The sequence below is a fragment of the Pseudomonas sp. Irchel 3A7 genome, assembly GCF_900187565.1.
GTDB lineage: Bacteria > Pseudomonadota > Gammaproteobacteria > Pseudomonadales > Pseudomonadaceae > Aquipseudomonas.
In genome coordinates this window covers 1-56,091 of the sequence record NZ_FYED01000019.1, presented here as the reverse complement: position 1 = coordinate 56,091, position 56,091 = coordinate 1, and the positions used below count along the sequence as shown (strand labels likewise).

General features: G+C 59.1%; 54 protein-coding genes and 1 tRNA gene (1 of these 55 only partly in view). 21 read left to right on the top strand and 34 right to left on the bottom strand.

The window, feature by feature from the left end:
* Together CKW21_RS27015 and CKW21_RS27010 are read left to right on the top strand one after the other, a co-directional pair.
* Positions 1–319, top strand: the 3' portion of a protein-coding gene (locus CKW21_RS27015) for a hypothetical protein (RefSeq protein WP_095196915.1). It extends 83 nt beyond the left edge of the window; only the last 319 of its 402 coding nucleotides appear in the window; its start codon lies off the left edge, out of view; its stop codon occupies positions 317–319.
* 84 nt (positions 320–403) lie between these two features.
* On the top strand, positions 404–1,663 hold the full coding sequence (locus tag CKW21_RS27010) for a RelA/SpoT domain-containing protein (RefSeq protein ID WP_170948741.1): 1,260 nt from the start codon (positions 404–406) through the stop codon (positions 1,661–1,663).
* Positions 1,664–1,798: 135 nt separating this feature from the next.
* On the opposite strand, the gene CKW21_RS27005 is transcribed toward CKW21_RS27010, so the two are convergent.
* Complete coding sequence (locus CKW21_RS27005; protein WP_095196913.1) at positions 1,799–2,767, bottom strand: hypothetical protein; 969 nt, start codon at positions 2,765–2,767, stop codon at positions 1,799–1,801.
* Between the two features lie 670 nt (positions 2,768–3,437).
* Between CKW21_RS27005 and CKW21_RS27000 the strand changes: the two genes are divergently transcribed.
* Positions 3,438–4,703 carry a PIN domain-containing protein gene (locus CKW21_RS27000; RefSeq protein WP_141233032.1) on the top strand — a complete coding sequence of 422 codons (1,266 nt, stop codon included), beginning with the start codon at positions 3,438–3,440 and terminating at the stop codon, positions 4,701–4,703.
* Between the two features lie 63 nt (positions 4,704–4,766).
* Here the strand turns inward: CKW21_RS27000 and CKW21_RS26995 are convergent, their stop codons facing one another.
* Together CKW21_RS26995 and CKW21_RS26990 are read right to left on the bottom strand one after the other, a co-directional pair.
* Positions 4,767–5,609: a hypothetical protein gene (locus CKW21_RS26995; protein ID WP_141233031.1), complete on the bottom strand. Its 843-nt coding sequence runs from the start codon at positions 5,607–5,609 to the stop codon at positions 4,767–4,769.
* A gap of 140 nt (positions 5,610–5,749) precedes the next feature.
* Positions 5,750–5,959, bottom strand: coding sequence for a hypothetical protein (locus CKW21_RS26990; protein ID WP_095196910.1), 210 nt, complete (start codon positions 5,957–5,959; stop codon positions 5,750–5,752).
* A gap of 645 nt (positions 5,960–6,604) precedes the next feature.
* Between CKW21_RS26990 and CKW21_RS26985 the strand changes: the two genes are divergently transcribed.
* A complete protein-coding gene (locus CKW21_RS26985) occupies positions 6,605–6,946 on the top strand; it encodes a DUF6124 family protein (protein WP_095196909.1) in 342 nt (113 codons plus the stop codon).
* Between the two features lie 175 nt (positions 6,947–7,121).
* Complete coding sequence (locus CKW21_RS26980) at positions 7,122–7,340, top strand: hypothetical protein (protein ID WP_095196908.1); 219 nt, start codon at positions 7,122–7,124, stop codon at positions 7,338–7,340.
* 198 nt (positions 7,341–7,538) lie between these two features.
* Here CKW21_RS26980 and CKW21_RS26975 read toward each other — a convergent pair whose 3' ends face one another.
* From CKW21_RS26975 to CKW21_RS26950, 6 genes are all read right to left on the bottom strand, one after another.
* Positions 7,539–8,330, bottom strand: a complete 792-nt coding sequence (locus CKW21_RS26975; RefSeq protein WP_095196907.1) for a transporter substrate-binding domain-containing protein — start codon at positions 8,328–8,330, stop codon at positions 7,539–7,541.
* A 156-nt stretch (positions 8,331–8,486) separates the two neighbouring features.
* Positions 8,487–9,404, bottom strand: coding sequence for a copper homeostasis membrane protein CopD (gene copD, locus CKW21_RS26970; RefSeq protein ID WP_095196906.1), 918 nt, complete (start codon positions 9,402–9,404; stop codon positions 8,487–8,489).
* Between the two features lie 3 nt (positions 9,405–9,407).
* The gene (copC, locus tag CKW21_RS26965; protein ID WP_095196905.1) at positions 9,408–9,791 is read right to left on the bottom strand and encodes a copper homeostasis periplasmic binding protein CopC; all 384 of its coding nucleotides are present in this window, start codon (positions 9,789–9,791) and stop codon (positions 9,408–9,410) included.
* A gap of 54 nt (positions 9,792–9,845) precedes the next feature.
* The gene (locus CKW21_RS26960; protein ID WP_095196904.1) at positions 9,846–10,724 is read right to left on the bottom strand and encodes a copper resistance protein B; all 879 of its coding nucleotides are present in this window, start codon (positions 10,722–10,724) and stop codon (positions 9,846–9,848) included.
* Between the two features lie 10 nt (positions 10,725–10,734).
* On the bottom strand, positions 10,735–12,432 hold the full coding sequence (locus tag CKW21_RS26955) for a copper resistance system multicopper oxidase (RefSeq protein WP_095196903.1): 1,698 nt from the start codon (positions 12,430–12,432) through the stop codon (positions 10,735–10,737).
* A 105-nt stretch (positions 12,433–12,537) separates the two neighbouring features.
* Positions 12,538–13,239 carry a murein L,D-transpeptidase catalytic domain family protein gene (locus CKW21_RS26950; protein WP_095196902.1) on the bottom strand — a complete coding sequence of 234 codons (702 nt, stop codon included), beginning with the start codon at positions 13,237–13,239 and terminating at the stop codon, positions 12,538–12,540.
* A gap of 83 nt (positions 13,240–13,322) precedes the next feature.
* Here CKW21_RS26950 and CKW21_RS26945 point away from each other — a divergent pair, with 83 nt between their 5' ends.
* On the top strand, positions 13,323–15,071 hold the full coding sequence (locus CKW21_RS26945) for a murein L,D-transpeptidase (RefSeq protein WP_095196901.1): 1,749 nt from the start codon (positions 13,323–13,325) through the stop codon (positions 15,069–15,071).
* Positions 15,072–15,274: 203 nt separating this feature from the next.
* Positions 15,275–16,063, top strand: a complete 789-nt coding sequence (locus CKW21_RS26940) for a 6-hydroxymethylpterin diphosphokinase MptE-like protein (RefSeq protein ID WP_095196900.1) — start codon at positions 15,275–15,277, stop codon at positions 16,061–16,063.
* Positions 16,064–16,142: 79 nt separating this feature from the next.
* Here the strand turns inward: CKW21_RS26940 and CKW21_RS26935 are convergent, their stop codons facing one another.
* A complete protein-coding gene (locus CKW21_RS26935; protein WP_095196899.1) occupies positions 16,143–16,466 on the bottom strand; it encodes a multidrug efflux SMR transporter in 324 nt (107 codons plus the stop codon).
* Between the two features lie 15 nt (positions 16,467–16,481).
* Positions 16,482–17,480: an SLAC1 anion channel family protein gene (locus tag CKW21_RS26930; RefSeq protein ID WP_095196898.1), complete on the bottom strand. Its 999-nt coding sequence runs from the start codon at positions 17,478–17,480 to the stop codon at positions 16,482–16,484.
* A gap of 114 nt (positions 17,481–17,594) precedes the next feature.
* Here CKW21_RS26930 and CKW21_RS26925 point away from each other — a divergent pair, with 114 nt between their 5' ends.
* Positions 17,595–18,545 carry a GlxA family transcriptional regulator gene (locus CKW21_RS26925; protein WP_095196897.1) on the top strand — a complete coding sequence of 317 codons (951 nt, stop codon included), beginning with the start codon at positions 17,595–17,597 and terminating at the stop codon, positions 18,543–18,545.
* On the opposite strand, the gene CKW21_RS26920 is transcribed toward CKW21_RS26925, so the two are convergent.
* A complete protein-coding gene (locus tag CKW21_RS26920; RefSeq protein ID WP_095196896.1) occupies positions 18,540–19,388 on the bottom strand; it encodes a LysR family transcriptional regulator in 849 nt (282 codons plus the stop codon). The genes CKW21_RS26925 and CKW21_RS26920 overlap by 6 nt on opposite strands.
* A gap of 109 nt (positions 19,389–19,497) precedes the next feature.
* On the opposite strand from CKW21_RS26920, the gene CKW21_RS26915 reads away from it, so the two are divergent.
* From CKW21_RS26915 to CKW21_RS26885, 6 genes are all read left to right on the top strand, one after another.
* Positions 19,498–20,202: a haloacid dehalogenase type II gene (locus CKW21_RS26915; protein WP_095196895.1), complete on the top strand. Its 705-nt coding sequence runs from the start codon at positions 19,498–19,500 to the stop codon at positions 20,200–20,202.
* A gap of 17 nt (positions 20,203–20,219) precedes the next feature.
* Positions 20,220–20,993: an aldolase gene (locus CKW21_RS26910; protein ID WP_095196894.1), complete on the top strand. Its 774-nt coding sequence runs from the start codon at positions 20,220–20,222 to the stop codon at positions 20,991–20,993.
* A gap of 145 nt (positions 20,994–21,138) precedes the next feature.
* Positions 21,139–22,710, top strand: coding sequence for a GGDEF domain-containing protein (locus CKW21_RS26905; protein WP_095196893.1), 1,572 nt, complete (start codon positions 21,139–21,141; stop codon positions 22,708–22,710).
* Between the two features lie 140 nt (positions 22,711–22,850).
* Positions 22,851–24,257 carry a DUF1254 domain-containing protein gene (locus CKW21_RS26900; protein WP_095196892.1) on the top strand — a complete coding sequence of 469 codons (1,407 nt, stop codon included), beginning with the start codon at positions 22,851–22,853 and terminating at the stop codon, positions 24,255–24,257.
* Positions 24,258–24,603: 346 nt separating this feature from the next.
* Positions 24,604–25,398 (top strand): exodeoxyribonuclease III, encoded by a 795-nt coding sequence (locus CKW21_RS26890; protein WP_095196890.1) that lies wholly within the window; start codon positions 24,604–24,606, stop codon positions 25,396–25,398.
* A gap of 112 nt (positions 25,399–25,510) precedes the next feature.
* Entirely contained in the window at positions 25,511–26,338 is an 828-nt protein-coding gene (locus tag CKW21_RS26885; RefSeq protein ID WP_095196889.1) for an arylamine N-acetyltransferase, read from the top strand.
* A 63-nt stretch (positions 26,339–26,401) separates the two neighbouring features.
* Here CKW21_RS26885 and CKW21_RS26880 read toward each other — a convergent pair whose 3' ends face one another.
* Positions 26,402–26,728 carry a BrnA antitoxin family protein gene (locus tag CKW21_RS26880; RefSeq protein ID WP_095196888.1) on the bottom strand — a complete coding sequence of 109 codons (327 nt, stop codon included), beginning with the start codon at positions 26,726–26,728 and terminating at the stop codon, positions 26,402–26,404.
* A 3-nt stretch (positions 26,729–26,731) separates the two neighbouring features.
* On the bottom strand, positions 26,732–27,013 hold the full coding sequence (locus tag CKW21_RS26875; protein WP_095196887.1) for a BrnT family toxin: 282 nt from the start codon (positions 27,011–27,013) through the stop codon (positions 26,732–26,734).
* Positions 27,014–27,258: 245 nt separating this feature from the next.
* Here CKW21_RS26875 and CKW21_RS26870 point away from each other — a divergent pair, with 245 nt between their 5' ends.
* A complete protein-coding gene (locus CKW21_RS26870; protein WP_095196886.1) occupies positions 27,259–28,776 on the top strand; it encodes a nucleobase:cation symporter-2 family protein in 1,518 nt (505 codons plus the stop codon).
* A gap of 66 nt (positions 28,777–28,842) precedes the next feature.
* Here CKW21_RS26870 and CKW21_RS26865 read toward each other — a convergent pair whose 3' ends face one another.
* The 15 genes from CKW21_RS26865 to antA form a co-directional block, all read right to left on the bottom strand.
* The gene (locus CKW21_RS26865; protein ID WP_095196885.1) at positions 28,843–30,075 is read right to left on the bottom strand and encodes a dienelactone hydrolase family protein; all 1,233 of its coding nucleotides are present in this window, start codon (positions 30,073–30,075) and stop codon (positions 28,843–28,845) included.
* 28 nt (positions 30,076–30,103) lie between these two features.
* Entirely contained in the window at positions 30,104–30,889 is a 786-nt protein-coding gene (locus tag CKW21_RS26860; protein ID WP_095196884.1) for an SDR family oxidoreductase, read from the bottom strand.
* The gene (locus CKW21_RS26855; protein ID WP_095196883.1) at positions 30,886–31,479 is read right to left on the bottom strand and encodes a cysteine hydrolase family protein; all 594 of its coding nucleotides are present in this window, start codon (positions 31,477–31,479) and stop codon (positions 30,886–30,888) included. The genes CKW21_RS26860 and CKW21_RS26855 overlap by 4 nt, the downstream gene beginning before the upstream one ends.
* Positions 31,479–32,012 carry an aromatic-ring-hydroxylating dioxygenase subunit beta gene (locus CKW21_RS26850; RefSeq protein WP_095196882.1) on the bottom strand — a complete coding sequence of 178 codons (534 nt, stop codon included), beginning with the start codon at positions 32,010–32,012 and terminating at the stop codon, positions 31,479–31,481. The genes CKW21_RS26855 and CKW21_RS26850 overlap by 1 nt, the downstream gene beginning before the upstream one ends.
* Positions 32,002–33,333 carry an aromatic ring-hydroxylating dioxygenase subunit alpha gene (locus CKW21_RS26845; protein WP_095196881.1) on the bottom strand — a complete coding sequence of 444 codons (1,332 nt, stop codon included), beginning with the start codon at positions 33,331–33,333 and terminating at the stop codon, positions 32,002–32,004. Before CKW21_RS26845 ends, CKW21_RS26850 begins: the two co-directional genes overlap by 11 nt.
* A gap of 17 nt (positions 33,334–33,350) precedes the next feature.
* Positions 33,351–34,295 carry a PDR/VanB family oxidoreductase gene (locus CKW21_RS26840; RefSeq protein WP_095196880.1) on the bottom strand — a complete coding sequence of 315 codons (945 nt, stop codon included), beginning with the start codon at positions 34,293–34,295 and terminating at the stop codon, positions 33,351–33,353.
* Positions 34,296–34,545: 250 nt separating this feature from the next.
* On the bottom strand, positions 34,546–35,355 hold the full coding sequence (locus CKW21_RS26835; protein WP_095196879.1) for an alpha/beta hydrolase: 810 nt from the start codon (positions 35,353–35,355) through the stop codon (positions 34,546–34,548).
* A 6-nt stretch (positions 35,356–35,361) separates the two neighbouring features.
* Entirely contained in the window at positions 35,362–36,048 is a 687-nt protein-coding gene (locus CKW21_RS26830) for an ABC transporter ATP-binding protein (RefSeq protein ID WP_095196878.1), read from the bottom strand.
* Positions 36,041–36,790 carry an ABC transporter ATP-binding protein gene (locus CKW21_RS26825; protein ID WP_095196877.1) on the bottom strand — a complete coding sequence of 250 codons (750 nt, stop codon included), beginning with the start codon at positions 36,788–36,790 and terminating at the stop codon, positions 36,041–36,043. Before CKW21_RS26825 ends, CKW21_RS26830 begins: the two co-directional genes overlap by 8 nt.
* Positions 36,787–37,803 carry a branched-chain amino acid ABC transporter permease gene (locus tag CKW21_RS26820; RefSeq protein WP_095196876.1) on the bottom strand — a complete coding sequence of 339 codons (1,017 nt, stop codon included), beginning with the start codon at positions 37,801–37,803 and terminating at the stop codon, positions 36,787–36,789. The genes CKW21_RS26825 and CKW21_RS26820 overlap by 4 nt, the downstream gene beginning before the upstream one ends.
* Before the next feature lie 10 nt (positions 37,804–37,813).
* The gene (locus tag CKW21_RS26815; protein ID WP_095196875.1) at positions 37,814–38,725 is read right to left on the bottom strand and encodes a branched-chain amino acid ABC transporter permease; all 912 of its coding nucleotides are present in this window, start codon (positions 38,723–38,725) and stop codon (positions 37,814–37,816) included.
* Between the two features lie 66 nt (positions 38,726–38,791).
* Positions 38,792–39,952 (bottom strand): ABC transporter substrate-binding protein, encoded by a 1,161-nt coding sequence (locus CKW21_RS26810; RefSeq protein WP_095196874.1) that lies wholly within the window; start codon positions 39,950–39,952, stop codon positions 38,792–38,794.
* Positions 39,953–40,056: 104 nt separating this feature from the next.
* Positions 40,057–41,079 (bottom strand): anthranilate 1,2-dioxygenase electron transfer component AntC, encoded by a 1,023-nt coding sequence (antC, locus tag CKW21_RS26805; protein ID WP_095196873.1) that lies wholly within the window; start codon positions 41,077–41,079, stop codon positions 40,057–40,059.
* Between the two features lie 19 nt (positions 41,080–41,098).
* The gene (gene antB / locus CKW21_RS26800; RefSeq protein WP_095196872.1) at positions 41,099–41,590 is read right to left on the bottom strand and encodes an anthranilate 1,2-dioxygenase small subunit; all 492 of its coding nucleotides are present in this window, start codon (positions 41,588–41,590) and stop codon (positions 41,099–41,101) included.
* Positions 41,591–41,592: 2 nt separating this feature from the next.
* On the bottom strand, positions 41,593–42,996 hold the full coding sequence (gene antA / locus CKW21_RS26795; RefSeq protein ID WP_095196871.1) for an anthranilate 1,2-dioxygenase large subunit: 1,404 nt from the start codon (positions 42,994–42,996) through the stop codon (positions 41,593–41,595).
* A gap of 361 nt (positions 42,997–43,357) precedes the next feature.
* Between antA and CKW21_RS26790 the strand changes: the two genes are divergently transcribed.
* The 3 genes from CKW21_RS26790 to CKW21_RS26780 all read left to right on the top strand — a co-directional run bounded on the left by CKW21_RS26790 (position 43,358) and on the right by CKW21_RS26780 (position 46,875).
* A complete protein-coding gene (locus tag CKW21_RS26790) occupies positions 43,358–44,608 on the top strand; it encodes an OprD family porin (RefSeq protein WP_095196870.1) in 1,251 nt (416 codons plus the stop codon).
* Positions 44,609–44,867: 259 nt separating this feature from the next.
* On the top strand, positions 44,868–45,881 hold the full coding sequence (locus CKW21_RS26785) for an AraC family transcriptional regulator (RefSeq protein WP_095196869.1): 1,014 nt from the start codon (positions 44,868–44,870) through the stop codon (positions 45,879–45,881).
* A 1-nt stretch (position 45,882) separates the two neighbouring features.
* Positions 45,883–46,875: an AraC family transcriptional regulator gene (locus CKW21_RS26780; RefSeq protein ID WP_095196868.1), complete on the top strand. Its 993-nt coding sequence runs from the start codon at positions 45,883–45,885 to the stop codon at positions 46,873–46,875.
* Positions 46,876–46,960: 85 nt separating this feature from the next.
* Here CKW21_RS26780 and CKW21_RS26775 read toward each other — a convergent pair.
* A tRNA-Asn gene (locus CKW21_RS26775) sits at positions 46,961–47,036 on the bottom strand.
* Positions 47,037–47,266: 230 nt separating this feature from the next.
* On the opposite strand from CKW21_RS26775, the gene CKW21_RS26770 reads away from it, so the two are divergent.
* Positions 47,267–47,497, top strand: coding sequence for a hypothetical protein (locus tag CKW21_RS26770; RefSeq protein ID WP_095196867.1), 231 nt, complete (start codon positions 47,267–47,269; stop codon positions 47,495–47,497).
* Here the strand turns inward: CKW21_RS26770 and CKW21_RS26765 are convergent.
* Both CKW21_RS26765 and CKW21_RS26760 read right to left on the bottom strand, forming a co-directional pair.
* Positions 47,494–47,703: a hypothetical protein gene (locus CKW21_RS26765; RefSeq protein WP_095196866.1), complete on the bottom strand. Its 210-nt coding sequence runs from the start codon at positions 47,701–47,703 to the stop codon at positions 47,494–47,496. The genes CKW21_RS26770 and CKW21_RS26765 overlap by 4 nt on opposite strands.
* A gap of 237 nt (positions 47,704–47,940) precedes the next feature.
* Positions 47,941–49,137: an amino acid aminotransferase gene (locus CKW21_RS26760; protein ID WP_095196865.1), complete on the bottom strand. Its 1,197-nt coding sequence runs from the start codon at positions 49,135–49,137 to the stop codon at positions 47,941–47,943.
* 351 nt (positions 49,138–49,488) lie between these two features.
* On the opposite strand from CKW21_RS26760, the gene uvrB reads away from it, so the two are divergent.
* Complete coding sequence (uvrB, locus tag CKW21_RS26750) at positions 49,489–51,504, top strand: excinuclease ABC subunit UvrB (protein WP_095196863.1); 2,016 nt, start codon at positions 49,489–49,491, stop codon at positions 51,502–51,504.
* Between the two features lie 105 nt (positions 51,505–51,609).
* Here uvrB and CKW21_RS26745 read toward each other — a convergent pair whose 3' ends face one another.
* Entirely contained in the window at positions 51,610–53,100 is a 1,491-nt protein-coding gene (locus CKW21_RS26745; protein WP_170948754.1) for an MDR family MFS transporter, read from the bottom strand.
* Between the two features lie 49 nt (positions 53,101–53,149).
* Positions 53,150–54,238 (bottom strand): HlyD family secretion protein, encoded by a 1,089-nt coding sequence (locus CKW21_RS26740; RefSeq protein ID WP_095196861.1) that lies wholly within the window; start codon positions 54,236–54,238, stop codon positions 53,150–53,152.
* 229 nt (positions 54,239–54,467) lie between these two features.
* On the opposite strand from CKW21_RS26740, the gene gltX reads away from it, so the two are divergent.
* Positions 54,468–55,949: a glutamate--tRNA ligase gene (gene gltX / locus CKW21_RS26735; protein WP_095196860.1), complete on the top strand. Its 1,482-nt coding sequence runs from the start codon at positions 54,468–54,470 to the stop codon at positions 55,947–55,949.
* Positions 55,950–56,091 lie beyond the last annotated feature (142 nt).

Genomic DNA, 56,091 nt, shown 5'->3' with positions numbered 1-56,091 from the left:
AAATAAACGAATAAATTCGCTTCGGACAGAGGCTTACGCAGACTACCTTTCCGCTATAGCTCGATCAGGTATACAAAGTGATCGTCATAAAGTCCTGGCCGACGCTGCGTTGGCAAAATGCAAAATCGTGATCCATGGATCGGGTGAGGTCATAAACGCCTTGAGGGCATTTGAAAAATCGGGCGCAGCTGCAACGACGGAAGATGGTAGAGAACATCTCATCAGCCTTGTAGTAGCAATGCGTGGCGACACAAAGGTGAGTCGAAGCGATATAGCCAGCCTCCTGCTAGGCGAGTCTGAGTCGAATGTCCGAGAATGAGGGAAAAGCCCGCCCAAGTACCACAATATCAGCCGTAAAGCGCCTGATTTATAGTCGATGATTTTCAGTTTTGAGGACGTAGCAATGACATTTGATTTGACGCGAGAAGAGTTTCTCGCAAAGTCTGGTTACACAGAAGATGATTGGGAGAAATCATGTCTTGATTGGGATCAACTTGTCAGCATTGCCAACCACCACGATGCTTCAATGCAAACTCTTGCATTGTATGGCGGGGCGATTGCCAATCGGATACAAGCATTTAATAGCGTCCACTCAGTGAGGTGGAGAGTAAAAGATACATATGGTTTAGTTAAAAAAATACTTAGAAAAAATTTAGAAAGCCCGCGCAAGGAAAAATGGGAAAAAATAAATGTTGAAAACTACAGGGCGGTTGTTTCGGATTTAATCGGAGTACGTGCACTTCATTTGTTGAAAGAAGAGTGTGTGGCAGTTGATTCACAGATTCGCGATACTTGGAATGTACAAGATACAACCATATTCAAAAGAGAGGGGGATGCTAAATTAAGTCAGATAATTGAAAGGGGGGCTATTGAGGATAATCACAATGCTGGTTATAGATCAATCCACTACGGAATTACGTACCACCCAGAAAAGGAGCCAATTTTAGTTGAGGTTCAAACAAGAACAATATTTCAAGAAGCCTGGAGTGAAATCGATCATAAGGTGCGATACCCCGATTTTTCCGAAAACGAACTGCTCAAGTATTTTCTCATAACATTCAATGGATTGTCGGCAACCGCGGACGATATGGCTTCATTTGTTATAATGCTGGACAGCCTTATTAAAACACAAAGTGCCTCGATTCTTGAAGGCGAGAATGCACTCGCCGCAAGAGATGTTGAAGTGGCCAAGTTGCAAGAAGAAATCGATAAGTTGCGAGTCGACGGCAAAACACCGGCATCCTCAGTAGAATCTCTTCAACATAGTGTCGACAGAATCAAAGACAATACCGCCCTGAAAAACGATTTGGTATCTCGATCATTAGGTTTAGACATTGGCATCATTTCTAGATATGCCAATCAGATGAAAGCTCTCGGGTCCATGGCTCCTAGCCCCGAATTGATAAGCGCCTTGAACAACTTCAGGGCGCAAAATGCAGCCATAGCAGGCGTCATGAAAAGTATTAAACCACCTAGTGCGGCTCTTATTGGGGCGGTAAAGAATTATACTGCTCCCAACGCTGAGATAGCAGCCGCAATATCAGGTATGAGAAACCAATGTGTTAACCTTTCAGCAGATCTTGAGGGCTATTCGGGTCATGATTTAGACTCCAAAGTCAGTACAGATAATGCGAGCATCATTAATTCAAAAATTAAGGATTAGGTGCCCTGACCTATTTCGACAAGACTGGGCCTGTTCCGTTGAATTGTCGATAAAGCCCTACAACCATTTTTATAAGGCTGTAGGGCTTTTTTTGCGTTGGTTCTCTAGCACGATTGGCATATGTGCTTTTCTTTTTCACAATGACGAATTAGCTGGAGGTTTATTGAATTCGACGATGCCACTACTTATGTCCCCGTTAGGTAGGCGTAACATCTGTAAGGTGATTTTGGTTAGATAGTTACTCCGTTGTGTAAGCCATTTAATGAGAGGGACTTTGTTTTCATTTATTTGGTCATTTTCAGTATTGTGTCCGGATAGCAGGTCCTGAATCACTCCAGCAGCCAAGTCGGTAATGCTAAGCAAATCATCAAGGTGTGATTTTCCTTCAAATGATTTTGCGAATCCGAGTATATCGAATGAGTGGTTTACATATAAGCCTAGTGTTCGATTTAAAATGTTTCTTGTATCGTTGAAAAAAACTTCGTTGTCATTAACCGTGTCGCTATCGCAATACCACAGTAAGCGCTGGTCGTTATGGGTTGTAAGAGATGCGAAGAATGATATGGAATGGCAAATGCGAAGCGCTTTTTCCGCAGATTCAAATTTCCAGTCGGCTAAACCGGCGTCGGCAAATTCCTTTTGTATTTGTGTGTGAACTGATTTCTTGTCTGCGCCAAAAAGGCTGACAATTTTTTTGTCGACTGCGACGGTAATTAGTGCGCCATGAAGTAAGGTGTCGACAATTTTCAAGAATCCGGGAAGCGCCCGTTTACGCGGACCATAGTTAAGATCTTTGTATGCGAATTCACTGTAGGGATCCAGGATATCGTACGCGCTTCTTAGTTTAGCCACAGCTTCAATAAAAGGGGAGATCTTGTCATAGGAGATTAGTAAGAATGAATATGTAAAAAAACTTGCGCCTTTATGCTCTCCGCCGAAGTCCGAAAGTACAGCAATTTTTTTGTCACGAGAGAAGTCAGGTAGTTCAGTAAGTTGACTGGTTACCTGTGCGAACAGGTGCGCGATTAGAGGGTGCTTTTCCCCTATATATGAAACTTCAAAAGGTGGATATTTCATAGTTACACGTTCGGATAACGTCGACATTCGTAATGGTCCCTCACCGTGATGATCCGATCAGACAGACCCTGAGCATAGGCAGTCCAAAATTTATGGCAAGCCGTGGCGCATTATGGCTAGGAGTCGGAAGCACCAACTGCAGGACAGATGGTTCGAGTATGGTACGCAGTCTCACTTGATGGTCTAAAGTCAGCTAAAAACGGGGTCGCTGGAAGTAGTTGGTCCATTCCATCTCGGACCAGGTATAGGATCGAGGTGTTGGGAACCAATTTGCCCAAGGAGAGGTGCAGGCTTAGGGCAAATTTAGGGCAAATTCAGGACCGCTATAGGCCGTGTAATGCCGACCGGGAAGCGCTAAGACATAGGATTTACCGGCCGGAAGCGGCCTCCGAGCAAGCAAGAAGGGGTTCGAATCCCTATCCATGTCTCATTCAACTGAAGTCCGAGCGACCGCATACGTGATGCAGCCGGTCAGTAACCACGGAAATTGGCAAAGAAAACTCATTCAGATGTATTTGCAAAGTCAAGGGCGATTCATTCTGTATTCGTGGCCCTAAGCTAGCTAAGATAGAGCTCAGGCTTCGGTGCCATTAACCCCCCGTACTCAACTCGTATAATCAAAATGGTAAAGGAATACTCTGTGGCTAGGGAGAGAAATACAGGTGCCGACGAAACGGACAGCGATGGGGCAACGCCCATGTGGGCGCTAGAAGATCTCTACCCCAGTGTGAGCGATCTACTCAGGCCGTCACTGGTCAAAGGAGCGTCTGACCCTGACGTGCTCATCGTCCTGGACACGAATGTCCTCTTGCTCCCGTTCAAGGTTGGCGGCAGAGAGTTCAGCGAGATCAAGGCAGTCTTTACCAAGTTAGCGGAAGAGGGGCGGTTGCGAGTCCCTAATCGAGTGATTCGTGAGTATTTGAAGAACAGAGACACCCATCTAGGCAGCATCCTAAAGAGCGTGCAGGACAAAGCCAGCGCCGTTCTTAATGTGGGTGGCAATCTTCCGCACTTCTTCAAAGACTTGGATGTGACAAATCCTGTATTAGAAGCCGATGATCATCTAAAAAAAGCCGGCCGCGACTATGTGAAGGCCCTGCAGCCTTTGATCGATCGGATGAAGGCCTGGAGGGGCGACGACCCTGTGACCTTGGCTTATCAAAAGATTTTTGGTCGAGAGGTGGTAGTTGAATACGAACCCAATCGAGCTCAAGTCGCGCAGGATTGGAAAGCTCGGTTGGATAAAAAGGTGCCTCCAGGCTACAAAGACGCGGGCAAACCCGATAAGGGGATCGGAGACTTCCTGATCTGGCTCACCATTTTGGAAATCGGTAACTCCAATCAGAAAGATGTGATTTTCGTGACAGGCGAAGAGAAGGCCGACTGGCTCGTACGTTCGGGCAATGAGGGCGTTTACCCTCGACCTGAGTTGATTGACGAGTTTCGCCGGATAACGAATGGAAAGAGTCTCCAGCTGTTGAAGTTGGCAGACTTGCTCCGTGAGGTCGGGGTTTCAGAGGGTGTAGTGGAGGATGTAAGGGACGCTGAAGCCCTCGATTTCGGGAATCTCAGCTACGTTAGCGCAGACGACGACTTCACCTTTTTCGACTATTCAACCAATAACGGGGAAATAAGAATCAGCTCGAAAAATAGCTCCACTTTTGACCTGAAATTTAGCAAAGCCGATGACACCTCCATTCACGTCTATGCCACCGGCGGTGCAAAGGTGGCACGTTGCAAAAACATCGCCGAGAACGAAGCCATAGCCTTCGAACAATTCGACAGCACATCCCGTGTTTATACAGTGCATACAGGTGAAGTTTTCTTGGTCAGAAATTCAGACGGCAGCACGTTTGCCGCGCGCATAAAAAGTATTTCTGATGATTCACGCGGCGCTCCACGCGATTACGTAGCGTTCACCCACCGCACTTTTACCCAAGGCCAAAGAGTTGTTTCCCCTTAGGTCACGCCCGATGCTTATGCTGGTCTAGAGCGGATCTATGGGGATTTGATGGGATTCGAATCACTATCCTTCAGAAGTTAAAGGTGGAAGCGTGTATCCAAATTCTCCCATTTCTACTCTCCACAATTCATTACATTCGGCAAGTCGCTGGTTGATCCAGTCGGCTGGAACCACGTCGATTCCTGCATGAACATACGGGGCATGATCGGGCAGTGTAGTTACGTATTCATACCTGAACTGAGCCAATAGGGTGAGGCGCCGGTCGTACTCTGGGTGATTAGCCCCTGAGCCACCACTTCCGAACCTCCATAGATCGGTCGGAGTTCCATAGCGTTGCATAGGGCTCCGCGCCCCCTTTCCGCCGCGGCCATCAGCGGTACCGGCATTTCCACCATCTCCACCTATTATTATCCCGTCATCACCGTGTATGAAACCGCTACCACCTTTCCCTCCACTTCCTGCTGTCCCTCCGTCACCTCCCTTTCCACCGATTACAGTACCTCTATCGCCGATGATTGTGCCTCCTCCGCCATCCCCACCAACGCCTCCTGGTGTTTTATTCAAATTGGCTGAGACCCATTCCTCATGATCTGTTTTCCAAGATCTCAGTTCATCAGCCGTAAAATCGATGCCTCTATTTTTATCTATTAGATCGGCGCAACTCCGGCATAGGAAGATCCCATTTGTTATTGCCGCACGATCCTCTGCCTTCATGTTCAAGTCGTAACGGGGGCCATTTTTAGATGCGGCAGTAATGTGCGCCGCTGCTCCGATGTATAGGAACTTCATAGCGTCTGCACTTGAGGGTGCAATTGTTAGTTTTCTGCAATTAGGATTCGAGCATATGAATGCTGCACGTTTCCCAAGCGCCGCGACTACCGTCGGTGCGAAATCATCTCTTGCCATCACCAGGTCCTTTTATTCTAAAAATAGCGGGAGAGCTATGGGTAAAGGAGCGTCCGCCTCAGCGGCGCGCGAGGAGCTCGAATTCCAATCAATATCTCGAATTCTAACTCATGTGCATGACCGCTTTTGGCCGCCTGCAGTCACTCGGGTGTCATCATTACCGCTAGCGTCATCTTGATGAACTCCTCATTACGGTCGATTGCGACCAGGGCACCGCGAACGTTGTCGGCGAGCTCGGCCGCGCCGCGCTGCTCAGCCCAGTTAGTTAGCTCCATGATGGCGGCTTCGAGGGCGAGTTGATTCTCGTTGATCTTGAAGAGCAGGGAAGGGAGTAGGTCTGTATCAGGCATCACGATTCCTCCATGAAAAGGCAAGCGTAGCAGCTTGTAAACTTCATAGAGCAAGAGGGGCTTATAGAGGTCGGTACCAATGCGTCAACGTATTTTGACAGTGTCGATAGTGCTCGGATTGGAGCCAAATATGGTTGCTTAAAATTTGCTACAGAAAAGTGCGAGTGAAGGCAGATTTAGTGGAAGTGGAATATCGTTGGTACGAAATTGGTACGGTTACTTTTTGAAGGTCTTGTTGGCCTTTATTTGCTGGTGGATGGTGATTGGTCGGTCCAATCCATCATCGAACACAGCCAACAATCTCATGTTGATGAAATCACCCAAAATGTAGGAAATTTCCCGCCATCTCTGTCGAATTCGTCCATCTTGTACTCCCTTGCCCACCCCGATAGCCTTCCCCCCGTCGCTGCAAATTCAGCGACAAGGGTGTGGAAGCCCTTCACAAGATCTAGGCGCAAAGGCGCCACCTGAATTTAAGCAGGCGCTTTTTTCATGTCTGCTGTTAAATTATGGCGGCTGTGCGCGGGGCACTTTCGGGTGCGCCGGGTTCCTAGATCCCCGGTCTTCCACACCTGCGCACAGCTGCCACCTATCATGTGGAAGTGATGCTGGCAGTTCCTTTAATTAATTCTAGGAACGCAAACGATGAAAAAAATAACGCCCGATCCTCCCGAAGCGCCAACCGCTTCCGATCTCGACCAGCTTTCCGAAGCCAGTCATCGTGTTGTCAGCAAGCGCTTACGCAATCCGAATCACGCCGATCCGATCTGCCACGTCTTTACCATCGTGCACAATGTCGACACTGAAACCTTGCTTTGTCATGCCTGCGAAACGCTGGCGTCACTAAACGTCCTCACTACCGATCTGGCCTGTAAGCTCGAAGGCTCGCCACGCAGTCTGGCGTTGTCGATTCAGCAGTTGGCGGTCGTTGGGGAGCTATTGGTGAATAGGGCACTGGATAATGTCGACCCGCCCGTGAGTGCATGAGTGTACGGCTGTAAAAGAGAAGGGCGCCCTTAATGGCGTCCTTTTTATTGGAGAAACCACCCCACCTGAACCAACGCTGTCACCCCGCAAAGTTTCATAATCCCCACCCGGCGCAAAGCCTAGGATGAGGGCACATATTCAAGCCAACGCGCCTCCACCCAACAGGACACCGAAAATGATTTCAAACCTCGCCAAAGCCACGCTAATTGCCGGTGCTGTGCTGTTGAGCGCTTGTTCCGGGGTGAGTACCGCAAACCGTTATTCCGAAGAAAGCGTACCGTCCAGCGGCTTTGGCCCGGGGCCCACCAACAATCCTGACAAAGTGAATTTCCATGGTAGTGCGCTTGGCAATAGCTTTGGTGAGTACAGCTCGGGTTTGCTGCACGACGACTGATTGGCTGCCAATCGTTTAACGCTGCAATGGAGAAGGGCGCCCTGCGCAGCAGTTGCAGGCACGGATAACGCAGTCTGTCTGCACAGGCGCAGGGGGCCGCTTTGCGGCCCAGCGGGAGTGAACTCCCTCGCCACAGATTTCTTGCTGGCCTAAAGATGATTTGAATGAACAGCTGAGCGAGTGCCCTTTTGATGTTCGTTACTTATCTTCAGGCACCGCCAACCACTGCCCCAACACCTTCTGATAATTCCCCGTCACCTTGGCCAGATGCAGCCATTGATCCACATACAACTTCCACGTCATGTCATCCCGCGGTAGCAGATAAGCCTTTTCCCCATATTGCATGTACTGCGTCGGATTGACCGCACACAATCCCGGTTTGAGTTTTTGCTGGTACAGCGCTTCTGAGGCATCTGTGATCATCACGTCGGCCTTTTTATCCAGCAGCTCCTGAAAGATGGTGACGTTGTCGTGCAGTTTCAGTTGCGCCTTGGGCAGGAAGGCGTGGACGAAGGCTTCGTTGGTGCCGCCGGCCGGTTCGACCAGGCGAACGGTGGGTTGGTTGATCTGGTCGATGGTTTGGTACTGCGTCTGGTCTTCGCAGCGCACCAGGGGGATTTTCCCGTCGACGTCGAGGGTGGTGCTGAAAAAGGCTTTTTTCTGTCGTTCCAGGGTGACCGAGATGCCGCCCATGGCGATGTCGCATTTGCTGGCGAGCATGTCGGGCATCAGGGTTTTCCAGGTGGTTTGCACCCATGCGACCTTGACGCCGAGGCTGTCGGCCAGGGAGCGGGCCATGGCGATGTCGATGCCTGAGTATTCGCCGTCCTCGGCTTTGTAGGTGTAGGGTTTGTAGTCGCCCGTGGTGCAGACGCGCAGTTGGCCTTGTTGAATGACGCTGTCCAGGTGCGATGGGGTTTCTTGTGCCTGGGCGCCTAGGGATAGTGCGAGCAGGCCACTGAGCATCAGGGTGCAGTTGATGTTTTTCATTGTTATTGGGCTTTTGTGGTGGCGTGGTTTTGAAGGGTGGGAGTGTAGTGAAACTTTCAGGAGTTTAAAAAATGAGTGGCTCCCCTGAATGGGACTGCTGCGCAGTCCAGCGGGAGCAAGCTCCCTCGCCACAGGTGAAATGTCAGGCTTCTTCCTTTACAGATCGCCGATTTCCGCTCCCGGACTTAAGGTCCCGAGCCACGCCACCAATCCCACAATCAACACCGCTGCCGTCAATTCCACCATGACGCTGCGCCGCAACGCATTCGCGGCCACTCGATACTGCCCCTCCCGCAATGAACGCTCCAGCGTCGGCCCCAAATGAAAGCGGTTCAGCGCGGCGAGGACGAGCATGCCGGCGAACAGCGCGACTTTGACGAACAGTAAAACCCCGTAGGTATTGAGGAACAGTTTCGGGCCGGCGATGAAGAGGTAGTTCACAACCCCGCTCACCGCGATGACAACAACGATGACTGCGCCGATGGATTCAAACCGGGTGACGGCGTGGGCCAGCAGGCGAATGCGATCTTCGGTTTGCAATGCAGCAGTCCGTGACATCCAGGCAAACGCGACCAGCGCACCCAGCCAGGCGCCACCCGCCAGCAAATGCAGAATGTCCGCGGTGAAGTGCCAGATGCCTTCATCCATCGCCCCGTGGCCACTCCAGGCCAGGGAGGCGAGGGCGCCGCCGCCAGCAAGCGTCGCAACGAGCAAGCTGACGCCGGGTGCGCGCCGGTGGAGCAGCATGGCGATTCCAGCGACAACCAGCGCAATGATCCGAACCGTCCAGGCCAGCCCGACATCCGTTTCCAGGACCATCATTTCCATGTGCGGGCGCAGTGCCGCGGAGTCTGTTTCACCGCTCATGGCACTTGCCAGCAAAACCATGCCGGCAACGGACAGCACCGCACCGAGGAGGGTGGTTCCCGTCAACAGCGAGCGAAACGGCAACACCGCCCCCGATATCCGTTCCGGTCCTTTAAGGCTGTACAGCCCAAAGAGCGCTACCCCAAACAGCAGCATCAAATCCGTGTACAGCGCAAAACGCAGGGCGATGTTGGCCAGTTCGCTCATTGATCATTTCACTTTGAACGTGACGTTGCCGGTGATCGGGTGGGTGTCCGATGACACCGCGCGCCATTCGACTTTGTAGGTGCCGGCAGGCAGCGGTGAGGCTGGGGTGATGAGCATGGTTTTCGGGTCGCTGGCGCCGCTGACCTTGGCCTTCATGGGCATGGGGGCATGAGCCATGCCAGGCATTTCGGTCATGACCAGTTTCGCTCCGGAAAACTGCGTCACGAGGTTTTCGGAGAAGTGCAGTTCGATGGTCCCCGGCGCGGCGCCTTCCGTGCCTTCGGCAGGGGTGGACGAGAGCAGTTTCGGGTGGGCCTGGGCGAGGGCGCTCAGTAGCAGGCCGGTAGAAAATACGCTGGCAACAATGGTGGTTTTGAACGTGCGCATGCAAGGCCTCTTGCCGCTTGAAGCGGTCAATTGTTGGTTATTGGATCAATAGGTTCAGAACCACATCCGCACGCCGAGTACCAGGCGTGCTTCGCTGCGGTCCTCGCCTTCGTCTGTGGCGTAATCGGCGGTCTTGCCGTAGGTGCGGTTCCAGGTCAGGCCAATGTACGGCGCGAATTCCCGGCGGATCTCGTAGCGCAGGCGCAGGCCGGCTTCGCTGTTGGACAACCCGGAACCGATGCCCCGTTGCGGGTCGTTTTTGCCGTAGAAATTGAGCTCGGCGGTCGGCTGCAGGATGAGCCGGTTGGTCAGCAGGATGTCGTAGTCGCCCTCCAGCCGTGCCGCGCTCTGGCCGCCTTCGCCGATGAAGGCGGTGGCTTCGGCTTCGAAGTTGTACAGCGCCATGCCTTGCACGCCGAAGGCGGCCCAGGTTTGCGGGGCGCCGGGTTTGAAGTCCTGGCGCACGCCGCTCACGACATCCCACCACGGCGAAATGGCGTGGCCCCAGAGCGCCTGGATTTCGGCGTCGTCGGTCTTGCCGTTGGTGCGTTCGCCTTCGGAGCGCAGCCACAGGCGATCGATGTCGCCGCCGATCCCGCCTGACAGATCCCAGGCCAGGGTGCTGCCGTCATCGGCGTCCTGCCATTCAAGCTTGTCGGCGAGGAAGAACGTGTTGAGCGCGCTGTCGTGCACGGTATGGCCGTGGGGGCTTGCGTAGACGGCGGCGCGGTCGGCGTCGGTCAACGGCGGGATGGGCGTGCGGCTTTCGGTCGGTGCGGCGGGCTGCATCTGGCCGTCGTCCATGGGTTGCATCTGGCTATGGTCCATCTGGCTGTGGTCCATGCCCTGCATGTCGTCGGTGGCGGCTATCGCCTTGGAAAGCGTCAGTCCGAGGGCGACGAAGGTCAGAACGTTGCGGGTAAATCCGGTCATGGGTAGCGCCTCATTCTTCCACGCGAACTTCACGGAACATGCCCATTTCCATGTGGTACAGGAGATGGCAGTGATAGGCCCAGCGCCCGAGTGCATCGGCGGTGACCCGATAGCTGCGCCGGGAGCCCGGCGGCATGTCGATGGTGTGTTTGCGCACCTTGAAGTCGCCGTTCTCGTCTTCGAGGTCGCTCCACATGCCGTGCAGGTGGATGGGGTGCGTCATCATGGTGTCGTTGACCAGCACCACCCGGACGCGCTCGCCGTACTTGAGGCGCAGCGGTTCGGCGTCGGAAAACTTCACGCCGTTGAACGACCAGGCGAACTTCTCCATGTGCCCGGTGAGGTGCAATTCGATCGTGCGACCGGGTTCGCGGCCATCCGGGTCTTCGAAGGTGCTGTGCAGGTCGGCATAGGTCAGGACCCGGCGCCCGTTGTTTCGCAGGCCAAGGCCGGGGTCGTCGAGTTTGGGGGAGGTGGACATGGCCTGCATGTCCACCAACGGGTTGTCGTTTTCCGACGCCGGATGGGATTGCATGCCGGGCATGGCCATGGCGCTGTGATCCATGCCGGCCATGCTGCCGTGGTCCATCCCGCCCATGCCCATGTCATCCATGGTGACCAGGGGGCGCGGATCCAGTGGCGGCACCAGCGCCGCTGAGCCTGCCTTCACGGACAGCGTGCCGCGAGCGTAGCCGGTGCGGTCCATCGATTGGGCGAAGAGGGTGTAGGTCTCCATTGTCGGCTCGACGATCACGTCGAAGGTTTCCGCCACCGCGATGCGGAATTCATCGACGCTCACCGGTTTGACATGCAGTCCATCCGCCGCCACCACGGTCATTTTCAAGCCAGGAATGCGCACGTCGAAGTAGGTCATCGCGGAGCCGTTGATAAACCGCAGCCGCAGCTTCTCGCCGGGACGAAACACACCGGTCCAGTTGGCGTCCGGCGTCTGGCCGTTCATCAAAAAGGTGTAGGTGGCGCCGCTGACGTCGGCCAGGTCGGTGGGGTTCATTTTCATCTCGGCCCACATCTTGCGATCGGCAACCGTCGCGCCCCAGCCTTTCTCGCTGACGTCGTGGATGAAATCGCCGACGGTGCGTTTGTTGTAGTTGTAGTAATCGGATTGTTTTTTCAGGGTCTTCATCAAGCTGACGGGGTCTTCGTCGGTCCAGTCGGACAGCATCACGACGTAATCGCGATCGTACTGGAAGGGCTCCGGTTCCCGGGCGTCGATCACCAGCGGACCGTACACGCCGATCTGTTCTTGAAGGCCGGAATGGCTGTGGTACCAGTAGGTACCGTTTTGCCGGACATTGAATTGATAAACGTAGACGCCACCCGGTTCGATGCCTTTGAAGCTCAGCCCCGGCACGCCGTCCATGTTGGCGGGCAGCAGGATGCCATGCCAGTGAATGGAGGTGCTGTCCTTGAGCCGGTTCTTCACCCGCAGCGTCACCGTGTCACCTTCACGCCAGCGCAGGAGCGGGCCGGGCAGGCTGCCGTTGATGGTCATTGCGGTGCGCGGGTTGCCGGTGAAGTTGACCGGGGTTTCGCCGATGAACAGCTCGAAATCGCTGCCGGCCAGCACCTGCGGTTCGCCGGGGCTGGTGATCGCCCAGACCGGCGTTCGCCATAACCCGAGGCCGCCCAGCAGCCCGCCCGCGGCCAGCCCCTTGACGAAGGTGCGTCTTGAAGTGTTGGAGTGCATGCCGTTTTTCCCGTCAGCCTGGTGAACGTGTCGATGAGGCTAACGGGCGGTGCCTTTCAGCAGGCTGAGGCGAAGATTACAGTTTTGACAGCTTGGCGCGCAGGTTTACTGGCGTTTGGTGGCTTTGTCCGATGACGCTACTGTCCCGCTGCCACAATTGATATAGGAAGAAGACTTCAGCCAGCGCTGATCCGGGTAGTAGGAAAACAGCAACTGCCCATCCTTCATCGAGTCGATCAGCCTGCGCGCAATGGCGGGTCGCACTGCCGGGCAACCGAGGCTTCTGCCAATGCGCCCGTTGGCGCGTGCCAGGACCGGACTGACGTACGGTGCACCGTGAATGACGATTGCCCGATCAAAGGCGTTATCGTTGAAGCCGGGCTCCAGGCCTTCCATGCGCAATGAGTAGCCGTTCTGGCCGCGATAACTTTCCTGCGTGCGGAACAGGCCGAGGCTGGTGGCGAAGCTTTCATTCTGGTTGGAGAACTGGGTGGCCATGTTTTCGCCGCTGTTGCGGCCATGGGCGACGAGTTCCTGGAACAGCAATTTGCGCTTTTTCAGGTCGAACACCCACAACCGTTGTTCGGTTGAAGGCAAGGAGTAATCGATCACTGCTAGTCTCTGTGCCGGGGCTGCGCCTTGGGCGCGGGTGCATTGGGTGGCACGTACCGCCAGGGCGATGACTTTTGCATTGGCGTTTGGAGCAGCTTTGGCCAGCGCCACTTCAAGCGAATCGGCGTAGGCTGGTAGGTAGGCCGACGTCAACAGCAGGGCTGTGAGCAGAAAGCCAAAGCGTTGTATCGGCATAAGGTAAGTCTCATCAGGAATATGTCGAGTCTAGCAGCGAGTGGAACGCTAGCCTTTGATTTGCGGGAGATTAAGGATTATCCATGGTGCAATTAACAAGGTTATTCGTCATAAGCCGCGCTTTTTTTATGGTCTTTCTGATCAGCGGCACGGCATTTGGTGAAAGTTCGCCGATCGTGCAGGCAACTCCGGAAACCAGTGTGGTGTCGGCGGCGCCTGATGATGTCGTGGGTCAAGCGATCCAGGCCGTGCTGGAACCCCTGCAATCGGCATTCCCGCCGCTGCTCACTTCACGCAAGCATCAGCGCGCGGACATCAACCGCGTGGTCCTGGATTTCTATTCCCACCGCAACTATCGCGCCGCCTGGACGAACGGACGCGATGTCGCCCAGTTGCTCAAAAGTCTGAATGAAACTGAAATCGATGGCTTGAACCCCTCGGATTACCGGAGTGCCGAGTTGGTCCAGGCGCAACTGGCGATGCAGGCCACCGCGCCAACGCCAGCGCAATCGGCGGCTTACGATATCGGGCTGACCCGCACCTACATCACTGCGCTGTTGCAGTTGCGGCGCGGCAAGGTCGACCCTTCACGGCTGGATTTTCATTGGAACTTCGACCCCGAGGGGGTTGATTCCCGTGAGGATGTGAACAGTTTCTTTGCTGCCCTCGACGATCACGATGTGGCTCGCGCGTTCGCTCAAGCGCCGCCGCAAGAGGCGGTTTATCGCAGCATGCGCGTAGCGCTGGCGCACTTGCGTCAGGTTCGGGATGCCGGTGGTTGGCCGAAGGTCGCCGAGGGGCAGTCGCTCAAGCCGGGGATGGACGGTGCGGCAGTTGCACAGTTGCGCGCCCGCCTGGTGGCCGGTGGTTATCTGGAGCCAACCAAGGGCAAACGCAGCGATTACGACGACAAAGTCATTGCGGCGGTGAAGAAGTATCAGGCCGAGCAGTATCTGGGGGCGGACGGTGTGGCAGGGGCGGCGACCCTGGCGGCGCTGAATGTGCCGGTCGAGGCACGGATCGATCAGGTCCGGGTGAACATGGAGCGGGCGCGGTGGTTGCTGTACAAGCTGCAAGGCACTTTTGTCGTCGTGGACATCGCCGGGTACAAGGTCGCGCTGTATCGCGACGGCCAGCCGATCTGGCGTTCCCGGGTACAGGTCGGCAAGCCGTTTCGCAGTACGCCGGTGTTTCAATCCGAGATTACTTACGTCACGTTCAACCCCACCTGGACCGTGCCGCCGACGATTCTGGTCAAGGATATGCTGCCCAAGATTCAACAGAACCCGGATTACCTGGCGGCCAATCGGATCCGGGCCCTGGATCGCGAAGGCAACGTGCTCGATCCGTCGACCGTCGACTGGTACAACGCGCGCGGTATCACGCTGCGCCAGGATGCCGGCCCTGAGAATTCATTGGGGCAGGTGGTCATTCGTTTCCCCAACGACTATGCGATTTATCTGCACGACACGCCGCATCGCGAGTTGTTTGCCAAGTCCATGCGCGCCACCAGTTCCGGATGCATCCGGGTGGAGAATCCGCTGCAGTTGGTCGAGCTATTGTTCAATGACCCGGAGCACTGGAACAGTGAGGGCATTCAGAAGCAGTTGGCCAATGGCAGGACCGAAAACATCAGGCTCCCGGTCAAGGTGCCGGTGCTGCTGGCTTACTGGACTGTCGACTTGAGCAAAGAGGGGCGGGTGACGTTCAAACCCGATGTTTATGGCTACGATACGCCGGTACTGAAGCAGTTGAATTTACCTTCAAAACTGCCGGCGCTGGAATTGCCACGGGCGGAAACTGCGATGGTGGTCACAGGGCAAAACCCGTAATAGACAGTATCAGACGAGGGTGGTTTTCACTCTGGCCCAAGACTGTGCGTCGTTTCTGAAAACGGGGAACGCTCTGCGACGGCCTTTGCGCTCCGTCGCAAACTTGGGATCCGATGAAGTCAAGCTGTTGGCTCGTCGGTTGAAAACTATCACAATGAAGATTGGTCACACATGATCGATCTCAATGGATAGGAAATTTGAAGATGGATGTTGCGCAGAAAAACTCGTCACGCACCGCAGGTCCACTTCATGTGCATGACCTCGATGAGTGCCGCAACATTCAAAAAGGATCGGTGTTCATCGTTGCCTCGGGGCCGTCTGCCAAGGATTTTCCGCTGGAAAAATTTGCCGATGTTCCGATGATCACCATGAATGGCGCGATCTCGAAGTTTATCGGGACAGGCATCAACCCGTTTTTTTATGTGTGTACCGATCAGGGATTTTCCCGGCAGCAACCTGAATTGTTCTCGCAGGCCATGCGACTCAGTGAACGGGTTGCGCTGTCGGAAGATCACGTCTGGCATACAACGGTCAAACCCTCAGGCCAGCTGTATCTGTTGAGCCGGGCACCCAAGCTGTCCTGGAGCGATCTGTTTCGCAATGACAACGAACTTGTCAGAAGCCGCAAGCTCGGCACTGGCCGTAATCGGAGCCTGGGTTTCAGCAAGAATCTAAAGCGCGGTTTTTTCGACGCTCGCACAGTGGCCTACCTGGCATTACAGCTTGCCTATCACCTGGGGTTTACCAAGGTGTTTCTGGTGGGTGTGGACTTGAATCAATCAGCGAATCGCTTCTATGAAGCGCCGGGGGTGTTTGCTTCCCCCTGCCGGCTTGATGAGCACTTCTATACGAGAATACTGCCGTCATTCGAGATCCTGTCGAAGTACGTCATGAACAAGGATTTTCAAGTCTATAACCTGTCCGAAGTCTCCCGAATTCCTGAGGCGCTGGTGGCTCGGGTGTCGCTGGATGAACTGGACAAGCGGGTCTGACGGAAATCCTTGACCCATGGAAACGGGCGCTTTTGAAGCGCCCGTTTTTTGTTTGTGAATCCGTACTGCTCAGCCGGTCTCACGACCAGCGCAGCCCTGCGACACTCACCACAATCATCCCCAGCCAGACCACCCGCCAGAAAGACACCGCATCGCCGAGCCAGTACATGCCGACCAATGCCGTACCGGCAGCGCCGATACCGGTCCACACGGCGTACGCTGTGCCAATGGGCAGTTGGCGCAGCGCCAGGGTCAACAACGTCAGGCTCCCCGCCAAAGCCACGAACGTGCCGAGTAACAACCAGGGTCTTTGCAAGCCGCTGGCGGATTTCAAGCCTATCGCGAACACAATCTCCAGAAGACCTGCCAGAAACAGCAGGCCCCAGGAATAACCGTAAGTCATGGATGCCTCGATGGGTCAGTTGGACAACAGTTTTCCGTTGAACAGGATTTTCAATGTCTTCACGGTCAGTACCGCCAAGGCAATGGTCAGGAAGGCCAGAATCAAATAGGCCACGGCACTGAGGACGATGCTGTCTTGTGCGTAGGCGTATTTCAACGCGGCATTGCTCAGCGCGGCGATGGGGAAGCTGATGGCCCACCAGGCAGGCGAGAAGGGCACGTCTTTACGAAACACTTTGAAGGCCAGCACCGCAAACAGAAACAGACCGAAGTAGAACAGCAGGCTGGCGAAGTGATCGATCACCCCGAAGAAGTTGGTGTAGGCCAGGAAGCCGACTTCAAAAGGCGCGATCAGAATCATCAGCGAAGGCGTCATGCCTTTGGCCATGGCTGGCTCGTGTACCAGTCGTGCGAAAATCCGGGTGAAGAACATCAGCGCCAACACGGTACCGACGGCGATGGCGAACACGTTGAACTCATAAGCCCAGGCCATGGGCATTTGCGCACCGGCCACGGCGATGTCGAGGGTGGCGACACCGGGGATCAACCACGCGGGCACGGCATGCTGCGCGTCCTGGTTACCCGACAGCAACCGCGATACCACCACACCACCCAGCACCACGGTCAACAGGCTGCCAATGACCCAAAGCGCCTGACTCAACACCGCGCTGTAGGGGGCAGATACAGCAGACAGCAGCAACAGGGCAATGGTGACGGTACCGAAGAAGTTGCCAGACACAGGGTGGTTGAATTCCGCTTTCACCACTTCGGGGTGCTTGATCCATTTGGTGAGGTAGCCCAATACCAGCAGGGCGAAGACCAGTCCGGCAAACAGGCCGATGCCGTCGGCGATCACACTGGCCTGAGCGGTGTGTTGGCTGACCAGGCGCCAAGCCAGGCTGAGGCCTGCAAGCCCCATCACGGAACCGAACAGGTTGATGGGGAGGTTTTTGATCGACGTCGATTTTGTGGCTGAATCGAGGGCGACGGCAGGGGGCATATTCAAGGCAGTCATGGCGGTCTCCGGTTGACTGAATTAATCGTCATGGGTAGTTTCAGCCAATATTCATCTGGCTTGAAGCGTCTTGAAACGACGTTTTCTGCCATTAACATTACGAGGACAGACACCATGCGCATCGCCTTGCTGGCATTCCCTCGGGTACAAATGCTGGACATCGTCGGGCCGGCGGATGTATTTGCCGAAGCCGCCCGGCAACTGGGCAAGCCACGTGCCTATCAAGTCTCGGTGATCGGCACCGAGACCGGGCCGATCAAGGGCACCAGCGGTTTACGCCTGGCGCTGGACGGCACCATCGATACGTTCAAAGGCTCGATCGATACGCTGCTGATTGCCGGCAGCCCTGCGGTCAGCGAGGTCGCGCAAAACCTGCAGTTGCAAGCCTGGATACGGCTTCAGGCGACCAAGGTGCGGCGCATCGGCTCGGTGTGCAGCGGTGCCTTTGTACTGGCGGCAGCCGGTCTGCTGGAAGGGCGGCACGTGACCACTCATTGGAATTCCAGCGCGCTGCTGGCCAAGGAATTTCCCGAGACCATCGTCGAACCGGACAGCATTTTCATCCGCGACGGCAATGTCTACACCTCGGCCGGTGTCACGGCGGGCATGGACCTGGCGCTGGCCATGGTCGAAGAGGATCACGGCCGTGAATTGGCGCTGAGCATCGCCCGGGAAATGGTCATGTACTTCAAGCGCCCGGGCGGGCAGTCGCAGTTCAGTGCGCAGTTGGCGGCGCAAACGGCAGAGCGCACGGTCATTCGCCAAATCCAGGGTTACATCGTCGACAATCTGAAGGCCGATTTGAGCGTGCCGACCCTGGCCGAGCGGTCGGGCATGAGTGAGCGCAACTTTGCCCGGGTGTTCAAGGCCGAAGGCGGATTCACGCCCGCGGAGTTCGTCGAATTGGCCCGCATCGACGAGGCCCGGCGCTTGATCGAAGGTGCAGATGTATCCCTCAAGCGCCTGGCCGACCAGGTGGGGTATGCCAATATCGATGGGTTCAGGCGCGCATTCGTTCGGCGCCTGGGGATCAGTCCCAGCGATTATCGGAAGCGTTTTTTATAAAGCAGGGCTTTGCAGCTCCACCCGCAGAAACTCCACCAGCGCCCGCTGCAATCCGCTCAGTGCGCCATCGCGACTGATCAGCGCCAACTCTGTCGGCGGCAGCGGCGGCAAGTCGGTGCATACGCTGTGCTCGGGCAGCACCGCCGAAGCAGGCAACACCGAAATGCCCAGCCCACAGGCCACGGCGGCTTGAATCCCGGTCAGGCTGTGGCTGCCGAACGCGATACGCCAGGGCCGTTGCGCCACGTCCAGCAGGCGGATGGCCCGTTGGCGATAGATGCACCCCTGGGGAAACAGCGCCAGTGGCAACACGCCGTTGGCCGGGTCTGCCTGCGCACCTTTGACACACACCAGCGTTTCCGGCCAGGCGGCCCAGCACGGGCCGCTGTCCGGCTCACGCTTGACCAAGGCAATGTCGATGTCACCGCTGGCAAGCTTGTTTTTGAGATCGGTACTCATGCCGCTGAGGGTCTCCAGGCGTGCCTGGGGTTTTTCGCGGTTGAATCCGGCGAGGATCGTCGCCATGCGCCGGGCGTCGAAATCTTCCGGCACGCCGATGCGCAGGATCTCCAGATCCACGTCGCTGGCCAGCGCTTCCACGGCCTGTGAAGACAATGCCAGCAAGCGCCGCGCATAGTGAATCAACATTTCGCCATGCTCGGTGACACTGATGTTTTGCCCGGTGCGATCGCGCAGCAGCAATGAATGCCCGACCAGCTCTTCGAGTTTGCGCACCTGTTGGCTCACGGTGGATTGTGTCCGATGCACCCGCTCGGCCGCACGGGTGAAACTACCTTCGTCCACTACACAGACGAAGGTCTTGAGCTGTTCAAGATCGAGCATGGCGGCCTCCGTTGATATTTGTTTTGTAACTGACGATTAAGTATTTATTTAATTTCACACTATCACCACTCGCACTTAATCTGAACCCCACACTTCAGAGGATGCTGCCATGACACTCCAAAACACCCCGCGCCCCCAATGGCTGACCTTCGATTGCTACGGCACGCTGATTCAATGGGATGAAGGCTTGCAAGCCGTGGTGGCCGAGATTTTGCGCGACAAAGGCGACCACGCTGTCGATGTCGATCGCCTGATCGAGGTCTATGACCGGCACGAACATCGACTGGAGCAGATTCCGCCGCATCGCTCGTTCCGCCAATTGAGTACGCTCGGGTTGCAGTTGGCGCTGGAGGAACTGAACCTGGCGATTGCGCCCGAGGACAGTCAACGCCTGGCCGGGGCGATTCCGCGGATGCCGCCGTTTCCCGAGGTGGTCGCGAGCCTGGCGCAACTCAAGGCGATGGGGTTCAAGTTGTGCATCGTGTCCAATACCGACGACGACATCATTGCCGGCAACGTCGCGCAACTCGGCGGGCACATCGACCGGGTCATCACCGCCCAGCAGGCCGGCGCCTACAAGCCCAATCCCAGGCTGTTCGACTACGCGCACGAACAACTGGGTGTCACCCGCGAGCAAGTGGTGCATATCTGCGCCAGCCCTACACTGGATCACACCGCCGCCCGGGACATGCACTTTCGTTGCGTATGGATCGACCGTGGCACCGGTCGACAGTTGCTGCCGGACTATCGACCCGATGCGATATTGAACACGCTGGACCAGGTCGTGCCCTTGTTCACATCCCTTGGCTGGTAACCCACGGAGTCAGCGCCATGGCCCATACGCTTGCAGGCAGTTCCCGTCCCTCGAATTACACCGGCCTCGATCTGGACACACCGGCCGTCATCACCGCGCGCACGGAGTTGGCCGCGTGCTTTCAACTGGCGGCGCGTCATGGCCTGGAGGAGGGCATCTGCAATCATTTCTCGGCCATGGTGCCGGGGCGCGATGATCTGTTTTTCGTCAACCCCTACGGTTATGCCTTCGAAGAAGTCACGGCTGACAAGCTGCTGGTCTGTGATTTCCACGGTCATGTGGTGGACGGCGAGGGTCAGCCGGAAGCGACGGCGTTTTACATCCATGCGCGGCTGCACCAACGGTTGCCACGGGTGAGGGTGGCGTTCCACACACACATGCCGCACGCCACTGCGTTGTGCCTGCTGCAAGGTCCACCCCTGTTGTGGCTGGGCCAGACGGCACTGAAGTTTTACGGCCGCACGGCGGTGGATGAACACTACAACGGCCTGGCCCTGGATGAATCCGAAGGTGACCGCATTGCCAGTGTCATGGGTAATGCCGACATTCTGTTTTTGAAGAATCACGGGGTGATCGTCGCCGGGTCCACCATCGCCGAAGCCTGGGATGATCTGTATTACCTGGAGCGCGCCGCCCAGGTGCAATTGATGGCCATGGCAACCCAACGGGAACTCCTGCCGGTGCCTCACGAAATCGCCCAACGCGCCTATGAGCAGATGCGCGTGGGCGACGCTGAAAGTGCGCGGGCGCATTTGCACAGTGCGATGCGGCGGTTGCAGCGCTCTGCTTGATGCGCGACGGGCTGAGGGGGCTCTGGGGGCGGAAGCACTTGATATGCGGTTCCCATTTATCCCCGATAACCCCGTAGACTACGCGCACAAAAAATGAGGGCTTTTGGGCCGGTGCCCATGCGTTGCCCTTGAAGGATGAGCTTCTTTGCCCACGCGCTTTCACGACCAGCAACACACCCCCAACGTCGCATCAAAACGCGTACCGCTGCGCAAGGCAGCGGTATTGTTTATTGCCACGGTGTGTCTGTGCCTGTGTGCTTTGCTGTACCTGCAACTGGAGCAATCCCGCCGTCATGATCTGAGTCAGGCCCAGGTCGCCTCCTCGAACCTGACGCGGGCGATGGCGCAGCAGGCCGAAGACACGTTCATGAAGGCCGATCTGGTGCTGACCAGTCTGGTGGACTGGATTCAGGTCGACGGCTTCGGCCCGTCCTTGCGACCCCGCTTGCAGAAAACCTTCGCCCGGCGCGTGCAGGCGTTGGACCAGTTGCACGGCATCCTGCTGTTCGACCAGAAGGGCCAGTGGGTCGTGAATTCATTTGAGAGTCTGCCCCGCGGCCCCGGCGTGGCGGATCGCGAATACTTCAAGTTTCACCAGCAGAACGTGTCGTCCATGGCGCACATCGGCCCGGCCATTCGCAGCCGGGAAAACGGCGAGTGGATCATTCCGGTCTCCAAGCGGGTGAACGACAGGAACGGCCAGTTCCAGGGCGTTTTGCTGGCCGGAATCAAGATGTCGTACTTCGACCAGTTCTTCAAAAGCTTCAACATCGACGACAACGGTTCGATGTTTGTGGCGTTGACCGATGGAACGCTGCTGGCGCGCCGGCCGTTCGTGGAGTCGCAGATCGGCACGTCCTTGGCGCGAAGTGAAATCTTTCAGAAACTCCTGCCCCAGGCACCCTCCGGCAACGCGATGTTCACTTCGTTGGTGGATGGCGTCGTTCGCCTGTTTGGCTACCGTCAGCTGGAGGCTTACCCGCTGGTGGTTTCGGCGGCTTCTTCCAGGGATTCGATTCTGGCGGGTTGGTACGACACGGCGTTTCGCTCCAGCGTCATTGTCGCGCTGGTCATGCTCGGCGTAGGTCTGTTCGGTTGGGTGTTCATCCGTCAGGTGCGTGTCGGTGAGCGGGTCGAGGCGGATTTGCGCAAGGCCCAGCAAGCACTTGAACTGATCGCCACCCATGACAGCCTGACCGGTCTGGGCAATCGCCGGTTGTTCGAGCGGGCGCTGGACATCGAGTTCGGGCGCGGCGCGCGCCAGCACACTTCGCTGAGCCTGATCATGCTCGATATCGATTACTTCAAGTGCTACAACGATACGTACGGCCATGTGGTGGGCGACCATTGCCTGGCCGAAGTGGCGCGAGCGGTGAAAAGGTGCTGCCATCGCAAGGCCGATCTGGCGGTGCGCTACGGCGGCGAAGAGTTTGCGGTGTTGCTGCCCGACACTGACATCCACGGCGCCATGACCATAGCCGAACAAATCCGCCGCAGTGTCATGGACAAGAACATCAGCCACACCGGTTCGCCCATGGGTTATGTGACGGTCAGCCTCGGTTGCTATTCGTTTGTCCCAACCGGACAAGACAACATGGATGTGTTCGTCCAGCGGGCGGATGCGGCGTTGTATCAGGCCAAGCATTCGGGGCGCAATCGCTCGGCCGTGCTGTCGATGGAGGGCGGTGTCGAGGCGCTGATGCGTTCGGATCGTTGAAGCGCTGCCCTGTTGTTTCACCCGCGCAACACCCGGCGAACCAATTGTCCGCCTGTCAGTTCCCGTTCATTTGATCGTCTAGAGTTCCGTTAGTCCTGCCAAATCCTGCAGGTCTCCCTAACGCATGGACGATCGCCAACATGTTGATAACCCAAGCATTGACAGCCGTTGCTCTCACCCTTGCAGCCTGCGCTATCTTTCCACTGGTCAGTCACGCGCAATCGAAAGTCACACCCGAGGAAGCTCACGCCATTGGCGTGGAAGCCTACGTTTATTTCTATCCGCTGCTGACCATGGACATCACCCGTAAACAGTTCACCAACATCGAACCGGGCAAGGAGTTCGGTAAAGGTCCGATGAACATGTTTGTCAGCGTGCCGCAGTATCCGCCGGCAGATTTCAAAGGCGTGGTGCGTGCGAATTTCGATACTTTGTATTCCATTGCCTGGCTCGATTTGACCAAGGAGCCGCTGGTGATCGCGGCACCGGACACCGCCGGACGTTTCTATCTGCTGCCCATGCTCGACATGTGGAGCGACGTCTTCGCCTCGCCCGGCTGGCGCACCACCGGTACAGATGCCGCGCAGTTTCTGGTCACACCGCCGGGTTGGACCGGTACGGTGCCTGCCGGGTTGAATCATCTGCCTGCACCGACACCTTTTGTCTGGGTCATCGGTCGCACCAAGACCGACGGCGCGGCGGACTACGCGGCGGTGCACAAGATCCAGGCCGGCTACACCGTGACACCGCTGTCGCGACTGGGCAAAAGCGAGGAACCGGTCAGTGTCAAGATAGACCCGGCGGTGGACATGAAGACCCCGCCGAAAATCCAGGTCGATACGTTGTCAGCAGCCGGGTACTTCGCGTATGCCGCCGAATTGCTCAAAGTGCATCCGGCCCACAGCACCGACCAACCGATGCTGGCGCAGATCAAGCGGATCGGCATCGAGCCCGGCAAGTCGTTCGACCTGGACGCCCTGGACCCTGACATCAAGGCCGCGCTGCAAACCGTGCCGCAAGAAGCACAGGCACTGATGAAATGGAAAGTGGAAACCCTGGCGCGGGTGGTCAACGGTTGGTCGATGAACACCGATACCATGGGCGTGTATGGCAACTACTATCTCAAGCGCGCAATCGTTGCCCAGGTAGGGCTTGGCGCCAACCTGCCCGAGGATGCGATTTATCCGTTGAACATGGGCGATGAAAACGGCAAGCCCCTCAATGGTGCGAACAAGTATGTGCTGCATTTCCCCAAGGGGGAGGCACCACCGGTGAACGCGTTCTGGTCGATCACGCTGTACGACCCCGAAGGCTTCCAGGTCGGCAACGAACTAAACCGATTTGCGGTCAGCAGCTGGATGCCGTTCAAGAGCAACGCCGATGGGTCGCTGGACCTCTATTTCCAGAATGAAAGTCCCGGCAAGGAGCATGAAGCCAACTGGCTGCCGGCCCCCAAAGGACCGTTCAACCTGACCATGCGCCTGTACGGGCCGAAGGCCGAGGCGTTGAACGGCAAGTGGAACCCGCCGCCGGTCAAGCAGTTGTAGGTATGGGCTATAGAAGCAGCCGATGAGTTACCACCATCGGCTGCCTTTACGCGTTCAGCTGCCCGTCCCGCCGCCGGCACCGGCATTACCGCCGGAGGGGGCGGAGGGCGTGTTGTCAGGGGGCATGACCGGGGCGCTGGTTGGAAGGGTGTGGGTGGAAAAAAATCCTGGTGTGCCGATCACCCTGTGGGAGCGAGCCTGCTCGCGAAGGGGGAGTGTCAGTCGGCATCCAGGCTTTTCTCGGCAGACATTGGACATCTATTACGCCGTACAGGCGACGGCTGACGCAACCACCGACAGGCATCGAGGTCACAATCTGCAGACCCAGCCAACTGGAACGGCGGCCATGAAAAAATTGCGGATCGCGACCTTCAATGTCAACGGCATGCGTGCCCGATTACCGAACCTGCTGGCCTGGCTTGAGCGCGAGCGGCCGGATATCGCCTGTTTGCAGGAGCTCAAGTCGGTGGACAGCGCCTTTCCCGCCGCCGAGCTTGAAGCCGTCGGCTACGGTGCGATATGGCAGGGCCAGGCGTCGTGGAACGGGGTGGCGATTCTGGCGCGGGATGCCCAGCCGCTGGAAAGTCGACGAGGGTTGCCGGGCGATGAGGGCGACACTCACAGTCGTTATCTGGAAGCCGCCGTTCATGGGGTGCTGGTAGGTTGCCTGTACCTGCCCAATGGCAATCCGCAACCGGGCCCGAAATTCGATTACAAGCTGGCGTGGTTCGAGCGGCTGATCCGCTACGCGCAGGCGCTGCAAAGCAGCGAACATCCCGTGGTGCTGGGCGGTGACTACAACGTGGTGCCCACCGATCTGGACATCTACAACCCGCGCTCCTGGCTCAAGGACGCCTTGCTGCAACCGGAAAGTCGTGCGTGTTACCAGCGGCTTCTGGATCAGGGCTGGACCGATTCCTTGCGACATCTGTACCCGCAGGATCGCCTTTACACCTTCTGGGACTATTTCCGTCAGCACTGGCAGAAGAACTCCGGATTGCGCATTGACCACCTGCTGCTCAATCCGGCGTTAAGCCCTTACTTGCTGGACGCTGGCGTCGATGCCTGGGTTCGCAACGAGCCCCATGCCAGCGACCATGCGCCGACCTGGATTCAACTGGGCTCGCGCAAGCGCCGCTGATTTGTTCTGCAGGGCGATTGGCTAAATCAATTGTCGGCGGCAGCGCCCCATCCCTTATACATAGCGACAATGGCGGAACGATCCGCAGCCTCCCGTGCATAAGGACTGAACGATGAGCGAGCCACACCTGACGAACCTTGCGCTGTACCTGCAACGCCTGGGCTTCGATGCGCCCCCGGCGCCGACCCTGGAGACGTTGCGTCAGTTGCAATTGCGCCACACTGGCGTTTTTCCGTTTGAAAACCTCACTACGCTGTCAGGCGAACCGGTGCTGATCGACTTACCGTCGATAGAGCGCAAAGTCCTGCACGACGGGCGCGGGGGTTACTGTTACGAACTCAACAATTTGTACCTGGCCTTGCTTCAAGCGTTGGGTTTCGAGGCGCGAGGCATCAGCGGCCGCGTAGTCATGGGTCAGCCCGAAGGCGCATGGACTGCCCGCACGCACCGCTTGAGCCTGGTGACGCTGGACGGCGTGCGCTATATCACTGACGTCGGCTTCGGCGGCATGGTGCCCACCGCACCGCTGTTGCTCGACAGCCGGGCTGAACAGGCCACTCCGCACGAACCCTATCGCATCGAACAACACGTCGACGGCTACACGCTGCGCGCCAAGGTCGCGGGTGAGTGGCGAGCGATGTACATCTTCGATCTGCAACGCCAGGACGACATCGATTACACCGTCGGCAACTGGTATGTCTCGACCCATCCGGAATCATCTTTCGCCAGACAACTGATGGTGGCGCGGACCGGGGAAGGGTGGCGACGTACGCTGAACGATGGCAGTTTCGCGATCCATCGTATGGGCCATGACAGCGAACGCCGGCAGGTGGTCGATGTGCAGGAACTGTTGGCCTTGCTGGAAAGTGAATTCGGCATTCGGGTGCCGCAACATCAAACATTGATCCGCACACTTGAACACCTGATCGAGGTGCAATAAGCGGCTTACCCTGCACACAAAAAAGGGGCGGATTGCATCAATCTGCCCCTTTTTGCATCAGGCCTAGGGCCTGACTTCAGGCTCCATCACGCGCTGAATCTCCCTGAGCGCTTCCGAGAGTTTCTTCTCCAGGGTTTTCAGCTCGGAAGTCGTGATGCCCTTTTTCAGGCGCCCGGCAGCACTTGAATCCGCCACTTTTCCATGGTCGGTCAACAGCGCCCGGCGCAGGGTGTTGTTGATTGCGGTCTGGTAGCCATAGCCCTCGCGCTCTGCCAGCGCGCGCGCGGCTTCGATGACGGCATCATCGAGCATGATGGTGATTCGGGTCTTCCCTTTGCTGGAGGCAACCGCCCCACGCCTGGCATGGCTGAAGTCGTACTCGTCTTTCATCGGTCAAGCCTCCAGATACTGTCGGCGCTCGTTTCTACTGGCGAGGCGCGCGGAAATGATTCGAACAAAATCAGGGTCCCGATAGGTGTAAGCCACCACCAGCAAACGACCTTTGCCATCAAGTCCGATAGTGATCCAGCGCGCTTCATCATGGTGATCGTCCTGAATCGTCAGGGCGCGTTCGTCATGGAACACCGGTTCTGTCTCGGCGAGGCTGATGCCCTTGTGCTTGAGTTTGTTGGCTGCGTTCTTTGCCTTATGGAACTGAATGTCGAATGGCTTCATTATGCATACTTTATATGTATATGAAAGAGGGCGACCACGACCGATGGTCGACAGGAACTGAAAAGACTAGCGGGCGGAGGAGAATGGCCCGGGAGGATGTATTTCAAGGTTTGATGGGCAGTGGCACACAGTCTGCATGACCAACCGTTCATAATTTGAATGGCAAGTTGTATACAAGTCTATGGACATTTGTCCTGACTCTTGCATACAGTGTGCGCATAACAAAAACCAGGGAACCCCCTAACATGAAAACGCCCCATGTTTCACACCAACGGCCCGAAGACGAAAACCTCGGGATCGGCGCGAATATGGCTTACGGCCTGCAACATGTTCTGACCATGTACGGTGGCATCGTCGCGGTGCCTTTGATCATTGGTCAGGCTGCCGGGCTGTCGCCGGCGGACATTGGTTTGTTGATTGCTGCTTCATTGTTTGCGGGGGGGCTGGCCACGTTGCTGCAAACCCTGGGCTTGCCGTTTTTCGGTTGTCAGTTGCCGCTGGTGCAGGGCGTGTCGTTCTCTGGCGTCGCGACCATGGTGGCGATCGTCAGCAGTGGGGGCGAGGGCGGGTTTCAGTCGATTCTGGGGGCGGTGATTGCGGCGTCCCTGATCGGCTTGCTGATCACGCCGGTGTTCTCGCGGATCACCAAGTTCTTTCCGCCGCTGGTCACGGGGATCGTGATCACCACCATCGGCCTGACGTTGATGCCGGTGGCTGCACGCTGGGCCATGGGCGGCAACAGCCATGCCCCGGAATTCGGCAGCATGGCCAATATCGGCCTGGCGGCGGTGACCCTGGTGCTGGTGCTGTTCTTGAGCAAAATCGGCAGCGCAACCATCTCCCGGCTGTCGATCCTGCTGGCGATGGTCATCGGCACGATCATCGCGGTGTTCCTGGGCATGGCGGACTTCTCGTCGGTGACTCAAGGCCCGATGTTCGGCTTCCCGACGCCGTTCCACTTCGGCATGCCGACCTTCCACTTCGCCGCCATCCTGTCGATGTGCATCGTGGTCATGGTGACCCTGGTGGAAACCTCGGCGGACATCCTGGCGGTCGGTGAGATCATCGACACCAAGGTCGACTCCAAGCGCCTGGGTAACGGCCTGCGTGCCGACATGTTGTCGAGCATGATCGCGCCGATCTTCGGTTCCTTCACCCAAAGCGCCTTCGCCCAGAACGTCGGGCTGGTGGCGGTAACCGGGATCAAGAGTCGATATGTGGTGGCCACCGGCGGCCTGTTCCTGGTGATTCTCGGCCTGTTGCCATTCATGGGGCGGGTCATCGCCGCCGTGCCGACCTCCGTCCTCGGCGGCGCCGGTATCGTGCTGTTTGGCACCGTGGCCGCCAGTGGCATCCGCACCCTGTCCAAGGTCGACTACCGCAACAACGTCAACCTGATCATTGTCGCCACCTCCATCGGCTTCGGCATGATCCCGATCGCCGCACCGAACTTCTACGACCACTTCCCAAGCTGGTTCGCCACAATCTTCCACTCGGGCATCAGCTCCTCGGCAATCATGGCGATTGTGCTGAACCTGGCTTTCAACCACCTCACGGCCGGCAACTCCGACCAGCAGTCGGTGTTTGCGGCAGGGACCGAACGGGTCCTGCGCTATCAGGATCTGGCGGCGTTGCGCGAAGGGGATTACTTCAGCGACGGCAAGCTGCATGACTGCGACGGCAAGGAAATTCCGGTGGTGGAGGTGGACCACGGGCATGGCGAGCCACGCGCGGTGCATGCGAAAAGCAGTGAGCATGTCTGACGTTTGATCGAATGCAAAAAGGCCGATCTGTTGCGTGACAGATCGGCCTTTTGCATTGATGGGTCTCTATTGCGCGCTTTGCGTCCAGCGCCCCATCAACGTGTTGGACGGCAGTTGTTCATCCAGCAATTTTCTCGCCGTTTCCACTCCCGCCACCGGCAGCCCTTCGGGGTTCAACAAGCCAATCTGCACCAGCACACTGGCCTGGTCCCAGTAGATATGCTCGTGGTACAGCTTGTCTCCTCGAAACTTGATCACACCCAGCATCGGAATCTCGACGTACTTACCGGTCGGTGCCACGTTGGGCAGCATCCAGTCGATTTCGGTGCTGTGGGTGAAGCACATGATGAATTCATCGACGATCTGCAGGGCGCCGATGGTGCGTGAGATCGGTATGAGCTTCATGTCCGGCGGGTTGCCGTGGACAAAATGGTGTTGGTAGAAGCGGCTGAGCTCCCTGGCGCCAACGCCGCCGGTCATGGTCGGAATATGGTTGACGTAGGGTTCGGCGACCATGGTCGCCATGGTGGCGGGTACGTCCCGGGTGTCGAACTCGTGACGGATGTGTTCTTCCCACAGGGCTGACAGGTTGAAGTGGGGGCCGATCTCGCGCTTGAGGGCGGCGATGCTGCGTTCATGGGCCATCAGCGAGGCCGGCTTGTCGTAGTGTGGGCTCCCGGCTCGGGCGAAGGCGTGGTCGACGCCCGGGTAGACGTAGATTTCGGTTTTGTCGTTGCCGGCCAGGTGCTCGCTGATCCGGGCGCGGGCGCTGGCGTCGCAATAGCCATCGTTTTCGGCGAAGTGCAGGACCAGGCGACCCTTGAGGTTTTCCGATTCGTGCAGCAAGTGTTCGATGCCCATGCCGTAGTAGCCGACGGCGCAGGCAACATCGGTGCGCGTGGCGGTCAGCCAGGCCAGCTTGCCACCCATGCAGAAGCCGACGTAACCCAGGCCCGCGCCTTCGACTTCAGGCAGGGCACGCAGGGCTGTGAAGCTGGCGTCGATGTCGGTGACGGCCTTGTCCACGTCCAGGCGCTGGAACAGGTCGATGGCGACCGCAAAATCGGCTTCGGTGTACCCCAGGTCAATGCCCGGGTGCAGGCGCCAGAACAGATCCGGTACCAGCGCCACATAACCTTCCTCGGCATAGAAATCGGCCACCGCGCGCATATTGGCGTTGATCCCGAAAATCTCCTGGCCGATCACGACCCCGGGACCCTTGCCACTGGCCGGCAGGGCCAGGTAACCGCTGAACGTGGCGCTGCTGTCCGTTGCCCGGATTTCAATCATCTTGCCCATGTCATCTACCTCATTCGGTTGTCAGGGTTTATTGGCTGTCACGGTGTTGTTGGAACCACACGCGCGGAGACACGCCACGGTCGGGCCCGAGAATCGAAAAGCCGCCATCCACCGGCACATCGACACCGGTCATCCAGCTGGCCCCGGCGCTGCACAGAAAGGCCACCACGCTACCGATCTCATGGCCCCGGCCGATGCGCCCCAGCGGATGAAAGGGCGCGCCGACCCGATCGGCCAGCTGCGGATCGTTGTCGCTGAACTCGGCGACGCTGGGCGACCAGGTCCAGGCCGGGGATACGCTCAGTACCCGGATTTGCTGCGGGGCCAGGGTCATGGCCAGGTTTTTCGTCAGTTGCAGAATGCCGGCCTTGGACGCGGGGTAGAGTGCGCGCCCGGCTGCGCCGAATTTGCCGCCAGTACTGCCGATGTTGATCACCACGCCGCCGGGCAGGTGCACGGCGGCCTTCTGGGTGAAGATCGCCGCCGACACCAGATTGACGTTCAGGGTTTTGAGCCACTGCGCGCGGTCCGAGGCCAGGCCCTGATCGGCGTACAGGCAGGCGTTGTTGACCAGGATGTCGAGCCTGCCGAAGCGGGCCAGCGTGGCGGCGATGCAGGCATCGATGTCTTCGTCGCGCTCCACGTCGCAGACACAAAACCCGCAATCCAATGCGCGCGCCAAGGCCTGCCCACTGTCGGCGTTGCGCCCCACCAGCATCACACGGGCCCCTTCGGCCAACAGCTGCCGAGCGATGTCCAGGCCCAGCCCCTGGGTGCTGCCGGTCACAATCGCCACTTTGCCTTCGAGCATCATGCCAAGTCCTCCAGTGCTTCGTTGACGTGACTGATACGGGCGATCAGCGCCATGCTCGCCAGCGAGGCGGCATGCGCGCCGCTGTCCGCGCTGGCGCAGGCATCGGCCGCCACCGTCACCTCGAAACCGCAATCCACCGCATGGCGCACCGTACTTTCCACCACCGAGTGGGTCGCTACGCCAGCGATCAACAGGTGCGAAGGATTGAACTGGCGCACCAGGGTTTCCAGCGGTGAGCCATAAAAGGCATTGATCCGGTTATGGGTGACGACGAACTCGCGGCGGCTGTCCAGCGGTGCCAGGGCGCTGAGGAACTCCGCGCCCCAACTGCCTTCCTGTGCCGCGCCGATGGAGGCGACGCTGCGCAGAATCGGCGCGTTCTGGATCAGGTCGGCGTAGTCCGCCCGGAATGCCACGCGCACGTGGACGATCGGCCAGCCCTTGGCGCGCGCCCCGGCGAGCAGTCGGCCGGCAGCGTCGAGCAGCCCGGCACGCACGCTGTCATCGGTCCCCAGCCCGACCCGAATCTTGCCTTCGGGGTGCAACACGTCGTTCTGATAGTGCAGGGCGATCACCACCGGCGCGTTCATCACACGAATACCTCAAGGTTGGCGAACACATCGTTGCAGTTGATGAGGTCCACGCGCTTGAGCTGGATCTGCCAGCCACCGCTTTGCCGAGGGGCCAATTTATAGGTGTAGCGGCCGGCGAGCTGGCGTTGTTCCAGGCGCCACTCGCTGTACTGGAAGCTGGCGCTGACCACCAGCAGGCCCTGGGCATCGAGACCCTCGACCATCACATTGCCGACCAGGTGGGCGGTTTGGGTCTGCGGTTGCTGCGACCAGTTGCGGGCGTTTTCCACCCGGCGGATCCGCACCTCGCGCAGCATGCGGTTTTCCCAGAACAGCGAGATATGGTCGAACGGGTTGGCTTGCTCGTGCTTGTGTGGCACCCAGTACATGCCGGTGTCGGTGAACAGCTTGTCCCATTCCCAGAAACGTCGCTCATCCAGCAGGCGCGCCTCCTGATACAGAAACTGTTCGATCTGGCGCAGGGTCTCGACGGGAACCTGGGCGGGGGTCAACCGGCGGGTGTCGACGTCGATTCGGCGGTCAAGCAGCATGGGTGCTCTCCTTGGCAATCAGGGTGGCGGTCATGAACTGTTTCCAGGCGGCGAACTGGTTGCGCATCGGCAATTCGCTGGTGCCGTTTGTGGACACCGCGCCGTCTTCCAGCGGCTTATCGGTACCGACATAGCGATGCATGCTGATCCACTCTCCACCGCGGGTCATGTTGCCTTCCTGGCAGCGGGCATAGACTTCGACGTCATCGGGCATCACGTTGGAGGAGGGCGAGTTGATGACGTTGGCGTAGGTCAGTGCGCGGTCGAACACCGCATCCGGAGCGCCTTTGCAGCGGAAGGTCTGGATCTCGACCATGGTCTGGTCCACGGCGATCGGACGGATCACCCGGAATTGCATGAACACTGTGTGCGGCGAGCCACTGCCGTAGATCACCGTGTTGTGGCGGTTCATGCCCAGGATCTCCTTGGCGCGCTGCTCGCCGTAGGCCTGGCTCAGGCATTCGAAGTGGGCGCGGGAGACCTCGTCGCGCTCGGCGGCGCTCGGGTCGAAGATCGCCTCCATGTAGCCGTGGCCGTTGTGGTAGGCGCGCAGTTCGAGCTTTTCCCAGAAGTCGTAGGGCTCGCCATTGCCGTCCATGATCAACAGCTCGAAGGGCATTTCGCCGATGGCCTGGGCTTCGTCACGCGCAGCGTCGACCGACGATTCGTGGGTCACGCGGGCGTGCATGGTGTCGTGCAGGTTCTCGTAGAAGACTTTCCAGTTCGAGCGCTGCTGAACGCGGAAGATGCCGCCAGCTACTTCGACTTCACCGACCGGCGAACGGTCGCAGAGGTTGTCGATGGAGGTGATGACGCCGCCCAGGAATGCTTTGAGGTCCGGTCCGAACGCCGCCTGGCTGGCGAACACGAAGCCGCGATAAGCCTCGACGCGGGCGACGCTGACCATGGAGAAATCCGGGTGCTTGGGATCGTAGCAGGTGCCTTCGAAACCGCTCTTGAGCGGTGCCGACAGATGCTGGCCGTCGAGTTTGAAGGTCCAGGCGTGGTACGGGCAGCGGAAGAATTTGCCGACACTGCCGTCACCGTCGGCCACCAGTTTGGCGCCTTTGTGCGGGCAGCGGTTGTACAGCACGCTGACCTGCTGGTTGGCGCCGCGCACCATGATCACGTCCTGATCGCCGATGCGCGTGGTGTGGTAGTCGCCGGGGTGCTTGACCTGGCTTTCATGGCCGACGTAGATCCAGGCGTTGCCGTAGATGCGCTCCATCTCCAGCTTGAACAGGGTCGGGTCGGTGTAGACGCTCTTGTGTACGCTGTCCTCGCGGATCAAGGCAGCGATTTGCTCGTTGGTCGGTATCACGGGAAGTCCTCGGCTTGTCACAGATCGAGCACCAGCAGCGCGCTGCTGGCACGGGAGACACAGGTGCAGAAACTGCCGCTGGCGCGGTCGCGCTCCGACAGGCAGATGTCGCGGTGATCGGGCTGACCGTCGATGACCTGGGCGACGCATACGCCGCAGTCACCTCGTCGGCAATCGAACATCGGGTCCAGGCCGGCCTGGAGCATGGCGTCCAGCACGCTTTGCCCGGCCGCCACTTGCAGGTTCACGCCGGTTTCGCGCAGCAGTACTTCAAAGCCTTGATCGCTGGCCATTTCCAGGGCGCCGCTGAACAGTTCGTAATGCAGGTGATCCTCGGCCCAACCCTGTTCGCGAGCGCAGGCCAACACACTGTTGAGCATGGCGCTCGGACCGCAGATGTAGAGGTGCAGGCCGGGCCTTGGCGCGGCCAGGATCGTGGCGGCGGGGAAGCGCTTTTGCGGGTCGCCGCCGCTGATCCAGCAATGGTTGTCCTGGCAGGCGCGGGCCTCTGGCAGATAGGCCATCTGTGCTTCATCGCGACCGGCGTAGTGCAGGGTGAAGGGCCTGCCCGCCGCTTGCAGCGACCGGGCCATGCCCAGCATGGGCGTGATGCCGATGCCGCCGGCGATCAGCAGCGCATGCTCGGTGTTTTCACACAGTGGGAAGTGGTTGCGGGGCGCATTGGCCAGCAGTTCGTCGCCGACCTTGAGCGAGTGCACCCAACGCGATCCGCCGGTACTGGCCTCTTCGAGCTGGACGGCGATTTCGTAGTGTTCACCGTCGGGCAGGTTGACCAGCGAATAGGCCCTGCGTTGCGCGCGGCTGCCAGGCACATGCAGCTCCAGATGTGCCCCGGCGGTGAAGCCCGGCAGTGGCTGGGCGGCGCTGGACACCAGCAGTACGCGGCGGATTCTGGGAGTCAGGGGGTCGATCTGTTGGACCCTGAGCGAGAGGCTGGACATACGCAATTCCTGTCTGAATTCGTAGTCACTGTATGAAGCCTGAGAGGGTCAAAAAAGCCGCAAACGGCAAACCTGTATCCACATCTGGCGAGAGTGATTGACGGGCGCGATGGGCGTCTTCGATAACGCGGCCTGCCTGAATGACTGCGGCGTCCGGGCGTTTTTTCGCGAGCAGGCTCGCTCCCACAAAGGGCTGCGCAATGCCTGTAGGAGCGAGCTCGCTCGCGATGGACGTTAACGGTAACGCGTGTTATCCGGTTGAATGTGTCACCTTCAGAAGTGCCAACAAAGCACGCAACTGTTCGCCATCCGCCCTGGCCAGATCGTCCAGCACCGCAAAGTGATGACAGCCTGCAAGCTCGACAAGGCTCACGGCCTGCCCGGCCTCGCGACAGGCACTGGCGTAGTCGCGCGAGTGGCGGATCAACTCTGGCAACTCATCCCCACCCACGGTCACCAGCAGCGGTGCACCGGCGCCGATCAGCCTTTGCGGGCTATAGCGCTGGATGTCCTCTTCGCTCAGTCGCAGCTTGTCGTTCAGCCAGCAGCGGCTGATGGGTTCGAGCTCCATCAGGCCGCTGATCGGCATGGCCAGGCTCACCAGCGGATGCCGGCGATGCAGTGCACTCAGATGGCCACCGGCCGAGTGCCCGCACAGCACCACCTGTTGACCGATGTTCAAGACTTCGCGCTGCGCCAGCAGGTGGTCCAGCGCCTTGCCGATCTGGTCGACGATGGTGGCCATGCTCGCCTCGGGCGCCAGGGTGTATTCCAGCAAACCGATATTGAAGCCGGACTCGATCAGGCCCTCGGCGATGAAGGCGTAGTCGTCCTTGTCCGAGGCCTGCCAGTAACCGCCATGAATGAACAGCAGCGTCGGCGCCCCGGCATCCGCCTGGGCGTACCAGTCGAAACGCTCGCGCATGGCATTGCCATAGGTCACGTCGCGCTGCCAGGCGTGGCGTGCATAAGTCTCGGCGCTGCGCTGGCGAAACCGCTGCATGATCTGTGGAAAATTGCCGACGGCTGCGACGTTGTTGTAAGCCTGATTGAGGTCCATGGCGGCTCACACTCCCAGGTAGCGTTGCGACAGTTCGGGTTGCGCCGCCAGCTCCACCGGCGTGCCATCCCAGACCTGGCGTCCTTTCTCGATGATGTGATGACGGTCGACCACCCGCGCCATTTCCTTGAGGTTCTTGTCGATCACCAGAATCGTCTCACCCTCGGCCTTGAGGGTGGCCAGGCAACTCCAGATCTGCTCGCGAATGATCGGTGCCAGCCCTTCGGTGGCTTCGTCGAGAATCAGCAGGCTGGGGTTGGTCAGCAGCGCGCGGCCGACCACCAGCATCTGTTGCTCGCCGCCCGAGAGGGTGCGTGACAGCTGGTCCTGGCGCTCCAGCAGGCGCGGGAACAGTTCATAGACCCGCGCCAGGTCCCACTTGCCCCGCGTGGCGGTGGCCAGCAGGTTTTCCCGCACGCTCAAGGTGCCGAAGGCGCGGCGCCCCTCCGGCACCAACCCCAGGCCGGCCTTGGCGATGCGATAGGGCGCGGCACCGCGCATTTCCGTCCCGTTGATGCGAATGCTGCCGGCACTGGGCTTGAGCAGCCCCATGATCGATTTGACCGTGGTGGTCTTGCCCATGCCGTTACGGCCGATCAACGACACCACCTGGCCCTGCTCGATGCTCAGGTGCATGTCGAACAACACCTGGCTCAAGCCGTAGCCCGCTTTCAAGCCTTGAACGTCAAGCATGTTCTTCTCCCAGGTAAGCGGCCCGCACTTGCGGGTCGTTGCGCACTTGTTCGACGCTGCCGGTCAGCACCGTCTGGCCGTACACCAGCACCGTGATGCGGTCGGCGAGGGCGAATACCGCGTCCATGTCATGTTCCACCAGCAGGATCGCGTAGCGGCCTTTGAGGCTGTGCAGCAATTCGGTCATGCGCGCGGATTCATCGGCCCCCATCCCGGCCATCGGCTCATCGAGCAGCAGCACTGAAGCTTCCTGAGCCAGTGCCAGGGCAATCTCCAGCTGTCGCCGTTCGCCGTGGGACAGTTCGTGGACCGGGTCTTGTGCGCGAAGGCCCAGGCCCACCTGCTGCAAGTAGCCCAGCGCCGGCTCCAGCAGGCGAGTGTCGCGGGACAGCGGGCGCCACATGCCGAACGCCTTGCCTTCGCGGGCGGCGATGGCCAGGGCGACGTTCTCCAGCAGGCTGAACTCGGTGTACAGCTGGCTGACCTGGAACGCACGCGCCAGGCCCAGGCGTGGCCGCTGCCAGGCCGGCACGCGGGTGATGTCCTGGCCATTGAGGTGGATCTGGCCCTGGTCGGGGAAAATCTCGCCGGCGATCTGGGCGATCAAGGTGGACTTGCCGGCGCCGTTGGGGCCGATGATGGCGTGCAGTTCGCCCTTGGCCAGTTCAAGGCTGGCGCCGTTGGTGGCTTTCACCGCACCGAAAGCCTTGTGCAAATCACGAATCGACAGTTGTGCGCTCATGGGCGTACCTCCACGGCTGCGTTGGGTTTGACGGCAACCACCTTCGGTTTGCGCTGCAGCAGGCTCAGCAGCAATCCGTAGACGCCTTTCTTGCCGAACAGCACCACCAGCAACAGCAATGGCCCGAAAATCAGCATCCAGTGCTCGGTCCACTGGCTCAGCACCTGTTCAAGGCCCAGATAGGTGGCCGCGCCCAGCAGCGGGCCGAGCAGGGTGCCTACGCCGCCGAGAATCACCATCGCCATCAGTTCGCCGGACTTGTGCCAGGCGCCCATGTCAGGGCTGACGAACAGCGCGTAGTTGGCCCACAGAATGCCCGCCAGGCCACCGCCGGTGCCGGCGATCACAAACGCCGTCAGGCGATAGCGCAAGGGTTTGAGGCCCAGGCTGACGCTGCGCCGCTCGCTCTGCTTGAGCCCGCGCAACACAAAACCGAAACGCGAATTGACCAGCCGCCGGCACAGCAGCAACCAGCCGGCCAGCAAGGCCACGCACAGGTAGTAGAAGTGGTTGGCATCACTCAGATCCAGGGCGCCCAAGGTGTTGCGTTCGCTCAGCAGAATGCCGTCGTCGCCGCCGTACAGCGACAGCGAGCCGAGCACGAAGTAGAGCATCTGGCCGAACGCCAGGGTGATCATGATGAACTGCACACCGCTGGTGCGCAGCGACAGATAACCCACCAGCAGCGAGAATAGCGCGCACACCAGCAGGGCCAGGGGCCACACCACCAGCGCGCTGTTGCTGCCGTCCCAGCCCCACAGCGGCATGCCTTGCGAGGTGTGAAAGGCGATGATGCCAACGATGTAACCACCCAGGCCGAAGAATGCGGCATGGCCGAAGCTGACCATGGCGCCATAGCCGATCAGCAGGTCCAGGCTAATGGCCGCCATGCCATAGATGGCCAGGCGGGTGAAGAAGCTGACCAGGTAAGGTTCGTGCAACCAGTGGGCCAGCAGCGGCATGCAGGCGAAGGTCGCCAGGCACGCGAGGTCGATGATAAGGCGTGGTGACATGGCGTTCTCCTCAGGCACGGGCCGGCAGCAGGCCGCGCGGACGCACCAGCAGCACCAGGGCCATGACGATGTAGGCGCTGGCGGAAATCAGCCCGGCGCTAATGGTGCCGCTGGTTTCGCTGGGCAGCAGTTGGTCCAGCAGTGGCGGAATGTAGGCACGCCCCAGGCTGTCGACCATACCGATCAGCAGGGCTCCCACCAGCGCCCCGCGCACTGAGCCGACACCGCCAACGACGATGACCACGAAGGTGGTGATCAGGATTTTCTCGCCCATGCCGATTTCCACCGACAGCAGCGGTGCGGCCATGAAACCGGCCAGGCCGCACAGCACGCAGCCGAATACGAACACCAGGGTGTACAGCCGGGCGATGTTGACGCCCAGCGCACCGACCATTTCATGGTCGTCGGCACCGGCGCGAATCAGCATGCCCAGTCGCGTGTGGTTGATCAGCAACCACATGCCGACCGCCACGATCAGCCCGGCGGCGATGAACAGCAGCCGGCTGACCGGGTACATCAGCCCCGGCAGCACTTCAACGAAGCTTGAATACCAATCGGGCGTGGGCATTGCCGGCGGGCTGCGGCCGAAAATCAGGGTCAGCAGTTCGTTGCTGAAAAACACCACGGCCAGGGTCGCCAGCACCTGATCCAGGTGATCGCGATTGTAGAGTCGACGCATGATCGAGGTTTCGATCAACGCGCCGTAGCAGGCCGAACCGATCAGCGCGGCCAGGCCGCCGAGCCAGAACGAGCCGGTGGCCATGGCGGTGTAGGCGGCACAGAAAGCGCCGACCATGTAAAAGGCCCCATGGGCCAGGTTGATCACGCCCATGATGCCGAAAATCAGGGTCAGGCCCGAGGCCAGCAGAAACAGCAAGGCGCTGTATTGCAGGCCGTTGAGAATCTGTTCGAGCAATAGCATTGCTGCGTTCCTCATGAAAACGCCCCGCAGTGGTGCTGCAGGGCGAGGACGGGGTTCAGGTGCCGATCAGATCGTGCATTGAGCGGCGTAACTGTCGACGTGGCGGGTCGCCAGGGTTTTGATCGGCACTTCGACCAGCTTGCCGTCAGCGCCGGCCTGCACTTGCAGCAGGTACCAGTCGATCACCGGGTGTTGGTTCTGGGCGAAGCTGAAGTCACCGCGAATGGAATCGAACTTGACGTTCTTCATGGCCGCGCGGAAGGCCGCCTGGTCTTGCAGATTGCCCTGGGAGGTTTTCAGGGCGGCGCCGATCAAGCGTGCCGTGTCGTAGGTCTGGGCGGCATACACCGTCGGGGCGCGCTTGTACTTCTCGGTGAAGGCCTTGACGAAGGCCTGGTTGGCCGGGTTGTCCGATTGCGGGTTCCACAGGGTGACGATGTTGGTGCCCTTGGCCACGTCGCCGGTAGCGGCGAGCATGCGCTCATCCATGGAGAACACCGGCACCACCATCGGAATTCGCGCCGACAGGCCCGAGCCGCCGTATTGCTTGGCGAAGTTGATGCCGCCGCCACCGGGGTGAAACTGGAAGATCGCATCCGGCGCCAGCGAGCGCACGCGCGCCAGTTCCACCGAAAAGTCGAGCTGGTTGAGCTTGGTGTAGATCTCGGTCACTTCACCCTTGAAGGTGCGCTTGAAACCGGCCAGTGCGTCACGGCCGCCCTGGTAGTTGGGCGCCAGGATCACCATCTTCTTGTAGCCCAGCTCATTGGCGGCGACACCGGCCATCTCGTGCGGGGTGTCGTTCTGGTAGGAGCCGACGAAGTAGTTGGCCATGCACTTTTCACCGGCCAGGGTCGAGGGCGCGGTGTTGTTGCTGACGTAGAAACCGTTCTTGGTCGCGGTGTTGATCACGGCCGCCAGCACGTTGGAAAAAATCACCCCGGTGTACAGCGATATGCCGTCCAGGCTCATGCGGTCGGCGATCTGCTTGGCCTTGGCCGGTTGTAGGCCATCATCTTCCACGATGAGTTGCACCGGCACGCCGCCGAGCTTGCCGCCTTCCTGATCGATCGCCAGCTGGAAGCCGTCGCGCGAGTCTTCGCCCAGGTAGCCGGCGGGGGTGGAGAGGGTGGTGATGAAGCCGATTCGGACAGGCTCCACGGCCTGGGCAGCAGTCGCTGCGCAGAGGGAGGTTGCCAGACATGCACGCAATACCAGGTTTTTCATGAGGCGGCCTATGAAGTAGGTCGTGCCAACGCACGGTGGATATCGATGAGGGCAGTGATTCAGTGTTCGGTCGGGCCGATTGATTGTTGTTATGGGGCGCTGTGTCAGCTGTTGCTCTCGGTGAACTTCTCCAGGTAAAGGCGGCTTTGATCCAGGCCGTGCTGCTGGCGCCAGTCCTTGATCGACTCGACCATCGGCGGCGGGCCGCACAGGTACAGATCGAACGGCTGGTCACGCAGCTCGGCCAACTCCAGGTGTTCGGCGATATAGCCGGTCTTGCCCGGCCAGTCGGGGTTGGGGTTGCTGACCACGGGCGTGAAACGGAACCCCGGGATTCGTGCGGCATAGGCCTCGATGCGCGAGACCTCGCACAGGTCCGCGGCCTCGCGCACGCCGTAGTACAGGTGCACCGGGTGACCGCAGCCGTGCTGCTCGGCGATCTGCTCGAGCATGCCCAGGAACGCCGACAGCCCGGTACCGCCGGCCACCATCATCAGCGGGCGGTCGATATGGCGCAAGTAGAACGCACCCAGCGGCGCTTCCATGTGGATCACATCGCCGACCTGGCAACGATCGCGCACGTAGTCGGTCATCACGCCGCTGGGCAGCAGGCGAATGAGAAACTGCAGGTGGCTGTTGCCTGGCGCGCAGGCAAAGGAATACGAGCGGCGGTGCTCGGTGCCCGGTACTTGCAGGCGCGCGTACTGACCCGGCAGGTAGTCCAGCGCCGCGCCTGCGGCACCGACTTCCACGTGCACGATGGCGGTGGTCGGGGAGACCTGTCGCACCTCGCTCACGGTGCCTTGCAGACTGCTCGGGCCGCTGCTGCCGCAGAGGCTGGAGTCGAAGTCGAAGTAGAACGCGGCATCCGACTGCACGCGGGTCTGGCAAGTCAACACTTTGCGTTCGGCCAGGTCGCTGGCGGACAGGGCTTCATCGTCCACGTAGTCCTGGGTGTACTGCCCGGATTCACAGCGGCCCTGGCAGGTCGCGCAAACCCCTTCGCGGCAGTCCAACGGAATCTTGATCCCGCTGCGCAGGGCCGCGTCGAGCAGGATTTCATTGTTCTGCACGTTGCAGAAGAGTGTTTTGCCGTCGGCGAAACTGAAGGCGACCTTGTACGTCATGAGCGTTAATCCGCGAGGTTCAGAGATGGTAGAAATCGAGCACGGAGTTGATCGTGTCGTTGAGCAGCACCACGTGTTTGCGGGCGATCTTCCAGCTCTCGCCATCGGGGCGCAGCCGGTAGGTGGCGCGGCCGAAGAATTGCTCGGCGGTCTGCATGCGGTAGTACAGGGTGTTCCAGTTGACGCGCACCTCCAGCTCATCGTCCTGCAGCGGCGCGATGCGCACGTTGCTGATCAGGTGCAGGGTGCGCGGCATCGGAATGGTCGATGCCGCCTTGCCGGTGCGAATGCGGAACACCCGGTCTTCCAGGCCACCCCGGTTGGGGTAATAGATCAGCGACATGCCTTTTTTCGGGTCGGTGGTGTAGACGTGCTCCGAATCCCATTGCGGCAGGTGGAATTCGCTGTCGTCGCTGAACATGGCCAGGTAGGTGTCCCAGTCCTGGGCATCGCAGGCCTCGGCGTTGCGGTAAAGAAATTGCTCGACGCGGTATTGCAGTTGCGAATTCATGTTCACACCTCACGCAGTTTCAACGGTTGTTGTTCGGCCGCCTTGCGCGCCAGGCCTTCGAGCAAAAAGCGCTGCCAGTTGGCGTGCTGGTTGACGTACAGGCCTTCATGGGTGAACTCGGTGCCGGTCAGCGCCGGGGCGATGCCAATGGTTTCGCTGTTGCGGGTGGGGCCTTGGACCCACTTGCCTTCGCCGCGGGAAATGTCACTCCAGCGTTCCAGGCGGGCCTGGAAACCACGTTGGGCTTCACGGAACTCCACCAGGTCGTCGGGGGTGCCCATGCCGGACACGTTGAAGAAGTCTTCGAACTGGCGAATGCGGTTTTCCCGATCGGCATCCGACTCGCCCACCACGCCCAGGCAGAAGCTGTTGATCTCGGTCTTGTTCCAGGCCAGCGGGCGGATGATCCGCAGTTGCGAGCTGATCTGGTCGAGGAAAAACATGCTCGGGTAGACGTTCAGGTTGCGCAGGCGGTGCATCATCCACTCGGCCTTACCCTGACCATGCTCCTTGACCAGGCGCGGCATGATGCTGGCGTAGCCCGGGCGCACGGCCGGGTTGGGCATATCGCTGAACAGCACGCTGTGGCCGTTGTGGAAAGCGAACCAGCCGTCGTCGGTTTCCTTGTCGCCGGCGCCCAGCTTGCTGTAGTCCAGGGTGTCGCTGGCGCTCAGGCCTTTTTCGGCGTTGACCTGCTGGCGGTGCTGCACGGTGGCCACGTAGTTGTAGTGGACGGTGCTGACGTGATAACCGTCCAGGCCGTTCTCGTTCTGCAGTTTCCAGTTGCCGTCGTAGGTGTAGGCGGACTTGCCCGGCAGCACTTCGAGCTGACCGGTCGGTGACTGCGCCACCATCATGTCGAAGAACACCTTGGCGTCTCCGAGGAAGTCTTCCAGGGTGTCGGTGCCTTGCACGTCGAGGCTGACGAACACAAAGCCGTTGTAGCTTTCGATACGGGCCTTTTTCAGGCCGCGGGTGGCCTTGTCGAAGCCTTCGGGGTATTCCCCCGGCGCCTTGACCTTCACCAGACGGCCGTCGCTTTTGTAGCACCAGGCGTGGAAGGGGCAGGTGAAGGTCGACTGGTTGCCCTTGCCGACGCGGGTGAGGGTGGTGCCACGGTGCTGGCAGGCGTTGATCAGGGCATTGAGACGGCCTTCCCCGTCGCGGGTGATGATCAGCGGCTGGCGCCCGGCACGCATCGTCATGAAGTCGTGGTTATTGGCGATCTCGCTTTCGTGGCAGGCGTAGATCCAGTTCTTCTCGAAAATCAGTTCCATTTCCAGGTCGAACAGTTCCGGGTCGGTAAACATATCGCGGGCAATGCGATAAACACCGTCTTGCGGACGGAAGTCCAGGCAACTTTCTATATAACTTTTCCACTGTTCGACACTTCGTGCAGTTGTCATATCCCAGTCCTCGGCCAATGGGCTAATTCATGGCTTCATTTAATGACGTGGTGGCTGGCAGGGTCTATCCGCTTATTAGTGGAAACCCATCCGGAAAATAAGCCTCGATCCGCGGTTGTCAGTCATGCACTCCCGTAAATACAGGCCTTCGCTGCATTCGGCGGCTGAGCAAATGGCTATTTGTCGTTCAGTAACGGGATAGCCGTTGATGAACTTGTTACGGCTTAATTTCAATCGAAGCACCACCAGAGTGTCTCGCTGCAGGTCACTGGAAACTGCCATTGCACATGGCCTTGGGTTTTGTACCAGAAGTGCATTTTATTCATGCGTTGCTATATAAGCGGCAGGGGGAAGAAATAATATGTTGCATAAAACGTGGTTGGTCCGAGGGGTTCAAACAGTGGGCTTGTTGACGCCATTGTTGGCACAGGCGGATGTGGTCAATGACAGCAAGCTGACGCTGGGTACGCGCAACTTTTACATCGATAGGGATTACAAGGAAAACAACCCGCCCCAGTCGCGGGTGGGCAGTTGGACCCAGGGTTTTGACCTGCGTTTCGCCTCCGGCTATACCGAAGGCCCGGTGCAGTTCGGCCTCGATGCAGAGGCGCAATATGCCTATCGACTGGACGGCGGTGGAGGGCGCGGCGATGACACCATCATCCCTTACAGCCAGAGCCGACAGGAGCAGGCCGATGAATACGGCCGCGGCGGTGTGACGTTGAAAATGCGTTATTCGAAAACCGAGTTGAAGGTCGGTGAGCTGCGGCCGTTTCTGCCGGTGGTGATCATTGACGATTCGCGCCAACTGGTGACGACCTATCGCGGTGCCTTGCTCGAATCCAAGGAAGTCGACCGCCTGACATTGACCGCCGGGCGGCTGATGCAGATCGGGGCGCGTAACTCCTCCAACTACGAAAAACTGTATTTGCAGACCGGTTCCGGCGTGCGGCACGGCAGTGACGGCCTCAACCTCGCCGGTGCCAGCTATGCCTTGAGCCCATCGCTGACCGGGACCTATTTCTACGCACAACTGGAAGATATCTACCAGCAGCACTACCTGGGTATCACCCATCTGGCCGACCTGGGCGACGGTTATGCACTGAAGACCGACCTGCGTTACTTCAACAACAGCGAAGACGGCGACGCCCTCTACGGCGACATCGACAACCGCTCCTACGGCGCCATGACCTCGCTGAAAAAGGGCGGGCACCGCTTTGGCGTGGGATACCAGCGCATGCTCGGTGACAGCAACTTTCCGACCCTGGGCGGTTATGTCCCGCAGCCGTTTCTGGTGAACTGGTCGCGGTTGGGGTTCATCAAGCCCAACGAAAAATCCTGGCAGGTTCGTTATGACTACGACTTTGCCGCCATGGGATTGCCAGGCCTGAACTTCATGACCCGTTACTTCAAGGGGACGTCGGTGGATCGTGGCGACAACCTCAGCCAGGCGGCGGAACAGCAGCGCGACCTGGTGCTGTCCTATGTCGTGCAAAGCGGGCCGCTCAAAGGCGTGGGAGTGGAGGCGGGCAATGTCGTCGCCAAATTCAGCCACGGCAATGACTGGGTGGAGAACCGCCTGATCACCACTTACACCTGGAAATTTTGGTAACGTCCTGCCCTCAAATCGAACGCGGTTGTGCGCTGAAGTGACGCCTTGGGTAGCGCATTACCCAAGGCGCTGACCATGACCGGCACCGTTGCTGTGCGCATCAGCGCCGCACAGCACGTTCGATATCCAGATAGTTTCCGATTACTAGCCAAAAAATGCGGATATCGCCTGTTCGCACCGGCTGGGCATAGCCCTTGCAAACGTAATGAGAATACGCGCCGAAGAGCGTGTCGATGTCCATTGCCGTGGGTGTACTGAAATGACCGAACCAAATGTTGCCCAGTTTCGAGATATCCGCATCGATCGCTACGACCTGGCCGGTGCCCGTGCCTGGATGGCCGGCATTTGCGGGCCGCACGAACTGCAGACCCGCCAGCCGAACCGGATTCAGTTTCACCACAAGGCCAATGTGTTCAAATCCATGTCCACGACCCTGGGCCGGATGGAATACGGCACCGACGTGACCATCGGCGTCGAGGATGCCGAGCACCTCAATTGCTACAGCCTCAGCCTGCCGATTCGCGGCGAGCAGGAACTGCTCAAGGACGGTCGCCGGTTGTACTCCAACCAGGACCAGGGCCTGATCGTGACGCCCCATGAAACCCAGGCGCTGACCATGGCCGGTGACTGTCACAAGATCTCCGTGGTGATCACCCGCATGGCCATGCGCCAGACCCTCGAAGGCATGCTGCAACGCCCGCTGGAAATGCCGCTGAAGTTCGAACCGGTGATGGACGCGGTCAACGGCGCCTCTGCCTCCTGGTGGCGGCTGGCCCGTTACTACATCGATGAGTTGGAGCGCGGCCAGGATCTGTTCAATCAGGTGTTCTTCACCCGCGATATCGAAAGCGCGCTGATCAAGGGCCTGATCCTTTCCCAGCCCAACAACTACAGCGCCGAACTGCGTGAGCAACTGGCCGTCAAGTTGCCGTACTACCTGGTGCGCGCCAAGGACTTCATCGAAAGCAACGCCCGCGAAGACATGCACCTGGAAGACATCGAGGCGGCGGCAGGAGTGTCCCGCTTCAAACTGTTCGAAGGCTTTCGCAAGCACTTTGGCGTCTCGCCCATGGCTTACCTGAAAAAGTATCGCCTCGGCGCGGTACGCCAGGAAATCCTCGAGGACGCCTCGGTGCGCAACATCTCCGTGATCGCGATGTGCTGGGGGTTTTCGCATTTGGGTCGGTTCGCCAGTGAATACCGCAAGCTGTTCAACGAAACGCCCAGTGCCACCCTGCAGCGCAGCGAAGCCCGTCGCAACCGGTCGCTTTGAGATGACGACCTTACAGGCGGCCACCGCCAACAGCGTGGGCCTGAACTTGTCGCTGATGTGCCGCGAACCGGTCTTCACCAGCCGCTCGGCGCAAGAAACCCAGCGCCTGATGGGGCAAGCGCTGGTGGAGCATGAATTGGATTGGCCACGGGGCGGCGTCGATACGGCGTTCTATCGCGGCCAGGTCGCCAGCTGCGAGCTTTACGCGTTGCGTTATGGCGGCCAGGTCGAAATCCGGCCGCAGCCTTTCGAAGATTTCGTGCTGGTACAGATGCCACTGCGCGGCAGCGCCACCCTTGAGTCCGACGGCATGGGCTATGCCGTCAGCCCCGGAGAAGTGGCGATTCTGTCCCCGCGTGAACAAGCTCGAGTGGTATGGGAGGAGGGCTGTGAGCAACTGATCCTGAAACTGCCACGAACCTTGCTCGACGCCGGCCAGAGCGCCCTGGGCGATGACTTGCCATCGGGCTTCACGCTGGCGCCGGTCAGCCGTCTGCAACGGCCGCTGGCCATGCGCTGGTTTCGTCTGGTCAGCGAGTTGCTGGAGCATTTACCGGACGGCGAGGCAAGCGCGGCGCCTTCGCGCTGGTTGCAGCATCTGGAGCAAAGCTTGCCGCTGTTTCTGCTCAGCCATTGTGGCGTTGCGCAACAAGAGTCGCCTTTGCGCCAACCTACCCGGCAACTGCAAAAGATCGACGCCTGTATGCGCGAGCATCTGGCCCAGGGCATCACCCTGGCCGAGCTGGCGGTTGCCGCCGGGGTGAGCATTCGCAGCTTGAACACGTTATGCCAGCGCGAATACGGCCAAAGCCCGATGGACCGTCTGCGCGGTTTACGGCTTGAAGCCGCCCGGGAGTACTTGCTGGCGCGGCCGCACTCCAGCGTGACTGAGGTGGCGTTGGAATTCGGATTTGGGCACGTGGGGCGGTTTGCCAATTACTATCGGCAGCGGTTTGGAGAGTTGCCCCGGCAGACGGTGAAGTCTCAGGCATGAGCAGGAAACGCCAAAACGAAAAAAACCCGCCATAAGGCGGGTTTTTGTTGGTTGGAGATTTTGAAAGCCTTCTCCGAACCTAGTCTGGCTCCACGACCTGGACTCGAACCAGGGACCCAGTGATTAACAGTCACTTGCTCTACCAACTGAGCTATCGCGGAATGGCGCCTATGTTACTGATTCAAAAAGAGAAGTCAAGCATCGGATAGCAAGTTGACGGATTCAATGGGACGGACGGTGGTTTATCGATGATTGTCGGTTACCAGAATCGCTTCAGAGGTCTACCATGACCGCCCGGAAGTGGTTACACGCGCTGCCGGCCATTCGCCGAAAAGGTACGCGCCATGACTCGCTTGACCACAACAACGCCTCTAATCGATGAGGTGTTCGCATGAGCATCGCTCAGATCAGCCTGCCCAAAGGTGTCGGCCCGCACGCTGAGAAGCTGTTCGACGCCATCACTCAGGCTGGCACCGCTGAAGAATTGAACCGCGCGGGTGGCAAGGCCGAAGGCTTTGTCCTGGGCCTGGAAAGCACCAAGGCGATCAAGAGTCAGGTTGCTGAATCGCTCTATGTCGCGTTTGACGATGCTGCCAGCCAGCGCGCGAGCGAACTGGCCTAACCGCCAAAGGTAATCGTGCCCATCATCAGCTTGGCGTAAAGCGCCGTGGCGCCCAATTGCACCAGCCACAGGGCCAGGCCGCCGAGAAACACGCCGGCAGCGACTTGCATCACCAGGTTGTTGCCGCGTTTGGCCGGGGTACGGGGGATGAAGTCATCCAGGTCGTCGCGGTCATCGCGCTCAGCGCGTAGGTCATCGATTTTCATTTTGGTACTCTTCAGAATTCAGGGTGTACACAAATCCAATGTGGGAGCGAGCCTGCTCGCGAAGGCAATAGTCAATTCAACGCATCATCGACTGGACTGACGCCTTCGCGAGCAGGCTCGCTCCCACAGTTGATCTGCGTAGAGTTTAGAGGGCTTGGTGGGTGGATTGAGAATTTTCTGGGGCCTATAAAAAACGGGAAGCCATTGGGCTTCCCGTTTTACGCATCACGGCGCGGTTCAGATCACCTGAACGATCGCATCCGTCACGACCTTGATGTTGCTCTGGTTCAACGCCGCCACGCAGATACGACCGGTGTCCAGGGCATAGATACCGAACTCGTTGCGCAGGCGGTGAACCTGTTCAACGCTCAGGCCGGAGTAGGAGAACATGCCGCGCTGGCGACCGACGAAGCTGAAATCGCGCTGCGGTGCGTTTTTCGCCAGCAGGTCGACCATCTGGGTGCGCATGCCACGAATCCGCAGGCGCATTTCGGCCAGTTCGGCTTCCCACTGGGCGCGCAGTTCCGGGCTGTTCAGTACGGCAGCGACGATGCTTGCACCGTGGGTCGGCGGGTTGGAGTAGTTGGTGCGGATTACGCGTTTGACTTGCGACAGCACGCGCGCGCTTTCTTCTTTTGATTCGCTGACGATCGACAGGGCGCCAACGCGCTCGCCGTACAGCGAGAAGGATTTGGAGAACGAGCTGGAAACGAAGAAGGTCAGGCCCGACTCGGCGAACAGGCGCACGGCAGCGGCGTCTTCGTCGATGCCGTCGCCAAAGCCCTGGTAGGCCATGTCGAGGAACGGCACATGACCTTTGGCCTTCACGGCTTGCAGAACGTTTTTCCAGTCCGCCGGGCTCAGGTCGACACCGGTCGGGTTGTGGCAGCAGGCGTGCAGCACAACGATCGAGCCGTCAGGCAGGGCGTTCAGGTCTTCCAACAGGCCGGCGCGGTTCACATCGTGGGTCGCGGCGTCGTAGTAACGGTAGTTCTGTACCGGGAAACCAGCGGTTTCGAACAGTGCGCGGTGGTTTTCCCAGCTCGGGTCACTGATCGCCACGACAGCGTTCGGCAGCAATTGCTTGAGGAAGTCGGCACCGATCTTCAGTGCACCGGTACCGCCAACGGCTTGGGTGGTGATGACACGGCCAGCAGCGATCAGCGGCGAATCATTGCCAAACAGCAGTTTTTGCACGGCCTGGTCGTAGGCAGCAATGCCGTCGATCGGCAGGTAGCCACGGGAGGCGTGTTGAGCGACGCGAATCGTCTCGGCTTCGACAACGGCGCGCAGGAGTGGAATTCGCCCCTCCTCGTTGCAGTAAACACCGACCCCCAGGTTGACTTTGTCAGTACGGGTATCGGCGTTGAATGCTTCGTTGAGGCCCAGGATTGGATCGCGTGGTGCCATTTCGACAGCGGAGAACAGGCTCATTTTTGCGGCGGCTCTGAATGGAGAGTGGAGGGACGTGTCGCGCTCCAGCCGAATGCACTAGAGCGGTGCACAAACGGGGAGCTAGTATAGAGGCCATCTGCGATTGATGGCGACAGACGATTCGGCTTTTGCGGTAAGTTTTTCCTATTATTTTTCGACCGTTAGTCGATTGGCTGCGTCAAAGGCTTCGTGGGATGTAGGACGTTTGCCTTGAAAGCGCGGGCAATCGGCACCACATTGAGCACAATCCAGTTTTTTCCTCGGGCGACGTTCGTCGTTTGCGGCCTTTCTCGTTCCTGCCGGTTTGACCGCGCAGGCGCGATTCCTTGCTCCGAGAACCGAGAGGTATGCATGTCTGAATTCCAGCTAGTCACCCGCTTCGAGCCTGCCGGCGATCAGCCGGAAGCCATCCGCCTGATGGTCGAGGGCATCGAAGCCGGGCTGGCGCACCAGACGCTGCTCGGTGTGACCGGCTCGGGCAAGACCTTCAGCATCGCCAACGTGATTGCGCAGGTGCAGCGTCCAACCCTGGTGCTGGCACCGAACAAGACCCTGGCGGCGCAGTTGTACGGCGAGTTCAAGGCGTTCTTTCCGAACAACGCCGTGGAGTATTTCGTTTCCTACTACGACTACTACCAGCCCGAAGCCTACGTCCCGTCTTCCGACACCTTCATCGAGAAAGACGCCTCGATCAACGATCACATCGAGCAGATGCGCCTGTCCGCGACCAAGGCATTGCTGGAGCGCAAGGACGCGATCATCGTCACCACGGTGTCGTGTATCTACGGCCTGGGCAGCCCGGAAACCTATTTGAAGATGGTGTTGCACGTCGATCGCGGCGACAGGCTCGATCAACGCGAATTGTTGCGGCGCCTGGCCGATCTGCAATACACCCGCAATGACATGGAATTCGCCCGGGCAACTTTCCGGGTGCGCGGCGATGTGATTGATATCCACCCGGCGGAATCCGATTTTGAAGCGATCCGCATCGAGCTGTTCGATGATGAAGTGGAAAGCCTGTCGGCGTTCGATCCGCTGACCGGCGAAGTCATCCGCAAGCTGCCGCGCTTCACCTTCTACCCGAAAAGCCACTACGTGACGCCGCGGGAAACCCTGATGGGCGCCGTCGAAGGGATCAAGGTCGAGTTGCAAGAGCGTCTGGAATACCTGCGCTCCAACAACAAACTGGTGGAAGCCCAGCGTCTGGAACAGCGCACCCGTTTCGATCTGGAGATGATCCTCGAGCTGGGCTACTGCAACGGCATCGAAAACTACTCGCGCTATCTGTCCGGTCGTGAAGCCGGGGCGCCGCCACCGACCCTTTACGACTATCTGCCGGCCGATGCCTTGCTGGTGATCGATGAATCCCACGTCAGCGTGCCGCAGGTCGGTGCCATGTACAAAGGTGACCGTTCGCGTAAAGAGACCTTGGTGGAATACGGTTTCCGCCTGCCATCGGCGCTGGATAACCGGCCGATGCGTTTCGACGAATGGGAAAGCATCAGCCCGCAGACGATTTTCGTTTCGGCGACCCCGGGTAACTATGAGGCCGAACATGCCGGGCGTGTGATTGACATGGTGGTGCGCCCGACCGGACTGGTCGACCCGCAAATCGAGATTCGTCCCGCGCTGACCCAGGTCGACGACTTGCTGTCGGAAATCACCAAGCGTGTCGCCCTTGAGGAGCGGGTATTGGTCACCACGCTGACCAAACGCATGGCCGAAGATTTGACCGATTACCTGGCTGACCACGGTGTGCGCGTGCGTTACCTGCACTCGGACATCGACACCGTCGAACGGGTGGAAATCATCCGCGATCTGCGCCTGGGCACGTTCGATGTGCTGGTAGGGATCAACTTGCTGCGCGAAGGCCTGGATATGCCGGAAGTGTCGCTGGTGGCCATCCTCGATGCGGACAAGGAAGGCTTCCTGCGTTCCGAGCGCTCGCTGATCCAGACCATCGGCCGCGCGGCGCGTAACCTCAACGGTCGGGCGATTCTCTATGCCGATCGCATTACCGGCTCCATGGAACGGGCGATTGGTGAAACCGAGCGCCGGCGCGACAAGCAGATCGCCTTCAACCTGGCCAACGGCATCACGCCCAAAGGGGTGTTCAAGGACGTTGCCGACATCATGGAAGGCGCAACCGTGCCGGGTTCGCGCAGCAAGAAGCGCAAGGGCATGGCCAAGGCCGCCGAGGAAAACGCCCGGTACGAAGCCGAGTTGCGCTCGCCGGGTGAGATCGCCAAGCGCATCAAGGCCCTGGAAGAGAAGATGTACCAGCTCGCCCGTGACCTGGAGTTTGAAGCCGCGGCGCAGATGCGCGATGAGATAGCCAAGTTGCGGGAGCGGTTGATCACGGTTTGAGTTTTGCGGTGTCTGTGATGTCCTCTTCGCGAGCAGGCTCGCTCCCACAGGGATCACATTGGACCTTGTGGGAGCGAGCCTGCTCGCGAAAGGGGCACCTCGGTCTTAGTGCGCTTCCCCGGCTTTCAGTCCGGCCGGCAATGTCTTGGTCAACAACACCGCCAACATGCTGATCCCCAGCGCAATCCCGACAAAATGAAACGCATCGTTGTAGGCCATGATCGACGCCTGCTGGTGGGCGATCTCGCTGAGTTTGCCCAGCGCCGCCGTTTCACTGCCCAGTTTGTCGGTCAATGTCGCGAGGCGCTCGGCCACCTGCGGATTGCTCGGCACAATGGATTCACGCAAATAATCGAAGTAGGTCTTGGTTCGCGCATCCAGTAACGTGGCAAGCAGGGCGATGCCGATGGCGCCGCCGAGGTTGCGCAGGATGTTGAACAGGCTCGACGCCGAGCCCGCATCCTGAGGCAGGATGTAGGCGGTGGCGATCAACGAGATGGTGACCATGATCAGCGGCTGACCTAGCGCGCGGATGATCTGGATCTGGTTGAACTGCGGGCCGGCGAAGTCCGGGTTCAACACCCCCGAGGAAAAACTCGCCAGGCCGAACAGGCCGAAGCCAATCGTGCACAGCCATTTCGGCGAGACAACCTTCATCAACTTGGGCACCAGCGGAATCAGGAACAACTGCGGCACGCCCATCCACATGATCACTTCGCCGATCTGCAGGGCGTTGTAGTTCTGGATTTGCGCCAGATACAGCGGTAGCAGGTAGATCGAGCCATACAGGCCGACACCCATCCCGACACTGGAAATGCTCGACAGACCGAAGTTGCGATTGCCGAGGATGCCGAGGTTGATCAGCGGATTGGGTTTGGAAAACTGCACGATCACGAAGGTGATCAGGCTGACCAGCGCGATACTGCCCAGGGCCACGATCAGATTGGATTCGAGCCAGTCCTTGCGATGGCCTTCCTCCAGAAACACCTGCAGGCAGCCAAGGCCGACGCCGAGGGTGACAATCCCGGTGTAGTCGGTGCTTTTCAGCAGTTCCCAGTGTGCTTCTTTCTTTTCCAGACCGTACATCAGGCCGGCGATCATGAGCAGGCCGGGCGGTATGTTGATATAGAAGATGTATTCCCAGCCCCAGTTTTCGGTGAGCCAGCCACCCAGGGTCGGGCCGATGGACGGGGCGAAGGTGGCGGTCATGGCGAACATGGCCATGCCTTTGGCGCGGTGATGCTCGGGCAGTTTGATCAGGGTCAGGGTAAACGCCAGCGGAATCAGCGCGCCGCCGGTAAAGCCCTGCAAGGCGCGAAAGACGATCATGCTCTCCAGGCTCCACGCCATGGAGCACAGCAGCGAGGCGACGAGAAAGCCGAGGGACACCCACACCGCCAGGCGCCGCGCCGACAGCAGCTGCACCAGCCAGGCAGTCAGCGGGATCATGATGATTTCCGCCACCAGGTATGAGGTGGATATCCATGAACCTTCTTCCAGGGTCGCCGACAGCGCGCCCTGAATATCCTTGAGCGATGAATTGGTGATCTGGATGTCGAGCACCGCCATGAACGCGCCGAGCATCACGCTCATCACCGCAATCCAGTCCCGCCGCGTCGGTTCCCCGACCGGACGGATCAGTTGATCACCGGCCATCGCCAGCGGCGTCTTTAATGCTCAGGTTGGCAGTGACATCGTCAGGGGTGTCTTTGATATTCACCTTGACGGTGACTGACATGCCCGGGCGGATCTTGCCGTGCAACGGGTTGTCGGCGGCGAAGGTCAGTTTTACCGGAATCCGTTGTACGACTTTGGTGAAGTTGCCCGTGGCATTGTCCGGCGGCAACAGGCTGAACTGCGCGCCCGAGGCGGCGAACAGGCTATCGACCCGGGCTTCGATCGGCGTGTCGCCATAGGCATCGAAGGTCAGTTCCGCTTTTTGGCCGGGCTGCATATGGCCAATCTGGGTTTCCTTGAAGTTGGCCTGAATCCAGATGTCTTCATCCGGAACGATCGACAGCAGATAGGCGCCGGCCTGCACGTACTGGCCATTGCGCGCGGCGCGCTGACCGATCAGGCCACTGATGGGCGCGTGAATTTCGCTGCGCGTGAGGTTCAATTCGGCCTGGGCCAGATCGGCCCTGGCGTTGGCGATCTGCGCGTCGAGGCGCTTGATCTCGGCGGTCAGCGCGTTCACTTGCTGGCGCTGGCTTTGGGCATCCGCCTGCGCCTTGGTCAGTTGCGAGCGGGCAATATGGTTGTCGGCGGAGAGGGTGGTCACCCGTTCCTCCGAGACATAACCGGGCTTGCGCAGGGTCTGGGCGCGGGACAGGTCAATTTGCGAACGGCTCAGGCTGGCCTGGCTGGATGCGACTTGCGCTTCGCTGGCGGCAATCAGGCTGGCCTGCTGGGTCAGTTTGCTCTGGGCTTGCAGGCGCTCGGCCTGGCGGGTGGCGAGGGTAGCGTTGGCGCGGTCGACGGCGAGGAGGAAATCATCGCCTTCAAGCCTGATCAGTAATTGGCCTTTCTCGACGTGCTGGTTGTCTTGTACCAGCACCTGGTCGATGCGTGCGCCCAACTGGCTCGACACACGGGTGATTTCGCCCTGGACATACGCGTTGTCAGTGCTTTCATAGAACCGTCCCTTGAGGAACCAATGGGCAAAAAAGCCCCCGGCAACCAGCAGGACAATCAACAGGAAACTAAACAGGCGACGCTTGAGTTGGGCAGGCATGGGCTGACTGTAGTCGAGAAATTGCAAAGAAAGTTATCAGCAGGTGAATCTGGCATACAGCCGATAAACGGTAAATGCCATCGGCTGATATTCGGCCATTCACCGCGTCATACCGGCGTTACAGTCGCAACCATGGCTTAAATACCCTGTTCACTGGAGCCGGGCGGTCTGCGCCTGTTACCATTCGCCCCTTGTTAAATCTTTGCTTTTATTCTTTTCGAGACATGCCATGACCACCGTCCGCACTCGCATCGCGCCATCGCCTACCGGGGACCCCCACGTAGGTACCGCTTACATCGCATTGTTCAACTACTGCTTTGCCAAGCAGCACGGCGGTGAGTTCATCCTGCGGATTGAAGACACCGACCAGTTGCGTTCGACCCGCGAGTCCGAACAGCAGATTTTCGATGCCTTGCGCTGGTTGGGCATCGACTGGAGCGAAGGCCCGGACGTCGGCGGCCCGCACGGTCCGTACCGTCAAAGCGAGCGCGGCGATATTTATCAGAAGTACTGCCAGCAACTGGTCGACATGGGGCATGCCTTCCCGTGTTTCTGCACCGCTGAAGAGCTGGACCAGATGCGCGCCGAACAAATGGCCCGCGGCGAAACCCCGCGTTACGACGGCCGCGCGCTGCTGCTGTCCAAGGAAGAAATCGCGCGCCGCCTGGCCGCCGGCGAGCCGCACGTGATCCGCATGAAAGTGCCGAGCGAAGGCGTCTGCGTGGTGCCGGACATGCTGCGTGGCGATGTCGAAATCCCGTGGGATCGCATGGACATGCAAGTCCTGATGAAGACCGACGGCCTGCCGACATACTTCCTGGCCAACGTGGTCGACGACCACCTGATGGGCATCACCCACGTATTGCGTGGTGAAGAATGGCTGCCATCGGCACCGAAACTGATCCTGCTGTACGAATACTTCGGTTGGGAACAGCCGGAACTGTGCTACATGCCGCTGTTGCGTAACCCGGACAAGAGCAAGCTGTCCAAGCGCAAGAACCCGACCTCGGTGACCTTCTACGAGCGCATGGGCTTCATGCCGGAAGCCATGCTCAACTATCTGGGCCGCATGGGCTGGTCGATGCCGGACGAGCGCGAAAAGTTTTCGCTGCAGGAAATGGTCGACAACTTCGACCTCAAGCGCGTTTCCCTGGGTGGGCCGATTTTCGACATCGAGAAGCTGTCGTGGCTCAACGGCCAGTGGTTGCGCGACCTGCCGGTGGAAGAGTTCGCCGCCCGCGTGCAGAAGTGGGCATTCAATTCCGACTACATGATGAAGATCGCGCCGCACGTGCAGGGTCGGGTTGAAACCTTCAGCCAGGTCGCACCGCTGGCCGGCTTCTTCTTTGCCGGTGGGGTGAATCCGGACGCCAAGCTGTTCGAATCGAAGAAGCTCTCGGGTGATCAGGTTCGCCAGTTGATGCAGTTGATTCTGTGGAAGCTCGAAAGCCTGCGTCAGTGGGAGAAGGACAGCATCACCGCGACCATTCAGGCGGTCGTGGAGTCCCTGGAGCTGAAGCTGCGCGATGCCATGCCGCTGATGTTCGCGGCAATCACCGGCCAGGCCAGCTCGGTGTCGGTGCTCGATGCGATGGAAATCCTCGGTCCGGACCTGACCCGTTTCCGTCTGCGCCAGGCGATCGACCTGCTGGGCGGCGTGTCGAAGAAAGAAAACAAAGAGTGGGAAAAGCTCTTGGGCGCTATCGCCTGATTGCGTTTGATTCCGTAGATACCGTCTTGTCCCTCATCGGGCAAGCGCAAAATTCGGGTCAAATGGCTGGCCCGATTTAAGAACGGCGTAGACAAAATGTAGGAGCTTGCGCATTGCTGCACAGATGATCTGTTTGGGGGCC

Bases quoted from the DNA above. Each gene is read 5' to 3' on its own strand.
- CKW21_RS26830 (WP_095196878.1), bottom strand. From the start codon at position 36,048: ATGCTTGACGTTCAAGGCTTGAAAGCGGGCTACGGCTTGAGCCAGGTG.
- CKW21_RS26960 (WP_095196904.1), bottom strand. From the start codon at position 10,724: ATGACCGGATTTACCCGCAACGTTCTGACCTTCGTCGCCCTCGGACTG.
- CKW21_RS26835 (WP_095196879.1), bottom strand. From the start codon at position 35,355: ATGGACCTCAATCAGGCTTACAACAACGTCGCAGCCGTCGGCAATTTT.
- CKW21_RS26975 (WP_095196907.1), bottom strand. From the start codon at position 8,330: ATGAAAAACATCAACTGCACCCTGATGCTCAGTGGCCTGCTCGCACTA.
- antC (WP_095196873.1), bottom strand. From the start codon at position 41,079: ATGACGTACAAGGTCGCCTTCAGTTTCGCCGACGGCAAAACACTCTTC.
- CKW21_RS26915 (WP_095196895.1), top strand. From the start codon at position 19,498: ATGACACTCCAAAACACCCCGCGCCCCCAATGGCTGACCTTCGATTGC.
- CKW21_RS26890 (WP_095196890.1), top strand. From the start codon at position 24,604: ATGAAAAAATTGCGGATCGCGACCTTCAATGTCAACGGCATGCGTGCC.
- CKW21_RS26770 (WP_095196867.1), top strand. From the start codon at position 47,267: ATGAGCATCGCTCAGATCAGCCTGCCCAAAGGTGTCGGCCCGCACGCT.
- CKW21_RS26880 (WP_095196888.1), bottom strand. From the start codon at position 26,728: ATGAAAGACGAGTACGACTTCAGCCATGCCAGGCGTGGGGCGGTTGCC.
- CKW21_RS26985 (WP_095196909.1), top strand. From the start codon at position 6,605: ATGAAAAAAATAACGCCCGATCCTCCCGAAGCGCCAACCGCTTCCGAT.
- CKW21_RS26785 (WP_095196869.1), top strand. From the start codon at position 44,868: ATGACCGAACCAAATGTTGCCCAGTTTCGAGATATCCGCATCGATCGC.
- CKW21_RS26950 (WP_095196902.1), bottom strand. From the start codon at position 13,239: ATGCCGATACAACGCTTTGGCTTTCTGCTCACAGCCCTGCTGTTGACG.
- CKW21_RS26865 (WP_095196885.1), bottom strand. From the start codon at position 30,075: ATGGGCAAGATGATTGAAATCCGGGCAACGGACAGCAGCGCCACGTTC.
- CKW21_RS26925 (WP_095196897.1), top strand. From the start codon at position 17,595: ATGCGCATCGCCTTGCTGGCATTCCCTCGGGTACAAATGCTGGACATC.
- CKW21_RS26815 (WP_095196875.1), bottom strand. From the start codon at position 38,725: ATGCTATTGCTCGAACAGATTCTCAACGGCCTGCAATACAGCGCCTTG.
- CKW21_RS26930 (WP_095196898.1), bottom strand. From the start codon at position 17,480: ATGACTGCCTTGAATATGCCCCCTGCCGTCGCCCTCGATTCAGCCACA.
- CKW21_RS26910 (WP_095196894.1), top strand. From the start codon at position 20,220: ATGGCCCATACGCTTGCAGGCAGTTCCCGTCCCTCGAATTACACCGGC.
- CKW21_RS26780 (WP_095196868.1), top strand. From the start codon at position 45,883: ATGACGACCTTACAGGCGGCCACCGCCAACAGCGTGGGCCTGAACTTG.
- CKW21_RS26825 (WP_095196877.1), bottom strand. From the start codon at position 36,790: ATGAGCGCACAACTGTCGATTCGTGATTTGCACAAGGCTTTCGGTGCG.
- CKW21_RS26840 (WP_095196880.1), bottom strand. From the start codon at position 34,295: ATGTCCAGCCTCTCGCTCAGGGTCCAACAGATCGACCCCCTGACTCCC.
- CKW21_RS26900 (WP_095196892.1), top strand. From the start codon at position 22,851: ATGTTGATAACCCAAGCATTGACAGCCGTTGCTCTCACCCTTGCAGCC.
- CKW21_RS26860 (WP_095196884.1), bottom strand. From the start codon at position 30,889: ATGATGCTCGAAGGCAAAGTGGCGATTGTGACCGGCAGCACCCAGGGG.
- uvrB (WP_095196863.1), top strand. From the start codon at position 49,489: ATGTCTGAATTCCAGCTAGTCACCCGCTTCGAGCCTGCCGGCGATCAG.
- CKW21_RS26955 (WP_095196903.1), bottom strand. From the start codon at position 12,432: ATGCACTCCAACACTTCAAGACGCACCTTCGTCAAGGGGCTGGCCGCG.
- CKW21_RS26885 (WP_095196889.1), top strand. From the start codon at position 25,511: ATGAGCGAGCCACACCTGACGAACCTTGCGCTGTACCTGCAACGCCTG.
- CKW21_RS26765 (WP_095196866.1), bottom strand. From the start codon at position 47,703: ATGAAAATCGATGACCTACGCGCTGAGCGCGATGACCGCGACGACCTG.
- CKW21_RS27010 (WP_170948741.1), top strand. From the start codon at position 404: ATGACATTTGATTTGACGCGAGAAGAGTTTCTCGCAAAGTCTGGTTAC.
- CKW21_RS26870 (WP_095196886.1), top strand. From the start codon at position 27,259: ATGAAAACGCCCCATGTTTCACACCAACGGCCCGAAGACGAAAACCTC.
- CKW21_RS27000 (WP_141233032.1), top strand. From the start codon at position 3,438: ATGTGGGCGCTAGAAGATCTCTACCCCAGTGTGAGCGATCTACTCAGG.
- CKW21_RS26790 (WP_095196870.1), top strand. From the start codon at position 43,358: ATGTTGCATAAAACGTGGTTGGTCCGAGGGGTTCAAACAGTGGGCTTG.
- CKW21_RS26810 (WP_095196874.1), bottom strand. From the start codon at position 39,952: ATGAAAAACCTGGTATTGCGTGCATGTCTGGCAACCTCCCTCTGCGCA.
- CKW21_RS26945 (WP_095196901.1), top strand. From the start codon at position 13,323: ATGGTGCAATTAACAAGGTTATTCGTCATAAGCCGCGCTTTTTTTATG.
- copC (WP_095196905.1), bottom strand. From the start codon at position 9,791: ATGCGCACGTTCAAAACCACCATTGTTGCCAGCGTATTTTCTACCGGC.
- CKW21_RS26940 (WP_095196900.1), top strand. From the start codon at position 15,275: ATGGATGTTGCGCAGAAAAACTCGTCACGCACCGCAGGTCCACTTCAT.
- gltX (WP_095196860.1), top strand. From the start codon at position 54,468: ATGACCACCGTCCGCACTCGCATCGCGCCATCGCCTACCGGGGACCCC.
- CKW21_RS26850 (WP_095196882.1), bottom strand. From the start codon at position 32,012: ATGCTGCTTGACCGCCGAATCGACGTCGACACCCGCCGGTTGACCCCC.
- CKW21_RS26820 (WP_095196876.1), bottom strand. From the start codon at position 37,803: ATGTCACCACGCCTTATCATCGACCTCGCGTGCCTGGCGACCTTCGCC.
- antA (WP_095196871.1), bottom strand. From the start codon at position 42,996: ATGACAACTGCACGAAGTGTCGAACAGTGGAAAAGTTATATAGAAAGT.
- antB (WP_095196872.1), bottom strand. From the start codon at position 41,590: ATGAATTCGCAACTGCAATACCGCGTCGAGCAATTTCTTTACCGCAAC.
- CKW21_RS26740 (WP_095196861.1), bottom strand. From the start codon at position 54,238: ATGCCTGCCCAACTCAAGCGTCGCCTGTTTAGTTTCCTGTTGATTGTC.
- CKW21_RS26760 (WP_095196865.1), bottom strand. From the start codon at position 49,137: ATGAGCCTGTTCTCCGCTGTCGAAATGGCACCACGCGATCCAATCCTG.
- CKW21_RS27005 (WP_095196913.1), bottom strand. From the start codon at position 2,767: ATGTCGACGTTATCCGAACGTGTAACTATGAAATATCCACCTTTTGAA.
- copD (WP_095196906.1), bottom strand. From the start codon at position 9,404: ATGAGCGAACTGGCCAACATCGCCCTGCGTTTTGCGCTGTACACGGAT.
- CKW21_RS26920 (WP_095196896.1), bottom strand. From the start codon at position 19,388: ATGCTCGATCTTGAACAGCTCAAGACCTTCGTCTGTGTAGTGGACGAA.
- CKW21_RS26875 (WP_095196887.1), bottom strand. From the start codon at position 27,013: ATGAAGCCATTCGACATTCAGTTCCATAAGGCAAAGAACGCAGCCAAC.
- CKW21_RS26995 (WP_141233031.1), bottom strand. From the start codon at position 5,609: ATGGCAAGAGATGATTTCGCACCGACGGTAGTCGCGGCGCTTGGGAAA.
- CKW21_RS26935 (WP_095196899.1), bottom strand. From the start codon at position 16,466: ATGACTTACGGTTATTCCTGGGGCCTGCTGTTTCTGGCAGGTCTTCTG.
- CKW21_RS26990 (WP_095196910.1), bottom strand. From the start codon at position 5,959: ATGCCTGATACAGACCTACTCCCTTCCCTGCTCTTCAAGATCAACGAG.
- CKW21_RS26855 (WP_095196883.1), bottom strand. From the start codon at position 31,479: ATGAACGCGCCGGTGGTGATCGCCCTGCACTATCAGAACGACGTGTTG.
- CKW21_RS26980 (WP_095196908.1), top strand. From the start codon at position 7,122: ATGATTTCAAACCTCGCCAAAGCCACGCTAATTGCCGGTGCTGTGCTG.